Source organism: Streptomyces sp. NPDC048269, from assembly GCF_040652395.1.
Lineage (GTDB): Bacteria > Actinomycetota > Actinomycetes > Streptomycetales > Streptomycetaceae > Streptomyces.
The window spans coordinates 1-56,633 of sequence record NZ_JBEZLW010000027.1; the positions used below are offsets into that span (position 1 = coordinate 1).

The 56,633-nt window shown below is 72.4% G+C and carries 51 protein-coding genes and 1 riboswitch (1 of these 52 running past the window's edge); of the genes, 18 read left to right on the top strand and 33 right to left on the bottom strand.

Going from position 1 to position 56,633, the window contains the following annotated elements; all coding sequences use genetic code 11:
• Positions 1–1,102: 1,102 nt before the first annotated feature.
• The gene (locus tag AB0D48_RS25095) at positions 1,103–2,275 is read right to left on the bottom strand and encodes an acyl-CoA dehydrogenase family protein (RefSeq protein WP_362401069.1); all 1,173 of its coding nucleotides are present in this window, start codon (positions 2,273–2,275) and stop codon (positions 1,103–1,105) included.
• Between the two features lie 161 nt (positions 2,276–2,436).
• Positions 2,437–3,039 carry a TetR/AcrR family transcriptional regulator gene (locus AB0D48_RS25100; RefSeq protein ID WP_362401072.1) on the bottom strand — a complete coding sequence of 201 codons (603 nt, stop codon included), beginning with the start codon at positions 3,037–3,039 and terminating at the stop codon, positions 2,437–2,439.
• A 169-nt stretch (positions 3,040–3,208) separates the two neighbouring features.
• Between AB0D48_RS25100 and AB0D48_RS25105 the strand changes: the two genes are divergently transcribed.
• The gene (locus AB0D48_RS25105; RefSeq protein WP_362401075.1) at positions 3,209–3,619 is read left to right on the top strand and encodes a hypothetical protein; all 411 of its coding nucleotides are present in this window, start codon (positions 3,209–3,211) and stop codon (positions 3,617–3,619) included.
• A gap of 105 nt (positions 3,620–3,724) precedes the next feature.
• Here the strand turns inward: AB0D48_RS25105 and AB0D48_RS25110 are convergent, their stop codons facing one another.
• From AB0D48_RS25110 to AB0D48_RS25125, 4 genes are all read right to left on the bottom strand, one after another.
• The gene (locus tag AB0D48_RS25110; protein ID WP_362401077.1) at positions 3,725–4,501 is read right to left on the bottom strand and encodes a class I SAM-dependent methyltransferase; all 777 of its coding nucleotides are present in this window, start codon (positions 4,499–4,501) and stop codon (positions 3,725–3,727) included.
• Between the two features lie 418 nt (positions 4,502–4,919).
• Complete coding sequence (locus tag AB0D48_RS25115) at positions 4,920–5,072, bottom strand: SCO1431 family membrane protein (RefSeq protein ID WP_362401080.1); 153 nt, start codon at positions 5,070–5,072, stop codon at positions 4,920–4,922.
• A gap of 192 nt (positions 5,073–5,264) precedes the next feature.
• The gene (locus tag AB0D48_RS25120) at positions 5,265–5,696 is read right to left on the bottom strand and encodes an SPW repeat protein (protein WP_362401083.1); all 432 of its coding nucleotides are present in this window, start codon (positions 5,694–5,696) and stop codon (positions 5,265–5,267) included.
• Between the two features lie 87 nt (positions 5,697–5,783).
• Entirely contained in the window at positions 5,784–7,145 is a 1,362-nt protein-coding gene (locus AB0D48_RS25125; protein ID WP_362401086.1) for a peptidase C39 family protein, read from the bottom strand.
• Between the two features lie 111 nt (positions 7,146–7,256).
• On the opposite strand from AB0D48_RS25125, the gene AB0D48_RS25130 reads away from it, so the two are divergent.
• Both AB0D48_RS25130 and AB0D48_RS25135 read left to right on the top strand, forming a co-directional pair.
• Positions 7,257–7,892, top strand: a complete 636-nt coding sequence (locus AB0D48_RS25130) for a hypothetical protein (RefSeq protein ID WP_362401089.1) — start codon at positions 7,257–7,259, stop codon at positions 7,890–7,892.
• A 368-nt stretch (positions 7,893–8,260) separates the two neighbouring features.
• Entirely contained in the window at positions 8,261–10,183 is a 1,923-nt protein-coding gene (locus AB0D48_RS25135; protein ID WP_362401092.1) for an AAA family ATPase, read from the top strand.
• A 217-nt stretch (positions 10,184–10,400) separates the two neighbouring features.
• On the opposite strand, the gene AB0D48_RS25140 is transcribed toward AB0D48_RS25135, so the two are convergent.
• From AB0D48_RS25140 to ribD, 10 genes are all read right to left on the bottom strand, one after another.
• The gene (locus tag AB0D48_RS25140) at positions 10,401–11,444 is read right to left on the bottom strand and encodes a hemolysin family protein (protein WP_362401095.1); all 1,044 of its coding nucleotides are present in this window, start codon (positions 11,442–11,444) and stop codon (positions 10,401–10,403) included.
• On the bottom strand, positions 11,441–12,883 hold the full coding sequence (locus AB0D48_RS25145; RefSeq protein ID WP_362401098.1) for a hemolysin family protein: 1,443 nt from the start codon (positions 12,881–12,883) through the stop codon (positions 11,441–11,443). The genes AB0D48_RS25140 and AB0D48_RS25145 overlap by 4 nt, the downstream gene beginning before the upstream one ends.
• A 202-nt stretch (positions 12,884–13,085) precedes the next feature.
• Positions 13,086–13,550: a PH domain-containing protein gene (locus tag AB0D48_RS25150; protein WP_362401101.1), complete on the bottom strand. Its 465-nt coding sequence runs from the start codon at positions 13,548–13,550 to the stop codon at positions 13,086–13,088.
• Positions 13,551–13,583: 33 nt separating this feature from the next.
• A complete protein-coding gene (hisG, locus tag AB0D48_RS25155; protein ID WP_362401104.1) occupies positions 13,584–14,432 on the bottom strand; it encodes an ATP phosphoribosyltransferase in 849 nt (282 codons plus the stop codon).
• 58 nt (positions 14,433–14,490) lie between these two features.
• Positions 14,491–14,772: a phosphoribosyl-ATP diphosphatase gene (locus AB0D48_RS25160; protein WP_362401107.1), complete on the bottom strand. Its 282-nt coding sequence runs from the start codon at positions 14,770–14,772 to the stop codon at positions 14,491–14,493.
• 35 nt (positions 14,773–14,807) lie between these two features.
• Positions 14,808–15,293, bottom strand: coding sequence for a 6,7-dimethyl-8-ribityllumazine synthase (gene ribH / locus AB0D48_RS25165; RefSeq protein ID WP_007262951.1), 486 nt, complete (start codon positions 15,291–15,293; stop codon positions 14,808–14,810).
• Between the two features lie 39 nt (positions 15,294–15,332).
• Positions 15,333–16,622, bottom strand: a complete 1,290-nt coding sequence (locus AB0D48_RS25170) for a bifunctional 3,4-dihydroxy-2-butanone-4-phosphate synthase/GTP cyclohydrolase II (protein ID WP_362401110.1) — start codon at positions 16,620–16,622, stop codon at positions 15,333–15,335.
• Positions 16,619–17,272: a nicotinamide mononucleotide transporter family protein gene (locus AB0D48_RS25175; protein ID WP_362401113.1), complete on the bottom strand. Its 654-nt coding sequence runs from the start codon at positions 17,270–17,272 to the stop codon at positions 16,619–16,621. The genes AB0D48_RS25170 and AB0D48_RS25175 overlap by 4 nt, the downstream gene beginning before the upstream one ends.
• On the bottom strand, positions 17,269–17,892 hold the full coding sequence (locus AB0D48_RS25180; protein WP_362401116.1) for a riboflavin synthase: 624 nt from the start codon (positions 17,890–17,892) through the stop codon (positions 17,269–17,271). Before AB0D48_RS25180 ends, AB0D48_RS25175 begins: the two co-directional genes overlap by 4 nt.
• Positions 17,893–18,975: a bifunctional diaminohydroxyphosphoribosylaminopyrimidine deaminase/5-amino-6-(5-phosphoribosylamino)uracil reductase RibD gene (gene ribD, locus AB0D48_RS25185; protein ID WP_362401281.1), complete on the bottom strand. Its 1,083-nt coding sequence runs from the start codon at positions 18,973–18,975 to the stop codon at positions 17,893–17,895. It abuts the gene before it with no gap.
• Between the two features lie 216 nt (positions 18,976–19,191).
• Positions 19,192–19,322, bottom strand: a riboswitch (FMN riboswitch).
• 334 nt (positions 19,323–19,656) lie between these two features.
• Here ribD and AB0D48_RS25190 point away from each other — a divergent pair.
• Both AB0D48_RS25190 and AB0D48_RS25195 read left to right on the top strand, forming a co-directional pair.
• Positions 19,657–22,041 carry a chitinase C-terminal domain-containing protein gene (locus AB0D48_RS25190; protein ID WP_362401119.1) on the top strand — a complete coding sequence of 795 codons (2,385 nt, stop codon included), beginning with the start codon at positions 19,657–19,659 and terminating at the stop codon, positions 22,039–22,041.
• Positions 22,042–22,233: 192 nt separating this feature from the next.
• A complete protein-coding gene (locus AB0D48_RS25195) occupies positions 22,234–22,992 on the top strand; it encodes an NAD(P)H-binding protein (protein WP_362401122.1) in 759 nt (252 codons plus the stop codon).
• Between the two features lie 44 nt (positions 22,993–23,036).
• Here AB0D48_RS25195 and AB0D48_RS25200 read toward each other — a convergent pair whose 3' ends face one another.
• Positions 23,037–24,197, bottom strand: coding sequence for an ROK family transcriptional regulator (locus AB0D48_RS25200; protein ID WP_362401125.1), 1,161 nt, complete (start codon positions 24,195–24,197; stop codon positions 23,037–23,039).
• A gap of 55 nt (positions 24,198–24,252) precedes the next feature.
• Here AB0D48_RS25200 and AB0D48_RS25205 point away from each other — a divergent pair, with 55 nt between their 5' ends.
• The 3 genes from AB0D48_RS25205 to AB0D48_RS25215 all read left to right on the top strand — a co-directional run bounded on the left by AB0D48_RS25205 (position 24,253) and on the right by AB0D48_RS25215 (position 27,666).
• Entirely contained in the window at positions 24,253–25,464 is a 1,212-nt protein-coding gene (locus tag AB0D48_RS25205) for an MFS transporter (protein ID WP_362401128.1), read from the top strand.
• A 77-nt stretch (positions 25,465–25,541) separates the two neighbouring features.
• Positions 25,542–26,936 carry a solute carrier family 23 protein gene (locus AB0D48_RS25210; protein WP_362401131.1) on the top strand — a complete coding sequence of 465 codons (1,395 nt, stop codon included), beginning with the start codon at positions 25,542–25,544 and terminating at the stop codon, positions 26,934–26,936.
• Between the two features lie 76 nt (positions 26,937–27,012).
• Positions 27,013–27,666 carry a DUF5995 family protein gene (locus AB0D48_RS25215; RefSeq protein WP_362401134.1) on the top strand — a complete coding sequence of 218 codons (654 nt, stop codon included), beginning with the start codon at positions 27,013–27,015 and terminating at the stop codon, positions 27,664–27,666.
• Here AB0D48_RS25215 and AB0D48_RS25220 read toward each other — a convergent pair.
• The 3 genes from AB0D48_RS25220 to AB0D48_RS25230 all read right to left on the bottom strand — a co-directional run bounded on the left by AB0D48_RS25220 (position 27,653) and on the right by AB0D48_RS25230 (position 31,613).
• Positions 27,653–28,864, bottom strand: a complete 1,212-nt coding sequence (locus AB0D48_RS25220) for a GDSL-type esterase/lipase family protein (protein ID WP_362401137.1) — start codon at positions 28,862–28,864, stop codon at positions 27,653–27,655. The two genes, AB0D48_RS25215 and AB0D48_RS25220, sit on opposite strands and share 14 nt — an antisense overlap.
• A gap of 194 nt (positions 28,865–29,058) precedes the next feature.
• Positions 29,059–30,756, bottom strand: a complete 1,698-nt coding sequence (locus AB0D48_RS25225; RefSeq protein ID WP_362401140.1) for an NAD(P)/FAD-dependent oxidoreductase — start codon at positions 30,754–30,756, stop codon at positions 29,059–29,061.
• A 53-nt stretch (positions 30,757–30,809) separates the two neighbouring features.
• A complete protein-coding gene (locus AB0D48_RS25230; RefSeq protein WP_362401143.1) occupies positions 30,810–31,613 on the bottom strand; it encodes a carbon-nitrogen hydrolase family protein in 804 nt (267 codons plus the stop codon).
• A 446-nt stretch (positions 31,614–32,059) separates the two neighbouring features.
• Between AB0D48_RS25230 and AB0D48_RS25235 the strand changes: the two genes are divergently transcribed.
• Positions 32,060–32,761, top strand: a complete 702-nt coding sequence (locus AB0D48_RS25235) for a GNAT family N-acetyltransferase (protein WP_362401146.1) — start codon at positions 32,060–32,062, stop codon at positions 32,759–32,761.
• A 79-nt stretch (positions 32,762–32,840) separates the two neighbouring features.
• Positions 32,841–33,134, top strand: coding sequence for a WhiB family transcriptional regulator (locus tag AB0D48_RS25240; protein WP_362401148.1), 294 nt, complete (start codon positions 32,841–32,843; stop codon positions 33,132–33,134).
• A gap of 61 nt (positions 33,135–33,195) precedes the next feature.
• Here AB0D48_RS25240 and AB0D48_RS25245 read toward each other — a convergent pair whose 3' ends face one another.
• Together AB0D48_RS25245 and AB0D48_RS25250 are read right to left on the bottom strand one after the other, a co-directional pair.
• Positions 33,196–33,651: an Lrp/AsnC family transcriptional regulator gene (locus AB0D48_RS25245; protein WP_030027017.1), complete on the bottom strand. Its 456-nt coding sequence runs from the start codon at positions 33,649–33,651 to the stop codon at positions 33,196–33,198.
• A gap of 10 nt (positions 33,652–33,661) precedes the next feature.
• Positions 33,662–35,152: an amino acid permease gene (locus tag AB0D48_RS25250; protein WP_362401150.1), complete on the bottom strand. Its 1,491-nt coding sequence runs from the start codon at positions 35,150–35,152 to the stop codon at positions 33,662–33,664.
• 307 nt (positions 35,153–35,459) lie between these two features.
• Between AB0D48_RS25250 and AB0D48_RS25255 the strand changes: the two genes are divergently transcribed.
• The 8 genes from AB0D48_RS25255 (at position 35,460) to AB0D48_RS25290 (ending at position 44,542) form a co-directional block, all read left to right on the top strand.
• Positions 35,460–36,584, top strand: a complete 1,125-nt coding sequence (locus tag AB0D48_RS25255; protein ID WP_362401152.1) for an LLM class flavin-dependent oxidoreductase — start codon at positions 35,460–35,462, stop codon at positions 36,582–36,584.
• Entirely contained in the window at positions 36,581–37,486 is a 906-nt protein-coding gene (locus AB0D48_RS25260; RefSeq protein WP_362401154.1) for an SDR family oxidoreductase, read from the top strand. The genes AB0D48_RS25255 and AB0D48_RS25260 overlap by 4 nt, the downstream gene beginning before the upstream one ends.
• On the top strand, positions 37,483–38,505 hold the full coding sequence (locus AB0D48_RS25265; protein WP_362401156.1) for a GDSL-type esterase/lipase family protein: 1,023 nt from the start codon (positions 37,483–37,485) through the stop codon (positions 38,503–38,505). The genes AB0D48_RS25260 and AB0D48_RS25265 overlap by 4 nt, the downstream gene beginning before the upstream one ends.
• A gap of 117 nt (positions 38,506–38,622) precedes the next feature.
• Positions 38,623–39,546, top strand: coding sequence for an SCO0930 family lipoprotein (locus AB0D48_RS25270; protein WP_362401284.1), 924 nt, complete (start codon positions 38,623–38,625; stop codon positions 39,544–39,546).
• Positions 39,547–39,873: 327 nt separating this feature from the next.
• Positions 39,874–40,755: a LytTR family DNA-binding domain-containing protein gene (locus AB0D48_RS25275; RefSeq protein WP_362401158.1), complete on the top strand. Its 882-nt coding sequence runs from the start codon at positions 39,874–39,876 to the stop codon at positions 40,753–40,755.
• Positions 40,756–41,068: 313 nt separating this feature from the next.
• The gene (locus AB0D48_RS25280; RefSeq protein ID WP_362401161.1) at positions 41,069–41,344 is read left to right on the top strand and encodes a hypothetical protein; all 276 of its coding nucleotides are present in this window, start codon (positions 41,069–41,071) and stop codon (positions 41,342–41,344) included.
• Between the two features lie 235 nt (positions 41,345–41,579).
• Entirely contained in the window at positions 41,580–43,310 is a 1,731-nt protein-coding gene (locus tag AB0D48_RS25285) for a cation acetate symporter (RefSeq protein WP_362401163.1), read from the top strand.
• A complete protein-coding gene (locus AB0D48_RS25290) occupies positions 43,307–44,542 on the top strand; it encodes a histidine kinase (RefSeq protein ID WP_362401165.1) in 1,236 nt (411 codons plus the stop codon). The genes AB0D48_RS25285 and AB0D48_RS25290 overlap by 4 nt, the downstream gene beginning before the upstream one ends.
• 132 nt (positions 44,543–44,674) lie before the next feature.
• Here the strand turns inward: AB0D48_RS25290 and AB0D48_RS25295 are convergent, their stop codons facing one another.
• From AB0D48_RS25295 to AB0D48_RS25345, 11 genes are all read right to left on the bottom strand, one after another.
• Positions 44,675–46,117 carry a GuaB1 family IMP dehydrogenase-related protein gene (locus AB0D48_RS25295; RefSeq protein WP_362401168.1) on the bottom strand — a complete coding sequence of 481 codons (1,443 nt, stop codon included), beginning with the start codon at positions 46,115–46,117 and terminating at the stop codon, positions 44,675–44,677.
• 146 nt (positions 46,118–46,263) lie between these two features.
• Complete coding sequence (locus AB0D48_RS25300) at positions 46,264–47,403, bottom strand: XdhC family protein (protein WP_362401171.1); 1,140 nt, start codon at positions 47,401–47,403, stop codon at positions 46,264–46,266.
• Positions 47,403–48,731: a transposase gene (locus AB0D48_RS25305; protein WP_362401174.1), complete on the bottom strand. Its 1,329-nt coding sequence runs from the start codon at positions 48,729–48,731 to the stop codon at positions 47,403–47,405. The genes AB0D48_RS25300 and AB0D48_RS25305 overlap by 1 nt, the downstream gene beginning before the upstream one ends.
• A 73-nt stretch (positions 48,732–48,804) precedes the next feature.
• Complete coding sequence (locus AB0D48_RS25310) at positions 48,805–49,452, bottom strand: TMEM175 family protein (RefSeq protein ID WP_362401176.1); 648 nt, start codon at positions 49,450–49,452, stop codon at positions 48,805–48,807.
• Positions 49,453–49,556: 104 nt separating this feature from the next.
• A complete protein-coding gene (locus AB0D48_RS25315; protein ID WP_362401179.1) occupies positions 49,557–49,898 on the bottom strand; it encodes a nuclear transport factor 2 family protein in 342 nt (113 codons plus the stop codon).
• Between the two features lie 15 nt (positions 49,899–49,913).
• Positions 49,914–51,413 carry an ATP-binding protein gene (locus AB0D48_RS25320; RefSeq protein WP_362401182.1) on the bottom strand — a complete coding sequence of 500 codons (1,500 nt, stop codon included), beginning with the start codon at positions 51,411–51,413 and terminating at the stop codon, positions 49,914–49,916.
• Positions 51,410–52,657, bottom strand: coding sequence for an MFS transporter (locus tag AB0D48_RS25325; protein WP_362401287.1), 1,248 nt, complete (start codon positions 52,655–52,657; stop codon positions 51,410–51,412). The genes AB0D48_RS25320 and AB0D48_RS25325 overlap by 4 nt, the downstream gene beginning before the upstream one ends.
• 61 nt (positions 52,658–52,718) lie before the next feature.
• Positions 52,719–53,546 (bottom strand): FAD binding domain-containing protein, encoded by an 828-nt coding sequence (locus AB0D48_RS25330; protein WP_362401185.1) that lies wholly within the window; start codon positions 53,544–53,546, stop codon positions 52,719–52,721.
• Positions 53,543–55,948, bottom strand: coding sequence for a xanthine dehydrogenase family protein molybdopterin-binding subunit (locus tag AB0D48_RS25335; protein WP_362401188.1), 2,406 nt, complete (start codon positions 55,946–55,948; stop codon positions 53,543–53,545). The genes AB0D48_RS25330 and AB0D48_RS25335 overlap by 4 nt, the downstream gene beginning before the upstream one ends.
• A 5-nt stretch (positions 55,949–55,953) precedes the next feature.
• Positions 55,954–56,493 carry a (2Fe-2S)-binding protein gene (locus tag AB0D48_RS25340; RefSeq protein WP_362401191.1) on the bottom strand — a complete coding sequence of 180 codons (540 nt, stop codon included), beginning with the start codon at positions 56,491–56,493 and terminating at the stop codon, positions 55,954–55,956.
• A protein-coding gene (locus tag AB0D48_RS25345; RefSeq protein WP_362401194.1) for an NAD(P)-binding domain-containing protein crosses the window boundary here: on the bottom strand, positions 56,478–56,633 show its end. It continues 591 nt past the right edge of the window; the window shows 156 of its 747 coding nt (coding positions 592–747); the start codon falls outside the window, past its right edge — the gene reads right to left on this strand; its stop codon occupies positions 56,478–56,480. Before AB0D48_RS25345 ends, AB0D48_RS25340 begins: the two co-directional genes overlap by 16 nt.

A 56,633-nucleotide genomic window follows, 5' to 3' on the forward strand; every position in this document is an offset into this window, starting at 1 on the left:
GCCCTTGAGGGACCGGCCCGACCCGGAAGACGATGGGACGGACGGGAAACCCCCAGCCCCACCCTGATCCGGAGTAAGCGGCTCCCGCCCCTCCGGAGCCACCGCCCCGCCGCCCCGACGCTGAATCAGTGGCCCCGCCGCCCGAAGCCACCGCCCCGCGTCCCTGGATGGCGTCCCGCTGGGGTCCTGCCGCCCGTAGCCTCGCCCTGCGTTTTTGATGCCGCTCCGCTGAGGTCCGGCCGCCCGAAGCCCCGCCCCACGTCCCTGCCACCGCCCCGCTGAGATCCCGCCGCCCGAAGCCCGCCCCACGTCCCTGGATGGCGTCCCGCTGAGGTCCGGCCGCCCGAAGCCCCGCCCCGCGTCCCTGACTCCGCTCCGCTGAGATCCCACCGCCCGAAGCCCCGCCCCACGTCCCTGCCACCGCCCCGCTGAGATCCCGCCGCCCGAAGCCCCGCCCCACGTCCCTGGCGCCGGCCCTGCTGAGGTCCCGCCGCCCGAAGCCCAGGAGCCCCCGCCCACGGCCCCGCCCCAGCCCGGTGACCCCATCGAACGGATCCCCGGGGGCGGGAGGCGGTTACTCGTGGGTGCTGTGCCGCGTTGCTCCGGCATGACCACGGTTGAGACTTCCACGCCACGGACGGGACGCCGTCGGCGGCCGACGCCGCCCGGTTACGAAGAATCGGTTCAGCAGGGATCCCGGCAGCGGTATCCCGATCCGCCCATCTACAGTGCGCTGATCGCCCGTTGGACCGAGGACGGCCGGACCGTTCCGGGGCGGCGGGACCCGGAGTGGTCCCGGATCAGTACGTCCCCGATCTGGCCCAACGGCCCGCTGTTCGGGAGCTGACTCACCACGCCACCGCCACCGCCACCGCCACCGGCGGGCGGTGCCCCGGGCCTGGCTGCGTTCGGGGACCGGGGGCGAAGCAGTCGCCCGGTGCCCGGGCCGGGCGGCGCCGAACAGGTCGTTCGGTCCGGCGTCGGTCAGCGCCGGCCGGACGGCGAGCTCGGGCACTGGACTGGCACTGGCACCGGCGCCGCCTCGGCACCGGCAGAGCCCCGACGCCGGTGCCGGCACCGGCCCCGGCACCGCCTCCACTGCTCAGCGCGTCTCCGGCCCCGCCAGGTGGCGGGCGATGACCATGCGCTGGATCTGGTTGGTGCCCTCCACGATCTGGAGCACCTTCGCCTCCCGCATCAGCCGCTCGACGGGGAAGTCCGCGGTGTAGCCGTAACCGCCCAGCACCTGGACCGCGTCCGTGGTGACCGCCATCGCCGCGTCGGTGCAGAACAGCTTCGCCATGGCCGCCTGCCGGGAGAACGGCTTGCCGGCGTCCCGCAGGCGCGCCGCCGCGAGGTACAGCGCCCGGCCCGCCTCGATCTTGGTGGCCATGTCGGCCAGCATGAAGCGCAGCCCCTGGAAGTCCGCGATCGGGTGCCCGAACTGCTTGCGGTCCAGTGCGTACGTCAGGGCCTCGTCCAGCGCCGCCTGGGCGACGCCGATGGCGCAGGCGGCGATGCCGAGGCGGCCCGCGTCGAGCGCGGCCAGGGCGATGGTGAAGCCCTGCCCCTCCTCGCCGATGCGGCGCGAGTCCGGCACCCGTACCCCGTCGAAGTGGAGCTGGGCGGTGGGTGAGCCCTTCATGCCCATCTTCTTCTCGGGGACGGCCGCGGTCAGGCCGTCCGCGTCGCCGGGGACCAGGAAGGCCGTGATGCCCTTGGGGCCCTCGGCGCCGGTGCGGGCGAGGACGGTGTAGAAGTCGGCGACCCCGCCGTGGGTGATCCAGGCCTTGGTGCCGGTGATGATCCACTCGTCGCCGTCGCGCACCGCCTTGGTGGTGAGCGAGGCGGCGTCGGAGCCCGCGGCCGGCTCGGAGAGGCAGTAGGCGCCCAGCAGGCCGCCGCCGAGCATCGCCGGCAGGTGGGCCGCCTGCTGCTCCTTGGTGCCGTAGCCGGCCAGGCCGTGGCAGGCCAGGGAGTGCACGCTGACGCCGAGCCCGACGGTCAGGCGGGCCGCGGCCAGCTCCTCCAGGACCTGGAGGTAGACCTCGTACGGCTGCTCGCCGCCGCCGAATTCGCCGGCGTACGGGAGGCCGAGCAGTCCGGCCTCCGAAAGCAGGGTGAAGATCTCGCGGGGGAACCGCCCGGAGTCTTCCTCCTCGGCGGCCACGGGGCGGATCTCCCGCTGGGCGATCTCGCGTACGAGGGCGAGGAGGTCCCGGGACTCCTCGGTGGGCAGCTGACGGTCCACCGGCTGCGGGGCGCGGTCTGTCATGGCGGCGCTCTCCTCCCTGATCGGGCACGGCGGCGGCGCGTGAGGTGTGGGACGCGACGCCGGGTCTCGGTGCTCTCACAGCCGATGCTGCCCTCCCGGATCACGGAAGGGGCAGTTCAGAGGCTGCGGCGGGTTGAGTATGCCCGATCAGGGGCTTCCCGTCACCGGGGCAAGATCACCGAGCTGATCGACGGCTCTTCGGGGGCGGGAGGTGCCGGGCACTCCGGGACGAACTCCTCGATCACGGTCAGCGTCGCGCGCAGCTGGCGTACGAGCAGGGCGCCCAGTGCGGCGCGGACCGGCTGGCCGGCCGCGTCCGCGGCGAGCCCGCCGATCCACTCCAGGGTGATCCCCTCGACCGAGGAGAGCCAGCCAACCAGCGCGAGCCGGGCGAGCGGCGGGAGCGCGCGGTGCCCGTACGCGCCTTCGGCGATGGTGGCGACCAGTTCCTCGCGGACGGCGTCGCGGATGGCCAGTACCTCGGCGTCGGAGCCGACGCCGCCGGTGACGATGGTGCGGTAGGCGGCGTGGTGGTGCTCGGCGTAGGAGAGGTAGCCGTCGATGGTGCGCCGGACCCGCTCGGCGTTCGGGAGATCGGACTCCCCGCCGGCGCGGGCGACGAGCTCGGCGACCGAGTCCTCGACGATGGCGAGGTAGTAGCCGCGCTTGCTCTTGAAGTAGTAGTAGATGAGCCCCTTGGCGACGCCCGCCTGCTTGGCGATGTCGTCCATGGACAGCGCGTCGTACGAGGTGTCGGCGAACAACTTGCGTCCGGTCGCTATGAGTTCAGCCCTGCGGACCTGCGAACGCTCGGTCGTTCCGCGCTGTTGACCATTATTCAAATTCAGCCCTAGCCTCGAACTGTCACAACGTGTCTGAAGTATGGCAGCACTTCCCCTGCGCACCGGACGACGTACGGGAGGACGATCATGGGTGCCGGCACGACGCGCAGCCGGGGCGGCCCCGGCCGCGGGGCCGCCGATGGCGGCGCGCACTCCCCCGACCGTCACCACCTCGCTCTTCGCGCCCCAGGGCTTCGCGCTCACGGGCGTCGCCCAGGTGCCGACGGTGGACGGGCCGCTCAAGGTGCTGGTGCTGAAGATGCGCGCGGCCTCACTGCGCGACTACCGGCTGCGGACGCGCGCCCGCCGCGAGCAGTACGGGCTGGCCGCCACCTCCCTGGACCTGCGGGGAGACGTCACCTTGTACCTCACGAAGTTCAGCGGCTGCATCGAGGGACTGCTGTGCGTCACCTTCAGCCCCGACGGGCTGCCCGCTCCTCCCCCGGTCGTCCCTCCGTTCGTCTTCATGACCCAGGTCAGTGCCGAGCAGGCGCGCTGGTGACCTCCGACGTGATCGTCACCGACGGCCTGCGGCTGGAGGCCTCATGACCCCGGACCGGCACTGGCGGCCCGGACCCGGCCGTGCCCCGTGCCGGTCCGGGCGGGGTCAGCCGGCCGTGACGCGGATCTTGGACTGGCCGTGTCCGAGCCGCTCCCAGTCGTCCATGAAGCGGGCGGTGAGGCCGTGTTTCGCGGCGAGGTCCACCAGGGTCTCGGTGCGGTAGTAGAAGTCCTCGCGCAGGACCTGGTGCTCGGCACCCTCGGTGCGGTCGAAGGTGAAGTCGAACCAGCCGCCCGGGGCCAGTACGCGCTCCACGTGGGCGAGGCACTCGTCGATGATCTCGATCGGCGAGTGGGAGAAGACGCTGTGGGCGTGCACGACGTCGAAGTGGCGCTCGGGGAGGAAGTCCAGGGTGAGGTCCCGGGTGAGGGTCAGGTGTGGCAGCTTGGCCTGGAGGCCCTGTCCGGTCAGGGTCTCCTTGGCGGAGATGAGGATGTCGGGCGAGATGTCGATGCCGTAGTAGTGGCCCGGGTCGAGGTGCTCGATGAAGCGCCAGCCTGCCCGCAGGTTGCCGCAGCCGATGTCGAGCATCCGGTGGCCGGGCGCGAGGCCGTGGCCCATGAGGTAGTCGAACTGCATCTTGCCCAGGGCCAGCCAGCGGTCGTGGGTCTGGCTGCCGACGGCGGCTTCGGGGTTGCGGCCGGTGTCCGAGGCCATGACCGCGCGGTAGTAGCCCACGTGGTCGGGGTGCTTGCGGCGCAGCCAGGCGTCGCGCGCGGCGCGGCGTACGTAGGGGGCGATGCGGGTCGGGTTGCTCAGCGCGTAGCGGACCTTGTGGGTGACGCTGGTGCGGTCGGCTTGAAGGTTCTTCTTCGTGGCCATGCGGGTTCCCCTGTGGGTGGCGGGCAGGAAGAGGCCGGACGGTCGGACTCCGGCGGGCGGGTGAGGGCCGGGGCGGCGGACCCGGTGGCGGTGAGGCGCCGGCTGCGCGCGCCGTCGTGGGGCGGCGCGGGACGAACAGAAGCAGGGCCACCAGGGCGGCAGCGACCCCCTCTCCCGTCCGGTCCGTGTCGGCTGGAGCCGCTGCGTCGGTAGACGCGGAACTCCACGCCCTCCACCTCATTCCACTGACTGGTTAGTGGAAAGCTGCAGGGGTGATCCACCGCCGTCAACCCGGCGCGTCGGCGGGGAACGCGAAAACGCCCGTCACGGTGAACGTGACGGGCGTGCGAGGGGCGGGACGAGAGAGCGGTGGGACGAGAGAACGGCGGGCCGGGACAGCGGTGGGACGGGAGAGCGGTTACAGCCAGCCGACCTGGGTGACGAACATGGCGATCACGACCACGAGCACCCAGCCGAGCACGTGCTCCAGCCGGGAGGAACCGTCCTCGGGTCCGCCGGTGCGGACGAGGTTCCGGACACGGGCGGTGGGAGCGGCGCTGTTGGCGGTCATGGTGTCCAATGTGCCAGCGTTCGCGGCGTTCGCGGTAGATGATGAGGGTCACTGGTGGCACACGTCACGCCCGCCGCCGGGCCCCGACCCGCCCCGGCACGTGCGGTGCGGCTGGGGCCCGGCGGCGGGCCCTCCCGGCGTTGCGGCCGGATCCGTGTCGTCAGCTGTCCGTGTCGTCAGCTGTCCCTGTCGTCACATGCGTGTCTCGCGGTTGCGACCGGCCATCGCAGCCATCGCGAGGCCGAGGCACAGGGCTACGGCGCCGGTGATCACGTTGCTGACCACCGTGCGGGTCGTGTCCATCTCACCGGCGATGACCCACGGGGCGACGATCGTCCACGCACCGAGGGCGACCGCGGTCCACGCCATCGCGTGGGTGCGCTCGTAGGCAGAACCCAGACCGCTCATGCACAGGCAGAACGCCAGGCCGGCGATCAGGTTGTTGATGGCCAGCGGGGTCAGGGTGCTGAACCCTGCGATCCACGGCGAGGCCGCCAGGTACAGGCCCGTGACCAGGGCCAATGCCTCTACGGCTTGCGCTGCGGGGGTGCTGGTCACCCGCTCGAAACGCGTGCGCATCTCTGCGAGGTCGGGGTGGTGCTCGATGCTCGAATGGGTGGTCATGGCTGGCCGCCTCTCCCTGAGAAGCCTTTATCTGCCGTTTACCCCATTATGTTCCGCCCATTCGGGCCATTGGGTCAAAAGGTGGTTTCAGAGCACTCCGACCGCCAGCAGCGCCGCGGCCTGGGCCGGGCCCGGCGCGGCCGGGGCGTAGAGGTAGCAGACACCTCCGCTGCCCGAGACGACCTTGCCGGCGGCGTTGTGGCGCTTGGTTCGCAACCAGATGTTCTCGAACTCACGGCGCTTGTAGACGCGGCGCACGGAGGCGTTGTCGGGCGAGTTGGGGTCGTTGGCGACGACGTCGCCGGCGGCCGTGAACCCGACGACGGTCATGAGGTGGCCCGCGGTGCCGTAGCCGGCGCCGGTCAGCTCCTCGGGACGGAAGGACTGGGAGGTGACGGCGGGGATGCCGGCCCGGACCAGGGTCTCCAGGTCGGCGAGGGACGCGAGGCGGGTGACGACCCCGGCGAGCCCGCGGTAGGTGGCGGCGTAGGCGGCGTTGAAGGGCCAGTTGCCGCAGCCCTTGTAGGCGGCGTCGTAGGTGGAGCGGGCGGCGTGGCACACCTGCGGGTCGGAGTACTCCGGGTTGACCCAGGCCAGGGAGGCGGGGTCCGCCCTGCCGCCCCAGAACTCGATGATCATCTGGGAGGAGGTGGGGCTGCACCAGGCCTCGCCCCCGTTGTCGTACTCGGGGTAGCGGCCTACGTGCACCTCCTGCGAGTAGCGCGGGACCTTCAGCTCGTGCGCCTGGCCGGAGGGCGGGGAAGCGGGGACGGTGAACCGGTCCGGGAGGTCGGAGACCATGGCGCCGGCCAGCCACACCGTGGGCCCGCGGTCGGCCCCGGGCCTGCGGTACAGGGTCAGGCGCAGCTGCCAGTCGGTGAGGCGCAGACCGCCGGACGGGGCGTCGACGGCCAGGGTGTCGGTCCAGACGGTGGACCTGCCGTCGGTCTGGCCGTCCACGGAGGTGCGGCGGATGTCGCCGTCCCCGGCGGCCCAGCGGCCCATCACGTACCAGGGAGTGGCGGTGCCGTCGTTGTAGGTGCCGCGCAGTTCGGTCTGGATCCAGGTGCCGGCGGGGGTGCGCGCGTTCCAGGAGGCGATGGCCTCGGTGGCGGCCACGCCGGAGCGGTGCACCGGGGAGGTCCAGGTCGCGTACTCCCAGGTGCTCTTCTTCCCGGTGTGCGGGTCGGCGTACCCGGTGCGGCCCGCCGCTGTCTCGATCTCCAGGCCGGGGCGGGCGCCGTCGACGGCGGTCGTGCCCTGGTGGACGCCGCCCTTCCAGTGGTCGTACGAGAACCAGAACCGGTTGTCGACGGTACGGCCCGCACGCCGCGGAGCCGCAGGGGCGGCGGCCGCGGCGCTGCTGCCGGAGACGGTGGCGGCGGAGGCCGCGGTGGCGACCGCGAGTGCGGCGACGAGTACGGCCCTGCGCGGTGTGGGTGCGGTCATCGCGGGGTTCCCCCAGGGTGGGTCGGTGCTTCGATGGGCTCACCCTCCCAGTTCCCGGCGGCCCGGCGACGAAGCCACCGGCCGTGTCGGACGCGCGTCTAGGCTGGTCGGGTGGAGCCACAGCAGTCACTTGAGTCACTCGCGCGGGAACTCGTCGCACTGCCCCCCTCCCTCGGCCCGGTGCGGCTGATCGGGATCGACGGGCACGCCGGGTCCGGGAAGAGCACCTTCGCGGACCGGCTCGCCGGGGCGCTGGGCGGCGTACCCGTATTGCACCTGGACGACGTGGCCACCCACGAGGAGCTGTTCGGCTGGCAGCGGCGGCTCCGCGCGCAGGTGCTGGAGCCGCTCGCCGCCGGGCGGCCCGCGCGCTGGGCGCCGTACGACTGGGTGGAGCGCCGCTTCGGCCCGGAGCAGGTACTGGAGCCGGCGCCGGTGCTCCTCGTCGAGGGCGTCGGCGCGGGCCGCCGGGCGCTGCGCCCGCTCCTGGCGCGGCTTCTGTGGATGGAGACGCCGCGCGAGCAGTCCTGGGGGCGCGGGCGAAACCGGGACGGGCGTGAACTTTCCGACTTCTGGGACGGATGGGAGCGCGCGGAGCTCGCGCACTTCTCGGATGACCCTTCGCGCCCCTTCGCGGACACGCTGGTGCGCCAGAGCGGTACGGGATACGAGTGGTCTTCCGGGACGGGTGCGACCGCACGAACCACCACTTCCGTCACCGAGGGTGACGGACTCCCCCGGGCCTGAGCGGCCCCGGAATTCCGCTCTGCCGGGCCTCCACCGACCCGCTTGACCTGGGGCCCGAAACGGCCTTACGTTCTCAGTGCGCGGCCTTTCGCGGCCGCCGCGGACACGAAGCCCCCGGTTGTTCCCCCGTGATCGGGGGCTTCGTTCTGCCCCGGAACCCCCTCCGCGTGGGCCCCTTCTTCACCCTGAGTCACCGGGCATGCCCGGGGCGCACACCGGAACCCGGCCCGTCGCGCCCTACGTAAGGTGCGAAACCGCAGGTACGATGCAGCCCTGATTTCAGCGACGCTAGTCGGGGGCACCGGGCAACTCGCGCGCTCGAAGCGGGGGTTGCCGCGCACCACGGGGGCAGGCTTGTGGGGGACGTGATGGATTTCGGCACGCCGGGCAGCACGCACGCCCCGGCCGAACTCGCCTGGCTGCGCGGGGTCGACGCCTGCACCATGGGCGCCTATCCGCAGGCCGAGGAGGAGTTCCGGGCGGCCGTACGACTCGATCCCGCGATGGCCGACGCCTGGCTCGGGCTGCACGCGCTCCGGGTCGACACCACCAACGCGTTATTGCGCATGTACGCGCACCGGGACCGCTTCGGCGAACAGCGGGCCCGGCACCGGCGGACGCTGAACTCCTGGTACTGGCTGGGCTGGTGGGTGCAGCCGGTACTGGAGAGCCGGCGGGACCTGCTGCTGGCCCACGCCTCGCACTGGCTGGACGGCCGCCACGTGCCGGAGCTGGACCAGGCACTGGCCGCGCTGCCTCCGGTGGACACCGATCCGCAGGTGCGGTTCCTGCACGCCTGCCGGGCCTACCTGGTCAAGGACTGGGAGCAGCTGGTGCGGCACACCGAGCCGCTGGTGGACGATCCGCTGCTGGGCATCGAGGCGGGGCTGTTCGGCGGGATGGCCCGGGTCCGGCTGGAGATGTACGGGCAGGCGGAGCCGATGCTGTCGGCGGCGCTGATGCGGTGCCGCAGCGAGCAGCCGCAGCGCAAGGAGCTGCGGTACTGGCTGGCGCGGGCGCACGAGGGCACCGGGCGCAGCGCGGCGGCGCTGCCGCTGTACCGGGCGGTGCACCGGGTGGACCCGGCGTTCATGGACACGGCGGCCCGGCTGACGGCGATCGAGGACGGCGACGACACCGACGGCATGGCCGGGATGGCCGACGGGGCGGCCGGGTACTCCGGGTTCGGGAGCTACGGCGGGCACGGCCCGTCCCCGGCGGGCGGGAATTTCGCGGCGGTGGCGCTGGGCGGCGGGCCCGTCCAGGACATCGCGGCGGACGGCCAGGTGGAGCCGGACCCGCTGACCGGCACGCCGCCACCCGCGGGCCGGACGGAGGGCGTCCGGCGCAAGGTGTCCGTCCCGCCGCAGGGCGCGCCCGCGGGGCTGCCGGCCGGGCCGCCCGATCCGGAGGCGCTCGCCGAGGCGCTGGCGGAGCTGGAACGGATGGTGGGGCTGGAGCCGGTCAAGCGGCAGGTGAAGGCGCTCTCCGCGCAGCTGCACATGGCGCGGCTGCGGGCGGTGCAGGGGCTCCCCGTGCAGCCGCCGAAACGCCATTTCGTGTTCTCCGGTCCCTCCGGCACGGGCAAGACGACGGTGGCGCGGATCCTGGGCCGGGTCTTCTACGCGCTGGGCCTGCTGGGCGGCGACCATCTGGTCGAGGCGCAACGCTCCGACCTGGTGGGCGAGTTCCTCGGCCAGACCGCGGTGAAGGCGAACGAGCTGATCGATTCGGCGATCGGCGGGGTGCTGTTCGTGGACGAGGCGTACAGCCTGTCCAACTCGGGCTACAGCAAGGGTGACGCGTACGGGGACGAGGCCCTCCAGGTGCTGCTGAAGCGGGCCGAGGACAACCGGGACCACCTGGTGGTGATCCTGGCTGGCTATCCGGCCGGGATGGACCGGCTGCTGGCGGCCAATCCGGGGCTGTCCTCGCGGTTCACCTCCCGGGTGGACTTCCCGAGTTACCGGCCGCTGGAGCTGACCGCGATCGGCGGGGTGCTGGCGGAGGCGAACGGGGACTGCTGGGACGAAGAGGCCCTCGAGGAGCTGCGCAGCATCAGCGCGCACGTGGTGGAGCAGGGGTGGATCGACGAGCTCGGCAACGGCCGTTTCCTGCGCACCCTGTACGAGAAGAGCTGTGCGTACCGGGATCTGCGGCTGGCGGGCTTCGCGGGCGAACCCTCCCGCGACGACCTGGCCACGCTGCGGCTGGCGGACCTGATGCAGGCGTACGGAGAGGTCCTGTCGGGCCGGGGGCCGCAGGAGCGGCCGGAGGCGCCGCCGTTGTAGCTCGCGCAGGCCTTGCGGACCGGCCGGGGCGGGGCTGCGGGTGGGCCGCTGCGCGGAGCCTCTCCCCGCCCCGCCCTTCCGCCGTTTCCGGGGGCTCGGCCCCCAGACCCCGTACGTGCGCTCCGCGCCGTGCCCTCGAACGCCGGGCGGGCCGGATTCGCGCAGCGAATCCCAGCCCCGCGCGGGCGTTCGAGGCAAGGGGGTCCGGGGGCGGCGGCTACGCGCCCCGTACGTACGACCGGTGCGACGGGTCCCGGACCTCGCCCACCAGCATTTCCAGGACGTCCTCCATGGCGACCAGGCCCAGCACCCGCCCGGCCGCGTCCGCGACCTGGGCGAGGTGGGTGGCGTCCCGCCGCATGACGCTGAGCGCGTCGTCCAGCGGGAGGGTGGCGGACAGGGTGGTCATCCGGCGCCAGACCCGCTGGGGCACGGCCCGCTCCCGGTCCTCCAGGTCCAGGACGTCCTTGACGTGCAGGTAGCCCATGAAGGCACCGCTGTCCGAGCGGACGGGGAACCGGGAGTACCCGGTGCGCACCGTCAGCTGCTCGATCTGGCGCGGGGTGGCCGAGGGACCGACCGTGACGATGCGGTCCCGGGCGAGGAGTACGTCGGTGACGGGGCGGCTGCCCAGTTCCAGCGCGTCCTCCAGGCGTTCCTGCTCGACCGGTTCCAGGAGTCCGGCCTGCCGGGAGTCCTTGAGCAGCCGGCCGAGCTGGGCGCTGGTGTAGACGGCCTCGACCTCGTCCTTGGGCTCCACCTTGAAGAGCCGCAGGATGAGCTTGGCGCAGGCGCCGAGCGCGGTGGTGACCGGTCCGCACACGCGGGCGAAGGCCACCAGGCCGGGGCTGAACCACAGGGCGGTCTTCTCGGGGGCGGCCATGGCGAGGTTCTTGGGGACCATCTCGCCGATGACCAGGTGCAGGAAGACCACGGCGGCGAGCGCGAAGGCGTAGCCGAGGGGGTGGATCAGTCCCTGCGGTACGTGGACGGCGTGGAAGACGGGCTCCAGCAGCCGGGCCACGGTGGGTTCGGCGACCGCGCCGAGGGTGAGCGAGCACATGGTGATGCCGAACTGTGCGGCGGCCATCATGCGGGGCAGGTTCTCCAGGCCGTGGAGCACCTGCCGGGCCCGCTTCGAGCCGGCCGCCAGGGGTTCGATCTGGCTGCGCCGTACGGAGACGAGTGCGAACTCGGCGCCGACGAAGAAGCCGTTGGCGAGGACCAGCAGCAGGGCGAAGAGGAGCTGGAGCGCGTTCATCGGGTGGCGCCTTCCAGCTCGGCCGGCTGCGGGGCCGGTTCGCCGGTGCGGCTCGCGCCGAGCCGTGCCGAGGGGGCGGAGCCGAAGGCCGGGACGGGCGCGTACCCGTGCGGGCCGGCCGCGGGGATGGCGGTGAGCCGGACCAGCCGGACGCGTTCCGCGCGGTTGCGGCCGACCTGGCGGACGGACAGCCGCCAGCCGGGCAGCTCCGCCCGGTCCCCGGGGGCGGGGATCCGGCCGAGGAGGTCGGCGACGAGGCCGGCGACGGTCTCGTACGGGCCTTCGGGCACCTCCAGGCCTATCCGGCGCAGGGTCTGCACCCGGCAGCTGCCGTCGGCCTCCCAGGAGGGGCGGCCGTCCTCGGCGGGTACGGCGGCCAGCTCGGGGCCCTCGTCCTCGGCGAGGTCGTGCTCGTCGCGGACCTCTCCGACGAGTTCCTCCACGATGTCCTCCAGGGTGACCACACCGGCGGTGCCGCCGTACTCGTCGACGACCACGGCCATCGGCTGTTCGCTGCGCAGCCGCTCCAGCAGCGGCTGCACCGGCAGGGAGCCGGGCACCAGCAGCGGTGCGACGCAGATCCGCGCCACGGTGGTGCGGCCGCGCTCGGACTCGGGCACGGCGAGGGCGTCCTTGAGGTGGACCACGCCGGTGATCTCGTCGATGCGGTCGCGGTAGACCGGGAAGCGGGACAGGCCGGTGGCGCGGGTCAGGTTGAGCACGTCGGCCGCGGTGGCCGTGTGCATCAGGGCGCTGACCTTCACCCGGGGGGTCATGACGTGCTGGGCCGTGAGCTCGCCCAGCGACAGGGTCCGTACGAAGAGGTCGGCGGTGTCCTGTTCGAGGGCGCCGGCCTGGGCCGAATGGCGGACCAGGGAGACCAGTTCGCCGGGGGTACGGGCGGAGGCCATCTCCTCGGCCGGCTCGACGCCGAGTGCGCGTACGAGGCGGTTGGCGACGGCGTTGAGGCCGGCGATGACCGGCCGGAAGGCGCGGGAGAAGGTGTTCTGGGGGCCGGCGACGAAGCGGGCGACCTGGAGCGGTCGCGAGACCGCCCAGTTCTTCGGTACGAGCTCGCCGACGACCATCTGGACGGCGGAGGCGAGCAGCATCCCGATGACCACGGAGACGCCGGAGGCGGCTCCCTCGGGGAGGCCGGTCGCGGCGAGCGGCCCGGCCAGCAGTGCGGCGAGGGCGGGCTCGGCGAGCATGCCGACCACGAGGGAGGTGATGGTGATGCCGAGCTGGGTGCCGGAGAGCTGGAAGGACAGCTCCCGCAGGGCCTCGACCACCGTGCGGGCACGGCGGTCGCCGTCGGCTGCGGCGCGCTCGGCCTCGGGCCTCTCCACGGTGACGAGCCCGAATTCGGCTGCCACGAAGAAGCCGTTGGCGAGGATCAGGACGAAAGCCGCCGCGAGCAGGAGTAGCGGGATGATCATGCCGCCGCCTCCGCGGGGAGGGCGGCGCGGGTATTACCGGACGATCCGTCCATTGCTGGAGGGAGTCACTCCTCAGGTCGCAGGTGGTCCGCAGGCCCCGGGGGCCCCGGGGCAAGTGGGAGGGCGCACGGCTGCGCCCCGTCACCAGGGTAGTCATTGAGATCGTGGCCGCAACGGTACGCAGCCACGAGACCCGATGGGCTCAGTGGTCGTTCGCGCCGGTGCCCCGGGTTTCGGCGAGTGCGCGCAGGGCGCGCGCGTCGCCGATCGCCTGGGCCCTGGCGACCCCGGGCTGGATGCCGAGGGCGGGCAGGCTGGTGCCGTCGCTGAGGTCGAGGAACACCCACGGGTCCCCTGGGCGGAGGTTGACGCGCAGGATCTGCGCCCACTCCAGGCGGCGGGTGGTGGTCAGGTTCACGACGGTGACCCCGGCCTCGTCCGCGACCACCTTGGGGCGGCTGAGCAGGACGAGGACGGAGCTCAGCAGGACGGCGGTGAAGACGAAGCTGATCCGCTCCCCCGCGCTGAGGGTCTCCAGCAGGAAGGCCACCGCCGTGATGGTGACGAACATGGCGAGCCCGGCGCCCAGCAGGACGGCCCGGGTGCGGGTCGGCCGGAAGGTGACCGGCAGGGCGGGCGGTACGGGCTGGGCGGCGGACTCGGTCATGCGTTCGGATGCCTTCTGCGGTCGGCGTGCGGGTCAGAGCCGGCAGGCGTGGATCGAGGTGGTGAGGATCGCGCGCGCGCCGAGCTCGTAGAGGTCGTCCATGATCCGCTGGGCCTCCTTGGCCGGGACCATGGCACGGACGGCGACCCAGCCCTCGTTGTGCAGGGGGGAGACGGTCGGCGACTCGAGGCCCGGGGTGAGGGCGACCGCGCGCTCCAGGTGCTCGGCCCGGCAGTCGTAGTCCATCATCACGTAGCTGCGGGCCACCAGGACGCCCTGGAGGCGGCGCAGGAACTGCTGGGCCTGCGGGTTGTCGGCGTCGGTGCCGTTGCCGCGGATGACGACGGCCTCGGAGGTGAGGATCGGCTCGCCGATGACCTCCAGGCCGGCATTGCGCAGGCTGGTGCCGGTCTCGACGACGTCCGCGATGACCTGGGCGACGCCGAGCTGGATGGCGGTCTCGACCGCGCCGTCGAGGTGGACGACGGAGGCGTCGATGCCCTTCTCGGCGAGGTGCTTGGCCACGATTCCCTCGTACGAGGTCGCGATGGTCATCCCGTGGAAGTCCTCGGGGCCCTTCGCGGTGCCGGGGAGGGTGGCGTAGCGGAAGGTGGACCGGCCGAAGTTCAGCGCCAGGATCTCCTCGGCGCTGGCGCCGGAGTCGAGCAGCAGGTCGCGGCCGGTGATGCCGATGTCGAGCTTGCCCGAGGAGACGTAGATCGCGATGTCCTTGGGGCGGAGGTAGAAGAACTCGACCTCGTTCTCGGGGTCCACGACCACGAGTTCCTTGGACTCCTTGCGCATCCGGTAGCCGGCCTCATGGAGCATCGCCGACGCCGGTCCGGAGAGTGAACCCTTGTTGGGGACGGCGATGCGCAGCATGGGGCTTCCTTTGATGCGTGGGTTTGCGTGAATTCGGGCGGGGTGTACGTGCCGGAGCTCAGAGGTGGGAGTAGACGTCCTCGAGGGAGATCCCGCGCGCCACCATCATCACCTGGACGTGGTAGAGCAGCTGGGAGATCTCCTCGGCGGCGGCTTCCTTGCCCTCGTACTCGGCGGCCATCCAGACCTCGGCGGCCTCCTCGACGACCTTCTTGCCGATGGCATGGACGCCCTTGGCGACGAGCTCGGCGGTACGGGAGGTGCTGGGGTCGCCGTTGGCGGCCTTGAGCTGGAGCTCCGTGAAGAGCTCTTCGAAGCTCTTGGGGGATTTGTTCGCCATGATGGTCCTCAGAATACGGGGTTCCCCCACGCCACTCAGCGCCAGGGTTCGCTGACGGTCCGCAGGGTCATGGCGGTGGAGACGGCGGCGGTGACCGCTTCGTGCCCCTTGTCCTCGTTCGACCCTTCGAGCCCGGCGCGGTCCAGCGCCTGCTCGTCGTTGTCGCAGGTCAGTACACCGAAGCCGACGGGGACTCCGGTGTCGATCGACACCTGTACCAGGCCCTGGGTGACGCCCTGGCAGACGTAGTCGAAGTGCGGGGTGCCGCCGCGGATGACCACTCCGAGGGCGACGATGGCATCGTAACCGCGACCGGCCAGTACCTTCGCCACGACCGGGAGCTCGAAGCTGCCGGGGACGCGGAGCAGGGTGGGCTCGTCGATGCCCAGCTCGTGCAGGGCCCGCAGGGCGCCGTCGACCAGTCCGTCCATGACCTTCTCGTGCCACTGGGCCGCGATCACGGCGACTCGGAGGTCTCCGCAGTTCTTCACGCTCAGTTCGGGTGCGCCCTTGCCGCTCACAGCTCTGCTCCTCGGTGGTTCGTGTTCGGGTGTGTGTGGTTACTGGTTGCCGCAGGCGGACGTGGTCACGGCCTCGTCCAGCCAGGGCAGGTCGTGCCCCATCCGGTCCCGCTTGGTGCGCAGGTACCGCAGATTGTGCTCGCCGGCCTCCGTCGGCATGGCCTCACGGCTGGTGACCGCGATGCCGTGCCGGACGAGGGCGGCGGACTTCTCGGGGTTGTTGGTCAGCAGCCGGACGCTGTGCACGCCGAGGTCGGCGAGGATCTGCGCGCCGGCGCCGTAGTCGCGGGCGTCGGCGGGCAGGCCCAGCTCCAGGTTGGCGTCGAGGGTGTCGCGGCCGCGCTCCTGGAGTTCGTACGCGCGCAGCTTGGACAGGAGTCCGATGCCGCGGCCCTCGTGGCCGCGCAGGTAGACGACGACTCCGCGGCCCTCGGCCTTGATCCGCTCCATGGACGCGTGCAGCTGGGGGCCGCAGTCGCAGCGCTGGGAGGCGAAGATGTCGCCGGTCAGGCATTCGGAGTGCATGCGCACCAGGAGGTCGGCGCCGTCGCCGATCGCGCCGTGGACGAGGGCGACGTGCTCGACGCCGTCCACGGTGGAGCGGTAGCCGTACGCCGTGAAGTCGCCGAAGGCGGTCGGCAGGCTGACCTCGGCCTCGCGGCGCACGGTCGGTTCGGCGGAGCGGCGGTAGGCGATCAGGTCCTCGATGGAGATGATCGTCAGGCCGTGCTTGCGGGCGAAGGGGATCAGCTCCGGCAGGCGCAGCATGACACCGTCCTCGCCGGCGATCTCGACGATGGCGCCGGCCGGGCGCAGGCCCGCGAGGCGGGCGAGGTCGACGGCGGCCTCGGTGTGGCCGTTGCGGACCAGGACGCCGCCGGGCTTGGCGCGCAGCGGGAAGACGTGGCCGGGGCGGACGAAGTCGGCGGGCTGGGAGATCCCGTCCGCGAGGAGCCGCAGGGTGGTGGCGCGGTCGGCGGCGGAGATCCCGGTGGTGACGCCGTGGGCGGAGCTCGCGTCGACGGAGACGGTGAAGGCCGTCTGCATCGACTCGGTGTTGTGATCGACCATCTGGGGGAGTTCGAGCCGGTCCAGCTCGGTGCCCTCCATGGGGGCGCAGATCAGGCCGCGGCACTCGCTCATCATGAAGGCGATGATCTCGGGGGTGGCCTTCTCGGCGGCGATGACGAGGTCGCCCTCGTTCTCGCGGTCCTCGTCGTCGACGACGACGATCGGCCGCCCCGCCGCGATGTCGCGGATGGCTTGCTCCACGGGGTCGAGACGGAAGGTCTCTTCGGGGATGTCGGGCACGGGCTTGAGGGCGGTCATGCCGTTGCTCCTTCCAGGGCCGGGGCGGTGGTGGTGCGCGAGCGCTGGTACCAGTCGTAGGCGCCCCACAGCACGAGGGCGAAGTACACGACGTAGACGAGGCCGGAGAAGGCCAGGCCGTTGTTGAAGGCGAGGGGTACGCCGACCAGGTCGACGAGGAGCCAGGCGAACCAGAACTCGACGAGGCCGCGGGCCTGGGCGACCATCGCGACGATGGTGCCGACGAAGATGTACGCGTCCGCCCACGGGCTCCAGGACAGGTGCGGGAAGAGCGTGAACAGGCCGCCGACGGCGAGGGTGCCCAGCGCCGCTCCCGCGAGGAGCAGTCCGCGCTCCTTCCAGGTGGCGGTGCGCACGGCGATGGAGCCGTCCTGGGCCTGCTGCTTGCCGCGCTGCCAGGCGCGCCAGCCCCATACGGCCACGCCGATGACCAGCAGCTGCTTGCCGACGCCGCCGGAGAGGTGGGCGGAGGCGTACGCGGCGATGAGGATCAGGCCGGAGAGGAGCTGGGCGGGCCAGGTCCATATGGAGCGGCGCCAGCCGAGGGCGAGGGCGGCCAGGCCCATCAGGTTGCCGATCATGTCGGACCAGATGACCTTCTGCCCGAAGACGGTGAACGCCTCGGTGTTGAGCCAGGTCAGGGCGTTCACTGGTGGTCTCCCGTCGCGTGCAGCGGGTTCACGCCGGCGGCCAGCAGGCGTTCGACGTACTTGGCGAGGACGTCGACCTCCAGGTTGACCGGGTCGCCGCTCTGCTTGATGCCGAGCGTGGTCAGCGCGAGGGTCGTGGGGATGAGGCTGATGGTGAACCAGTCGGCGGCGGCCTCGACCACGGTGAGGCTGACGCCGTCGACGGTGATGGAGCCCTTCTCGACGACGTACCGCGAGAGGTGCTCCGGGAGGGCGATCTTGACGATCTCCCAGTGCTCCGAGGGGGTGCGGGAGAGGATCGTGCCGGTGCCGTCCACGTGCCCCTGGACCAGGTGGCCGCCGAGCCGTCCGCCGAGCGCCATCGGACGCTCCAGGTTGACCCGGGAGCCCTCGGTCAGGGCGCCGAGGCTGGAGCGGTTCAGGGTTTCCTGCATGACGTCGGCGGTGAACTCGCCGTCGGCGGTCTCCACGACGGTCAGGCAGACGCCGTTGACGGCGATGGAGTCGCCGTGCTTGGCGCCGTCGGTGACGAGGGGGCCGCGCAGGCGGAAGCGGGAGGCCTCCGAGAGCTGCTCGACGGCGGTGACCTCGCCCAGTTCTTCGACGATTCCGGTGAACACTCAGTGCTCCTTGGTGGCGGTGGCGGGGACTGTGGCGGTGGCGGGGACGGCGGTGATGCGCAGATCGGGGCCGACGCGGAGGGCCTGGGTGATGTCGAGGCGCAACGCACCGGAGATGTTCTTGATTCCGGCGTCGGCGAGGGCCGCGGGGCCCGCACCGAGCAGGGCCGGGGCGATGTAGCCGATGACGCGGTCGACGGCTCCGGCTTCGAGGAAGGCTCCGGCCAGGGTCGGCCCGCCTTCCAGCAGGACCGAACGCACGCCGCGCAGGTTCAGGTGGGCGAGGAGGTCGTGCACGCCGATGCGGCCGTCGTGCAGCGGCAGCCGGAGCAGCGCGACGCCGGGCAGGTGCCGGGTGTCGGCGTCCTCGCCGACGACGAGCAGGGTGGGCGCGGTGTCGTCGAGGATCCGGGCGGTCGGCAGGACCGTGGCGCGGGTGTCGAGGGCGATCCGCAGCGGTTGCGTCGCGCCTTCGACGCCGCGTACGGCGAGGTGCGGGTCGTCGGCGCGCAGGGTGCCGCCGCCCACCAGGACGGCGTCGCTCTCGGCGCGCAGCCGGTGGACGTCGGCACGGGACTCGGCGGAGGTGATCCAGCGGCTGCTGCCGTCGGCGGCGGCGCTGCGGCCGTCGAGGGTGGCGGCGTACTTCCAGGTGACGTGCGGCCGCCCGAGGCGTACGGAGGTCAGCCATGCGGCGTTGCCCGCCTCGGCCTCCTCCTGCAGGAGCCCGGCCGAGGTGTCGACCCCGGCGGCGCGCAGGGTGGCGGCGCCGCCGCTGGCCTGCGGGTCCGGGTCGGGGACGGCGTAGACCACCCGGGTGATCCCGGCCTGGATGAGGGCGCGGGCGCAAGGGCCCGTTCGGCCGGTGTGGTTGCAGGGTTCGAGGGTGACGTACGCGGTGCCGCCACGGGCGGCTTCGCCTGCCGCGCGCAGGGCGTGGACCTCGGCGTGCGGGCCGCCGGCCCGCTCGTGCCAGCCTTCGCCGACGACGGTGCCCGCGGGGCCGGTGATGACGCAGCCGACGACCGGGTTGGGGCTGGTGGAGCCGAGTCCGCGCGCGGCGAGCTCGATGGCTCGGCGCATGGCACGGGTGCCCGCGTCGGGTGCTGCGTGCGCGGCGTGTGTCGCCACCGGGTCCTCCTGCCTCATCGGGCACGGACTCCGGGGCCTGTCGGGATACGACAGATGAAGCGGAACAGCTCACACGGGGACGCCGAGGCCGGATGAACGGTCCGCTCGGGCATGTCCACAGGGATATGCCGACGAACCGCCGACGGCGGCGTACCGGTCACTGGCCCGCCGCGCACTGCCTCCCATCCGGACTTTAACCGTCGGTCCAGGAATCTCACCTGGTCAACCGGCCGCTGGCTGCGGACGGGTCGCGGACTATAACCGCCGGTTCGGAATTACACCGACCCCGGAGTGCGCTGCTTACTGGTACTGAAGCCAGTTTGCCACGGCTGATCGGCGGCCATGTGAGTGAAGCGCTGTGGCCTGGGTCACAAGACAGCCGTTCTCGGCGGACGTATTGCGCCACGCGCACCCCCACCTGCATGCCATCGGCGCCCCGGCTCCGGCCCCCGCTCCGCCCCCGAAAGGGCTTTGGTCCAGACCTATTGACGGGTTGGTCTAGTCCTCTTAACGTTCCCTTCATCTTCCCGGGACAGCCCGTCGATGTGCGCACGTCACGGGCCAACCAGCGCTACCCCTCTGCCTGTTGATGCCCTGTCGTGTCACGCCATCCTCCCCTCCCCAGGAGGCACCATGCTGTCCCCCACACGTACGAGAGCCATGCTCCTGGCATCCGGCGCCGCAATCGCCGGACTGCTGCTACCGGCACTGTCGACGACCTTTTCGCACGCGGCCTGGGGGTCCTCCCAGACGGAGTCCGGGGGAGAGACCTGCCGCCCCGACGGGCTGTACAAGACGGCCGGTGTCGACGTCCCGTACTGCTCGGTGTACGACACCGAAGGCCGCGAGAAGATGGGCGCCGACCACCAGCGCCGCGTCATCGGTTACTTCACCGGCTGGCGCACCGGCAAGGACGGCACCCCCGCCTACCTCGCCAACAACATCCCGTGGTCCAAGGTCACCCACCTGAACTACGCCTTCGCGCACGTGGGCGGCGACAACAAGATCTCGGTCGGCGCGGACAACGCGAACAACGCCGCCACCGGAATGACCTGGCCGGGCGTCGCGGGTGCCGAGATGGACCCGGCCCTCCCGTACAAGGGCCACTTCAACCAGCTGACCAAGTTCAAGAAGCAGTACCCGAACGTCAAGACGCTGATCTCGGTCGGAGGCTGGGCCGAGACCGGCGGCTACTTCGGGGACGACGGCAGCCGCGTCGCCTCCGGCGGCTTCTACTCGATGGCCACCAACGCCGACGGCTCGGTCAACCAGGCCGGCATCGACACGTTCGCGGACTCCTCCGTCGAGTTCATCCGCACGTACGGGTTCAACGGCGTCGACATCGACTACGAGTACCCGACCACCATGAAGGACGCGGGCAACCCGCTGGACTGGCAGCTCTCCAATGCCCGCCGGGCCGGCCTGGTCAAGGGCTACGACGCCCTGATGAAGAGCTTGCGCGAGAAGCTCGACAGGGCCGGCGCCACCGACGGCAAGCACTACCTGCTCACCGTCGCCGCGCCCTCCTCCGGTTACCTGCTGCGCGGTATGGAGACCTTCCAGATGCAGAAGTATCTGGACTACGTGAACATCATGTCCTACGACCTGCACGGGGCCTGGAACGAGTTCGTCGGTCCGAACGCCTCGCTCTTCGACGACGGCAAGGACGCCGAGCTGGCCGCCGCGAACGTCTACGGCAGCTCCCAGTACGGCGGCATCGGCTACCTCAACACCGACTGGGCCTACCACTACTTCCGCGGCTCCATGCCGGCCGGCCGCATCAACATCGGCCTGCCGTACTACACCCGCGGCCACAAGAACGTGCAGGGCGGCACCGACGGCCTGTGGGGCAAGGCCCCGGCGACCACGTGCCCGGCGGGCGCGGGCCTGACCAAATGCGGTGACGGCGCGGTCGGCATCGACAACCTGTGGCACGACAAGGACACCAACGGCGTCGAGGCGCCGGCCGGTTCCAACCCCATGTGGCACGCCAAGAACCTGGAGAAGGGGATCGTCGGCGACTACGTCACCTCGTACGGCTTCCCCGGGAACACCACGCTGACCGGCACCTACGCCCGCAAGTACGACGCGACGCTGGTCGCGCCGTGGCTGTGGAACGCGCAGAAGAAGGTCTTCCTCTCCACGGAGGACGAGCAGTCCGTGGCGGCCAAGGCCGACTACGTGGTGGACCGCGGCATCGGCGGCACCATGGTCTGGGAGATGGCCGGCGACTACGGCTGGAACGCGGCGAAGGGCCAGTACGAGATGGGCTCCACGCTCACCTCCCTGATGTACGACAAGTTCAAGGCGGCCGCCCCGTACGGCGCCAAGAAGTCGAACACCGCGCTGCCCGCGCAGGCCGTGGACGTCAAGACGGAGTTCACCGAGTTCAAGCTGGGCGACTCCAACTACCCGATCACCCCGAAGATCAAGATCACCAACAACACGCGGGCCGCGCTGCCGGGTGGCACCGAGTTCCGGTTCGACTACTCGACGTCGGCCCCGGACAACGCCTCGGACCAGTCGGGTTTCGGCACGACGGTGATCAGCAGCGGCCACACCGGAAGCAACGCCGGCGGTCTGAAGGGCGACTTCCACCGGGTGTCGCTGAAGCTCCCGGCCTGGCAGACGCTGGCCCCGGGCGCCTCGGTCGACCTGGCGTTCAACTACTACCTGCCGGTCTCCACGCCCTCCAACTGGACGGTGACCATCTCCGGCACGACGTACGCGCTCGCCGGGGACCTGGGACGCGGGGTCACCGTGGTGCAGCCGGGCAGCACCACGCCGCCGACCACTCCCCCGCCCACCACGACCCCGCCGACCACGCCGCCCCCGACCACCACGCCCCCGACCGGCGGTACGTGCACCGGCCCGGCGTACGTGGCGGGTCAGACCTACACCGGCGGCAACGTCGTCTCCCACAAGGGCCACACCTGGAAGGCCCAGTGGTGGACGCAGAACGAGGAGCCCGGCACCACGGGCGAATGGGGCGTCTGGAAGGACCAGGGCGCCTGCTGACACCCCGCGGGTGAGGTGAGTACGTGAGGACCCGGTGGCCCGGCGGCCACCGGGTCCCCGCACGTGGCCTCCGGCGTGCGGGCGGTGGCCGATCCGGAGAAGCTGGGATTCCTCCGGCGGCTGCTGTCACATTCCCGGGCGCTGTCCGGTCTCTGCTGGTGAAGGCAGGTTTCCAGCGAAGGGCAGGACCCCATGAGCACCATCCTCGTCACCGGAGGCACCGGAACCCTCGGCTCGCTCGTCGTCACCCGGCTCCGGGACTCGGGCCACGAGGTCCGCGTACTGAGCCGGCACTCCCCGGACCACCCGGTCGACCTGCGGGACGGCAGCGGACTGGCCGCGGCCATGGCGGGCGCGGAGGTCGTCGTGCACTGCGCGAGCAACACGCGCGGCGGGGGCAGGGGCGACGAAGTGGCCACCGGACACCTGATCGAGGCGGCCCGGCGGGCGGGGAGCGTCACGAACATCGTCTACATCTCGATCGTCGGCGTCGACGTGGTCCCCTTCGGCTACTACGAGAGGAAGCTGGCGGTGGAGCGGCTGCTGGAGGAGTCCGGGTTGGGCGTGACGATCCTGCGTACGACCCAGTTCCACGACCTGGTGGAGCAGGTGGTGGCCATGGCGGCGAAGCTGCCGGTCATGCCGCTGCCGAAGGGGGTCCGGGTGCAGCCGATCGCCGTCGGGGAGGTGGCGGACCGCCTGGCGGAACTGGCGGTCCCGGCCCCGTCGGGCCGTGTCCCGGACATGGGCGGCCCGGAGATCCGCACCCTGCCGGAACTGGGCCGCGCCCACCTCTCGGCGACGGGACGCCGCCGCCGGATGGTCCCGCTGCCGCTGTGGGGCAAGGCGTACGCGGGCTTCCGCCGCGGCGGCAACCTCGCGCCCTCCCACGCGGTGGGCCGGGGCACGTTCGCGGAGTTCCTTGCCGGGCGGGAGCGGCAAGGGCGCTGACGGGCGGCAGCGGCAAGGCCGGTGACGGGCGGGAGCCTGAGCCTTCAGCCGCCGGATCCCCCGAACAGCACCTCCTGCGCCGCCTCGCGCGCGGCCAGCCGTGCCCCCGCCAGCACCGCCGGGCCACCCAGGGTGGTGGCCCGGACCTCGGTGGGGACCGGGGTCAGCGTGGTCAGCCGGTGGGCCACCCGGGCCGCGAGGGCCGGGCCGCCCGCGCGGCCCAGTTCGCCCGCCAGGACCACGCACCCCGGATCCAGGACCGCGGCGACCGCCGCCGCGCCGAGCGCCAGACGCTCGGCCAGGGCTTCGAGGAAGGCCTCTCCCGCAGCCCCCGCCACCGCCTCCTCAACCGGGCCCGTGAAGCCGTGTTCGCGCGCCAGCGCCGCCACGGCGTCCCGGCCCGCCAGGGCGTGGAACCCGGCCCCGCAGTCGGTGGCCGAGGGCAGGCCCCCGGTACCCGGGACCGGCAGGAAGCCGATCTCGCCCGCCCCGCCGGAGGCGCCCCGGCGCAGCCGCCCGTCCAGGACGACGGCGGCGCCCACCCCGGCGCCGAGCCACAGGAGCACGAAGGAGTCCACGTCGCGGGCCACGCCGAGGCGCTGTTCGGCGAGGGCGGCCAGGTTGGTCTCGTTCTCGACGGCCACCACGGCGGGCAGGCCCCGCTGCAGCGCCCCCACCAGGTCCCGGTGCCAGGCCGGCAGGCCGTTGGTGTCGCGGAGTTCGCCGGTGGCGGGGGCGACCAGGCCGGGGGCGCCGATGACGACGGTGTGCAGTGCGCCGGCCCCGGCCTCGCGGGCGGTGCGCAGCAGGGCCGCGACCGCGTCCTCGGGGGCGCCGACGGGCAGGGCGGCCTCGGCCAGGGGCCGGCCGAGGAGGTCGGTGACCACGGCGGTGACGCTGTCCGTCCGCACGTCCAGGGCGGCGAGGTGGGCGCGGCCGGCGACGATTCCGTACAGCTTGGCGTTGGGGCCGCGGCGCTGTTCGCCGGACTCCCCGACGACCTCGATCAGCCCGGCTTCGATGAGCCGTTCCACGAGGTCGGCGACCGACGGGCGGGAGAGGCCGGTCCTGGTCTTGAGCTGGGTGGCCGTCAGCGGTCCGGCCTCCTGGAGGAGTTGCAGGGCCAGGCGGTCGTTGATGGCGCGCGCCGTGCTCGGTGAGGCGGGGGACGGTACCGGAGTGAGGGCAGGGGTCACGGCGCCCATCCTAGGGAGTCGAAGTCATTAACCATCAGGCAGGGTCCCTGATAGTTTAGTGCTCATGACCGGGGAACCCGACCTCAGCCCGGCGCGTCTGCGCCATGCCCGTTCGGCGATCGCCGCCGTCTTCTGCGCCCACGGCGCCGTCACCGGCTCCTTCGCCACCCGAATCCCCTGGATCCAGGACCACGCCCAGCTCAGTGCGGGCACCCTGGGCCTGGCCCTCGCCTTCCCCGCCCTGGGCGCGGCGCTCGCGATGCCGCTGGCGGGGCGGATCAACCACCGTTTCGGCGCCGGCGCCGCCCTGCGCGCGCTGCTGGCGCTGTGGACCCTGTCCCTGGTCCTCCCGAGCCTCGCCCCGAACCTGCCCGCCCTCTGCTGCGCGCTCTTCGTCTACGGAGCCACCTCCGGCATGTCGGACGTGGCGATGAACGCGCTGGGCGTGGAGACCGAGAACCGGCTGGGCCGCTCGATCATGTCCTCGCTGCACGGCATGTGGAGCATGGGGGCGCTGCTCGGTTCGGCCGCGGGTACGGTCGCCGCGCACGCGGGGGCGGACGCCCGGCTGCACCACCTGATCGCCGCGCTGGCCCTCACGGCGGCCGGGCTGGTCGCCGTACGCGGGGTGCTGGACCTGAGGAGCGACCAGGAGGCGCAGGCGCCGCCACACTTCGCGCTGCCGCCGAAGTCCGCACTGTTCATCGGGGCCATCGGTTTCTGCGCGGTCTTCGCGGAGGGCGCGAGCCTGGACTGGTCGGCGGTTTACCTGCGGGACGTCCTGCACACGGACGCCGGCCTCGCGGCGGCCTCCACCACCGCGTTCGCGCTCACGATGGCCGTCGCCCGGCTCGCCGGGGACCGGGTGGTGGACCGGTTCGGGCCGGTGCGCACCGTCCGGGCCGGCGGCGTACTGGCCACCGCGGGAGGGCTGCTCGTCGTGACGGTCCGCCATCCCGGGGCGGCATTGGCGGGGTTCGGACTGATCGGGCTCGGCATCGCGGTCGTGGTGCCGCTGGCGTTCGCGGCGGCGGCGCGCAGCGGGCCGGCCCCGGCGCAGGCCATCGCGGGTGTCGCGACGATCACGTACACATCGGGACTGATCGCCCCGTCGGCGATCGGGGCGGTGGCGGACGCGACCTCGCTCGTGGTCTCCTTCGGTCTGGTCACCCTGCTCGCGTTCGCGCTGGTGGTGGGGGCCGCCGTACTGCGGCAGAAGCCGGCATCCGCGGCCTCCGAGGCCGATCGGGATGAAACGGCCGAAATCCGCCCGTGACATATCGCTGGCCTCGCGGTGAACGTACGTGGTGCGGTCCGGACGCGTGATCAGCAGCGAAACGGAAGTGGTGGAACATGGGCCTCGGCGTGCGCTGGACCCAGCATGGAGACGGGCGGACCCCGGCACCCGGCGCGGTGGTACGGCCCGACGAGCGGCTTTCGTGGCCGCGGACCGCGGGGCTCGGCGCCCAGCACGTCGTCGCGATGTTCGGCGCGAGTTTCGTCGCGCCGGTGCTGATGGGCCTGGACCCGAATCTGGCGATCATGATGTCCGGCGTCGCGACGGTGATCTTCCTGCTCGCGACGCGCGGCCGAATCCCCTCGTACCTGGGCTGCTCCCTGTCCTTCGTCGGTGTCGCGGCGGCCATCCGCGCCTCGGGCGGTGACAGCGCGGTCGTGACCGGGGCCGTCTTCGTCGTGGGCGCGGCGCTGTTCCTGGCCGGCCTCACCGTGCAGCGGTTCGGGGCGCGGATCATCCACGCGGCGATGCCTCCGGTGGTGACGGGCGCGGTCGTGATGCTGATCGGTTTCAACCTGGCGCCGGTGACGGCTTCGACGTACTGGCCACAGGACCAGTGGACGGCGCTGCTGGTGATGCTGTTCACCGGTCTCGCCGTGGTCTGCCTGCGCGGTTTCTGGTCGCGGATCGCGATCTTCCTGGGGCTGGTCTTCGGGTACGGCCTCTCCGGCATCCTCGACCTGGTCTTCGGGAAGATCCACTCGCCGATGGGCGGGCCCGAGGCCGTGGACCACTGGCGCCTCGACCTCTCCGGGGTCGGCAAGGCCGACTGGATCGGGTTGCCGTCCTTCCACGCGCCGCAGTTCGAATGGTCGGCGATCCTGATCGCCCTGCCCGTGGTGATCGCGCTGATCGCGGAGAACGCGGGTCACATCAAGGCCGTCGGCGAGATGACCGGCGACCCGCTCGATGACAAGCTCGGCACCGCCATCGCGGCCGACGGCGCCGCGTCCATGCTGTCCACGGCGGTCGGCGGGCCGCCGAACACGACGTACTCCGAGAACATCGGCGTCATGGCGGCCACCCGGGTCTACTCCACGGCGGCGTACTGGGCGGCGGCCGGCTTCGCACTGCTCTTCGGCCTGTGCCCCAAGTTCGGCGCCGTCGTCGCCGCGATCCCGGGCGGGGTGCTGGGCGGCATCACCGTCATCCTGTACGGCATGATCGGCCTGCTCGGCGCCCAGATCTGGATCAACGGCCGGGTGGACCTGCGCAATCCGCTGAACCTGGTGCCGGCCGCGGCGGGCATCGTCATCGGTGTCGGCGGGGTCAAGCTGCAGATCACCGACAGCTTCGAACTCGGCGGTATCGCGCTGGGCACGATCGTGGTGATCACCGGCTACCACACGCTGCGGTACTTCGCCCCGGGGCACCTGACGCAGCAGGAGCCCCTGCTCGACGAGGGCACCTCCGCCTACGATGATCAGGACGGCCCGGACACGCCGCGTTGACGGGGTTTCGCCCGAACCGGCGAAGCGTACGGCCAAGTTCCCCAGATCCGGCTCGGCGCCTGCGACTCTGCGTCCCATGGAAGCGGTGCTGGCGCGGATGCGCGCCCTGGACGAGCGGCTCCCGCCGCAGGACGGTGTCGCCGTCTTCAACCGGGTCTACCTGACGGTGACGGAGACCCTGCACCTGCGGATCGAACACGGCGGGTTCCCCGCGCCCCGGCGGGCCCAGACCCTCAGCGTGCGGTTCGCGGAGCGGTACCTGTCGGCGGTGGAGGCGGACCGGGCTCCGGCCTGCTGGCGGCCGCTGCTCCAGTACCGGCGCCACCCGGGGATCCGGCCGCTCCAGCACGCGCTGGCCGGGATCAACGCGCACATCGGCCATGACCTGGCAGTGGCGGTGGTGTCCACCTGCCGCTCCCTGGACTGCGAACCGGCCGCCCTCGAAGGCGATTTCGACCGGGTCGGCGACACCCTGGTCGCCTTGGAGGAACACATCCGGGAGGAGCTGATGCCGGGCCCGGACCTCCTGGAGATCGCCGATCCGCTGACCCACCTGGTCGGCTCGTGGAGCCTGGAACGCGCGCGTGCGGGCGCCTGGGCGGCGGCCCGGCTGCTGTGGACGCTGCGCCGCTCCCCCGACCTGGCCGAGGAGTTCCGGGAGTCCCTCGACGCGGGCGTCGGGCTGGTCGGCCGCTGCCTGCTGACCCCGAGTCGGCTCAGCCGCCTGTGACGGAGAACGGGCCGCGGTCGCCGAAGGCCAGCTGCGCGAAGCGCTCGCCGATGCGGCGGTGGCCGGCCGGGTCCGGGTGGAGCCGGTCGGGCAGGGGCAGTTCGGCGTGGTCCGCTTCGCCGTAGAGGGCGCGGCCGTCAAGGTGGTGCAGGTTCGGGTCGTCGGCCGCCCGCTGCGCGGTGATGCGGGCGAGCTCGTCCCGGATGACACGGAGCGTCAGCCGCCCCGTACCGCGCTCCGTCGGGTCGCCGAGGGCCTTGAAGCGCAGTTCCCCGCCCTCGAAGTCCGGGGCGGTGGGGCCCGGGGTGTCCTCGTGGATGGGGCACAGGACGGGAGAGACGACCAGCAGCGGGGTGGTCGGGTGCCCCTCGCGGACGGTGTCGAGGAATCCGTGGACGGCCGGGACGAAGGCACGCAGGCGCATCAGGTCGTGGTTGACCAGGTTGATGCCGATCTTGAGGCTGATCAGGTCCGCGGGGGTGTCCCGGATGGCGCGCGCGGTGAACGGGTCGAGCAGGGCGTTGCCGCCGAAGCCCAGGTTGACCAGCTCCACGCCGGCCAGGGCGGCCGCGAGCGCCGGCCAGGTACCGGTCGGTTCGGTGGCGAAGGAGCCGTGGCTGATGGAACTGCCGTGGTGCAGCCAGACCCTGCGGCCGCGGTCGGGGAGGTCCTCGACCGGGGCGTCGGTGCGCAGGGCGATGAGCTCGGTGACCTCGGTGTGCGGCAGCCAGATCTCGACGTCCTTCATCCCGGCGGGGAGCCCGGTGAACCGGACGGTGCCGGGCGGACCGGGGCGCAGGACCTCCGAACCGGTGGCCATGTCGACGACGCGGACGTTGCCGCCCGGCACGCTGCCCCGGCCGGCCGGACGGCCGTCGACGAGCAGTTCGTACACGCCGTCCGGGCGCGGCGGGGCGCCCTGGTAGAGCGTCTTCGTCGGGATCGCGTCCAGCTCGACTGCGGTGGCCCGGGTCCGGAAGGCCAGCCGCACCCCGGAGGGCTGGGCCTCGGCCGCGGCCAGGCCCGCGTCGGGGAACTGCTTCCGTGCGCGGGCGGGCAGCCGGTGCGGGAGCACGCCGTGCGCGGTGGGTTCCACCTCGAGCGCGCCGCGCAGCAGGCGCGCTTCGACGGGCGTGGTGATCCAGTGGGCCGTGCGGGCCCGGTCGGACGGCGCATTCCGGTCGGACGGGGCATTCATGCCCCCACCCTGCCTCCCCCGGGCCCTCCCCGCACCCGCTTTGCCGCGGGCGAGCGGTCACGCCGGGCATGAGAACGGGCCGCCGCCGCGATGTTCGCGCGGGGGCGGCCCGTGGTCACGGGGTCCGGGTGGGGGGTTACCCACCGGCGGACTCGGGGGAGGTCAGTACTCCAGGAGGTCGGTGCTCCGGGAGGTCAGTCCTCCGGGAGTTCGACCGGGGCGATCTCGTCGTAGACGTCGCCCGGGCCCGGGTTGGTGGAGTCGGTCGAGCCGCCCAGGTGGTGCATGACGCCCCAGACCGCGTTCAGGGCGGTCTGGACGGCGCCCTCGGCCCAGCCGGCCGTCCACGAGATGTCGTCGCCCGCGAGGAAGATGCCGCGCTTGTCCTCGGGGAGGCGGTCCTGCATGAAGTGGGTGAACAGGCGGCGCTGGTAGCGGTAGTGACCCGGCAGGTTGGCCTTGAACGCGCCCATGAAGTAGGGCTCGTTCTCCCAGGACACGGTCACCGGGTTGCCGATGATGTGGCGGCGGATGTCGACCTTGGGGTAGATCTCGCCGAGGGACTTCAGCATGACCTCCATCCGCTCGTTCGCGGACAGCGGCAGCCACTTCAGGCTGTCGTCGCACCACGTGTACGAAAGGCAGATGACGGCGGGCTTGTCCGGGCCGTTGTCCAGCAGGTACGTGCCGCGGGTCATCCGGTCCGTGAGGGTCATCGACATGACGTCGCGGCCCGTTTCCTCGTCCTTGTCCAGCCAGAACGGCCGGTCGACGGGGATGAAGAGCTTCGAGCTCTCCATGTAGTGGGTGCGCTCGATCGCCGTCCAGTGGTCGATCGGGAACAGCGTGTCGTCGCACTCGATCTTCGAGAGGAGCATCCAGGACTGCGCGGTGAAGATCGCGGCGCGGTACGTGCGGATGTCGCCGGACGCGTCCGTGACCGTGATGCGGTTGCCCGCCGTCCGGTGCAGGCGGGTCACCGCCGGGCGCGGGGCGCCGTCGTGCAGGGAGGACAGCGAGGTGCCCTGGGCCCAGTGGATGATCTTCTCGGGCTCGCGCTCCCACAGACGCAGCGGGAGCTGCTGCGAGCCGCCCACGATGCCGCGGTGGTGGTCGTCGGCCTCGGTGTAGACGACGCGCAGGATCTCCAGGATGGAGTTCGGGAAATCGGTGTCCCAGCCGCCCGTGCCGAAGCCGACCTGGCCGAAGATCTCGCGCTTGCGGAAGGACTGGAAGGCCTCGGACTTGCAGAGGAACCCGTAGAAGGTCTCGTCGTCGAGCTTCTCGACGAGCTTCGCCCAGATCTCGCGGATGCGCGGGACGTCCCGCTCGCGCATCGCGGTGTTCATGTCGGAGAAGTCGGCGCCCTCGTCCAGGCAGGCGTTCCACGCGGCCGACACGTCACGGTAGACCTGCGGGAGGTCCGCGATGGTCTCGGCGTAGTGGGTCTCGCCCTTGAGGTCGACGACCGTCGAGGGGGTCGCCTCGGCGAGCGGGTTCGGGAAGGGCTCCGTGACCAGGCCGACGAGGTCGATGTAGTGCTGGAGGGCGGTGGAGGACGGCGGGAAGCGCATGGCGCCCATCTCCGCGGTCAGCTCCTCGGTGCCGGCGCCCTCGAAGCCGACGGTGCGCAGCCGGCCGCCGATCTGGTCGGCCTCGTAGACGACGGGCTTGAGGCCCATCTTCATCAGCTCGTAGGCCGAGATGATGCCGGACAGCCCACCGCCGATGACGGCGACCTCGGTGCCGTGCTCGGTCGCCGGTATCTGGCCCAGGCCCGCCGGGTGGGCGAGGAAGTCGTCGTACGCGTACGGGAAGTCCGGCCCGAACATGGTGATCGGGGGCTGTCCGTCGCTGTGCGGGACGGCGGTGGTGGGCACCGTGGACGTCATGGGGGTACGTCTCCTTGCGGCCTTGCGGCGGGACTGGTGGAAGAGGGAGGTTCTCAGACGACGAGGGAGGCGTAGAGCCCGGGGCGCCGGTCGCGCAGGTACGGATTGTTCTCGCGCGAGGCGGCCAGCAGCTCGGGATCGGCCTCGCCGAACACCAGCTCCTCGCCGCGGCCGGCCCGGGTGCGGGTTGCCCCGTCGGGGCTCGCCAGGCAGCTGAGTCCGACGAACTCGAACTCGCCTTCCGGACCGGTGCGGTTGACGTACGCGATGTACATCTGGTTCTCGAAGGCCCGTACGGGTACGAGCTGTTCGGCCACGAACTGGAACGGGTGCATCTGCGCGGTCGGCACCAGGAGGAAGTCGGTGCCGGCGAGCGCGTGCGCCCGGACGTTCTCGGGGAACTCCACGTCGTAGCAGATCATGATGCCGACGCGGAGGCCGTTCAGGTCCGCCTGGACGACGGGGGTGTCGCCGGGGGTGAAGGCCTCCTGCTCGAAGCAGCCGAAGAGGTGCGTCTTGCGGTAGTTCGCGAGCCGGACGCCGTCCGCGCCGACGAGCTGCGCCGCGTTGTAGACGGTGTCGCCGTCCCGCTCCGGGTAGCCGTACAGGACGGCGATCCCGTGGCGGCGGGCGATGCCGCCGATGGCGTGGGCGGACTCGCCGTCGGCCGGCTCGGCGAGCCCGGCGATCTCCTCGACCTCGAGCGCGTAGCCGGTCAGGAACATTTCCGAGGTCACGAGGAGTCCGGCCCCGCCCTGTGCGGCGCGCGCCGCGGCCTCGTCGAGCTCCTTGAGGTTCTCGGCGGTGTCACCGAGCCGTCCGGAGCTCTGCAGGAGGGCGGTGCGCAGCGGGGGCATGGACTACCTCTGTGGCAGGAGGGGTGGGGTCCTTAGACGGTACGTTCGCGCGTTCGACCCGGACAAGCCGTGACCGTTGCGCTGCGCGCATCGATTCGTTGCGTGTTCCACCACCTGCGCGGAGATTCGTTGCGCGGGGGTCCGTCGGGGTCCTGCGGACCCGGGGAGGGCCCCCGCGGACCCGCCTCGGGATCGCCGGCGGAGGGCCGGGGGCGCGGCCGGGAAACGAGACCGGGTCACGTCCCGTCTCGGCGGCCCGGCGGCCGTCCCGCGGTCGTTAGGCTTGCCGCGGCGGCTCCGGTCGCCCCGGCCGTCCTGGCCGGTCCTGGCCGCCCCGGCCGCCCCGGCCGCCCCGGCCGCCCCGCAGTCTCCTGGCGGCGCCTGGGACCGCCATGAAGGCGGTGAGGGCCGTCGCCGCAGCACCCATGGTAAGGAGCTCCGCACCCATGTCCCCCGAGGTACTGGCGGTACTCGACAACCCGGTCTGGGCCGCGCTGAACGGACCGCACCGCGCCTTCGCCGAGCACGGACCCGCGGGTCTGGCCGCCCGCTACACCGGGGACGCGAGCCCTTTCGCGGCGCTCTCCGACCCGGAGGACCCCCGCGCATGGGCGGATCTGGCGGCGCTCGCCGGACCCGGCGAGGAGGTCTGGGTGACGGGGCTGCTGACTCCGCCGCCGGGCTGGGAGACGGTGGCGGCCATTTCCGGCGTGCAGCTGGACGGCCGGGCGGTACGGGCCGAGGCCGCGCCCGAGGCGGTCCCGCTGGGGCCCGGCGACGTGCCGGAGATGCTGGAGCTGGTCGGGCTGACCAGGCCGGGCCCGTTCATGGCCCGAACGGTCGAGCTGGGCACGTACCTCGGGATCCGGCACGAGGGACGGCTCGTCGCTATGGCCGGGGAGCGGATGCGGCCGACTGGCTGGTCGGAGATCAGCGCCGTGTGCACGCACCCGGACCACCGGGGCCGGGGCCTGGCGGGCCGGCTGATACGGGCGGTCGCCGCGGCGGTCCGCGAGCGCGGGGACAGCCCGTTCCTGCACGCGGCGGCGGAGAACACGGAGGCGGTGCGGCTGTACGGGTCGATGGGGTTCGCCCTGCGCCGCCGGCCCGACTTCCTCGGTCTCCGCACGCCGGCCAACGGGGACTGATCCGGAGGCCGTTGGCACGGAGGGGTTTCGCGGGGCGTCCAGCGGTCACACGCGGGACAACCCACGGAAAGGAACTGCCATGACCGACGTCTCACGCCTGCCCGGCGCCGCGCACCACTTCTGGCAGTGGCAGTCCCGGGCGGCCTGCCGGGATCTGGGATCCGGCCGGTTCTTCCATCCCGCCGGCGAGCGGGGCGAGGACCGCGAAGAGCGGGATGCCGCTGCCAAGCAGGTCTGCGCGGCATGCCCGGTACGGGCCGCCTGCCTCGAACACGCGCTGCGGACCCATGAGCCGTTCGGCGTCTGGGGCGGCCTCACGGAGGAAGAGCGCCGCGCGCGCCTCGCCCCGGCGGAGCTGGCCCGGCGGGCCTAAGTCGTGTCGGCGAAGTCCCGTCTGGCTGGCGGGGCGGCCGACGCTACTTTGACGACACTCCCTAGGCCGGGGCGCCCGAGGTGAAGCGCCGGAGGAGGGGGGACAGGACCAGGACGGACTTGGTGCGTTCCACGAACGGTTCGCCCGCGATGCGTTCCAGTACCCGCTCGAAGTGCCGCATGTCGGAGGCGAAGATCTGGACGAGGGCGTCCGCGTCGCCGGTGACGGTCGACGCGGACACCACCTCGGGGTACCGCTCCAGGCCCCGCCGGATGTCGTCCGGCGAGGTGTTGTGGCGACAGTAGATCTCGATGAAGCCCTCGGTCTCCCAGCCCATCGCGGCGGGATCCACGCGGACCGTGAAGCCGGTGATGGCGCCCTCGGCCCGCAGCCGGTCCACGCGCCGCTTCACGGCGGGCGCGGAGAGCCCGACCTCGGAGCCGATGTCCGCATAGGAGCGGCGGGCGTCCTCGGCGAGGGCGTGCACGATGCGTTCGTCGAGATCGTTCAGTCGCACGGGGGGTGAATCACTTCTGTTCAGCGGCCTCCGCGGCCGGGGCGGCCACGTCGGCCGCAGTGGCCAGGCTGGAGCGGCGCATGCCGTAGAAGAAGTAGATCACGAGCCCGACCGCCATCCAGCCACCGAACACCGCCCAGGTGATTCCCGGCAGCTCCGTCATCAGATAGGCGCACAGGAGGAAGCCCACGATCGGGGTGACCGGGAAGAGGGCGACCTTGAAGGTGCGGTTCATCTCGGGGCGGGTGAAGCGCAGGATGACGACGGCCACGTTGACCAGGCCGAAGGCGAAGAGCGTGCCGATGCTGGTGGCGTTGGCCAGCTCGCCCAGCGGGATGAACGCGCCCAGCAGGCCGCAGAAGGCGCAGACGATGATGGTGTTGATCCGCGGGGTGCCGGTCTTCGGGTCGACCTTCGCGAAGGCCTTCGGCATCAGACCGTCGCGGGACATCGCGAACAGGATGCGCGTCTGGCCGTAGAGCACGGCGAAGACGACGCTCGCGATGGCGACGACCGCACCGGCCGCGAGGATGACGCTCCAGAAGGCGTGCCCGGTGACGTTCTCCATGATCTGCGCCAGGGCGGCCTCGCTGCCCTCGAACTCCTGCCACGGCATGGCGCCGACGGCGACGAGGGCGACCAGGCAGTACAGGGCCGTGACGATCAGCAGCGAGAGCATGATCGCGCGGGGCAGGTCCTTCTTCGGGTTCTTGGCTTCCTCACCGGCGGTGGAGGCGGCGTCGAAGCCGATGTACGAGAAGAAGAGCATGGAGGCGGCGGTGCTGATGGCGGTGACGCCCAGCGGGGCCAGCGGGGTGTAGTTGCCGGCCTTGATGCCCATGAAGCCGATGACGCAGAAGAGCACCAGCGTGACGATCTTGACGCCGACCATGATCGAGTTGATCCGGGCGCTCTCCTTGGCCCCGCGGAGCAGGAAGACCATGCAGAGCAGGACGACGACCAGGGCGGGCAGGTTGATGTAGCCGCCCTCGCCCAGCGGGGCGGAGAAGCCCTCGGGGATGGTGATGCCGAGCGTGCCGTCGAGCAGCTCGTTGAGGTACTGCCCCCAGCCGACGGCCACGGCCGCGACCGAGACGCCGTACTCCAGGACCAGGCACCAGCCGCAGACCCAGGCTATGAGCTCGCCCATGGTGGCGTAGGCGTAGGAGTACGAGGAGCCCGAGACGGGGATGGAGCCCGCCAGCTCGGCGTAGGAGAGGGCGGAGAACAGCGCGGTCAGGCCCGCGACGATGAAGGCGATCCAGACGGCCGGGCCGGCGATCGGGGTGGCTTCGCCGAGGACGACGAAGATGCCGGTGCCCAGGGTCGCGCCGATGCTGATCATGGTCAGCTGCCACATGGTGAGCGAGCGCTTGAGCGCACCGCCCTCGCCCTGACCGCCCTCGGCGACCAGCTGCTCGACCGGCTTGCGGCGGAGGAGGGGATGCGCGGGCCTGCGGGGCTCGGTCGTGACGGGTGGCGCCTGGCCGTGGTCGAGCACGAAGGACTCCTTCTTCACTGCGGATGGGGACTTACAGGCGTCGACCGCAGCGGTCCGGAGCAGGAGCAGGCCTGAGCCTGGGCATGGGGGGACCGCCGAGCAGGCGGTCCGCGCCACTCCACGTACAGCGAGTGAGCCTACGAGCTGAGGTGGGCGCCCGTAATGCACCATCCTTGCACATTGGCGCACGATCGTTGCGCGGATCTGTCCCGGATGGTCCTTTGTTGCGCGCGGATGATCGATCGCTGCGCAGCGGTCCTCCATCGCCTTTCTTGACACTTCGTCAGATGTGTCGCAGCGTGCCGCCATGGATCTGGACGTGCTCTACGAGATCGACGTACCGAGACCCTGGCGAGGGGTCCACCCGCACGGTCAGCGGGCCGCCGAGCAGCGCGCCTACCGGGAGGCCGTCGAGCAGATACGGCTGGCCGACCGGATGGGCTTCCGGACGGTCTGGGCGGTCGAGCACCACTTCCGCGAGGGCCGCTCGCACTGCCCGGCCCCGGAGGTGCTCCTCGGGCACCTCGCCGGGCTGACCGAGCGCATCCGGCTCGGCTTCGGGGTGACCCTCACCCCCTTCGGCTTCACCCCGCCGCAGCGCATCGCCGAGAAGGTGGCCACCGTGGACGTGCTGTCCGGCGGCCGGGTGGAGTGGGGCACCGGGCGCTCCACGCCCATGGAGCAGGCGGCCTTCGGAGTGGACCGGGAGAGGTCCCGGGAGGACTGGCGCGAGGCCCTCGGCATCGTGGCCGGGATGTGGCGGGAGGAGTACTTCGAGTACGCCTCCGAGCGGTTCCGTTTCCCACGCCGGATGGTCACGCCCAAGCCGGTCCAGGACCCGCACCCGCCCGCCTGGATGGCGGCCACCTCCCCCGGCTCGGCGGAGGTGGCGGGGGCGGCCGGCCTCGGGCTGCTCTCCTTCTCGATCATGCAGCCGCTGGACGCGATGGCCCGGCAGGTGGCGGCGTACCGGACCGCCGCCCGCGCTCCCGAGCCGCTCACCGACGTCACGACGAACCGGGTCAGCGCCTACACGCTGGTCCATGCGACCCCGCCGGGCACGCGGCCGGGTGCCCGCGTGTGGGACTCGGTGGCCTGGTGGTACTCCAACCTCGCGCGGTTCACCCTGGAGTGGGAACTGCCGCACCTCGATCCCGAAGAGCGCGAGCGGGCCTTCCCGCTGCTCACCCCGATCCTCGACGGGGAGATTCCGGTACGGGAGTTCAGCGACGGCGACATGATCCTGATCGGGGACGCGGAGACGATCGTCGCCAAGGCCAAGCGGTACGCGGACCTCGGGGTGGACCAGCTGATCTGCTACGTGCAGTGGGGGTACCTCGAACACCGGGAGATCCTGCGGACGATCGAGATCCTGGGGAAGGAAGTCATTCCGGAGCTCGCCCGCTACGAGCCCGGGACGGCCGCCCCGTGACCTCCGGGAACGCCGAAGGAGCCGCGGGGAACGCCGAGGGCCACGACACCGTCGGCCGGGACACCGATGCCCAGGACACCGACGGCCGGGACTCCGACGGCCGGGACACTTCTCCCGTACCCGACTACGCCGCCCTGCACCGTCTCGACGGCCGGCGGTTCGTGCTGCTCGGCGCCGGCAACGGCATCGGGCGTCAGACCGCCCACGCCCTCGCCGCCGCGGGCGCCCGCGTGCTGTGCGTGGACCTCGACGCCGACCGCGCCGGGGCCGTCGCCGCCGAGACCGGGGGCCTGCCGTACACCGCCGACGTGACCCGCCGCGAGGCCGTACGGGCCCTCTTCGAGCAGGCGCCGGACCTGCTCGGCGGCCCCGTGGGCGGAGTCGTGGACATCGTCGGCATGGCCCGGTACGCGGAGCTGCCCGCCCTGGACGACGCCGGGTGGGAGTGGCACTTCGACGTCGTCCTGCGGCACGCCTGGCTCGCCGTCCAGTACGGCGGCGAGGCCGTCGCGGCGGCCGGCGGCGGCCCGCTCGTCTTCGTGGCCTCCGTCTCGGGGCTGACCGCGGCCCCGCTGCACGCGGCGTACGGGGCCGCCAAAGCCGGCCTGATGGCATTGGTGCGCTCGGCGGCGGTGGAACTGGGCCCGCGCGGGGTACGGGTGAACGCGGTGGCACCGGGGGTGGTGTGGACCCCGCGGGTCGCCGCCCTGCTCGGCGCCGAGGGGAGGCGGCGCAACGCGGAGAACGCCCCGCTGGGCAGGGTCGCCGAGACCGCGGACATCGCGGCCGCCCTGTATTTCCTCGCCTCGCCGCTGGCCTCGTACGTGACGGGGCAGACGCTGGTGGTGGACGGCGGGGTCGGCGTGAAGTTCCCGTATCCGACGATCGGAGGCGAAGAGTGAGACCAGCGGAACCACCGAGCCCTGACGAGCGATGGCAGGACCCCGGGCCCTTCCTGCGCGGTGTGGCCTGGCTGGACAAGGGGCGCCCGGTGCGGGCCGACCCGGCCGACACCCTGCGGCTGCCCTGGGACACCGGCGAGCGGGCCACCCTGCCCATCGGGGTCCGGCTGGAGTTCACCACCGAGACCGCCCGGGCCGTCGAGATCCGCTACCGGGCCACTGTGCCCGGCCCGACCGACGCCCTGCGGGACCTCGCGCACGGCTTCGCGCTGTGGGACCGGCACGGGGTGGTCTCCGAGGTGTTCACGGAACCGGCCGCGGAGGCCGTCGTACGGATCGATCTGGGCGGCGGCACGGGCCCCTTCACCATCCACCCGCCCGAGACCCAGTCGCCGCTGGTCCTCGGTCTGCGCGGGATCGGCGGCGACCTCGCCCCGCCGCCGCCCGCCCCGCGCTGGGTCGTGCACGGCGACTCCATCACCGAGGGCTGGTGGTCGACGCGCCCCGCCCACGGCTGGCCCGCGGTCACCGGCCGGGCGCTGGGCTGGGACACCGTCAACCTCGGCTACGCGGGTGCCGCCCGCGGGGAACTCGCCACCGCCGAACAGCTCGCCGGGCTGCCCGCCGACGTCCTCACCCTCGCCTTCGGCACCAACTGCTGGTCCCGGGTGCCCTATTCGGCCCCACTGCTGTACGAGACGACGCGCACCTTCCTCGACCTGGTCCGCCAGGGGCATCCGCGGACCCCGCTCCTGCTGGTCTCGCCCCTCCTGCGGCCCGACGCCGAGCGCACCCCGAACAAGCTGGGCGCCACCCTGGGCTCCCTGCGCGACGCGATGGAGCGCGCCACCCGGGACCGGATCGCCGCCGGGGACGACCGGCTCGCCGTGCTCCCGGGCCGTGACCTGCTCGGTCCCGAGCATCTGGCGGACGGACTGCACCCCAACGACGCCGGGCACCAGGTACTCGGCCTCGCTGTGGCCACGGCCCTGCGGCGGACCGGGTTCGGCGCAGGGTGAGTGAAACAGCCCACATCGCTCGGCTTGAACGGATTTCCCCCACCAAGGCGTGTCCTGAGCACAGTTGCCGCCGCTGAGGCGACGGCACGGCGGACATCACACGTGGGAGAGATCAAGATGGGCATGAAGCGCGGAACCACCCTTGCCGCGGCCGCGATCGCCGTCGTCCTGGCGGCGAGCGCCTGCGGCCCGACGGACGACAAGGGCGCCGGCACGGCCGAGCCGGCCGGGGCCGCCTCCGCCCAGGCCTCCGCCCAGCCCGCGGCGGCCGACGGCGGCGCGGGCGCCGGGTCCGCCGGTCAGCTGGCGATCGCCGGCAGCGACCAGCTCGGCCCGGTCCTCACCGACAGCGCCGGACTCACCCTCTACCGCTTCGACAAGGACACCGCCAAGCCGCCGAAGTCGAACTGCGACGGGGACTGCGCGAAGACCTGGCCGGTGGTCGCGGCCGGCGACGCCACCGTCGCGGCCGGCATGGACCCGGCCCTGCTGGGCGAGGTCGTGCGCAGCGACGGCACGAAGCAGCTGACGGTGGCGGGCTGGCCCGCGTACCGCTTCAACAAGGACGCCAAGGCCGGGGACTTCGACGGCCAGGGCGTCGGCGGGGTGTGGTTCGCGTTCGCCCCCGACGGCAAGAAGGCGGCGAAGGCTGCTCCGGCCGCCGGCGGCGCGGCAGAGGCGGGCGCGGGCCTGTCCGTGGCGAAGGACCCCAAGCTGGGCGACCACATCGTCGACGGCAAGGGCATGACCGTCTACCGGTTCAAGCCGGACACGGCGTGGCCGATGGTCTCCAAGTGCGTCGGCGACTGCCTGACCAAGTGGCCGGCCGTGTCCCCGGTGGACAAGGCGAACGTCAAGGGGATCACCGAGCGGAACTACCTGGTACTGGACCGTCCGGACGGCAAGAAGCAGCAGACCGTCGACTGCTGGCCCGTCTACACCTTCTCCGGTGACAAGAAGCCGGGCGACGTCAACGGCCAGGGCGTCGGCGGCACCTGGTACGCCGTCTCCCCCGAGGGGAAGCTCATCACCGTCCAGTAGCCCCCCTCCCGCCCCCGCTTCCCCCATCCCCCCACCTCCGTACCGCGCGGCCCCCGCCTCCCTCCCCCCGGGCGGGGGCCGCGCACCGTTCCGCCCGACCTCGACCCGCCCCCACCGCCTCGACCCGTTCCGCCCGGGCGGGGCGCTGCCCAAGGGCTGTCCCGTGATCCCCGGCGGGCGCCGGACGCCGGCTACGGCACCTCACTGCGTTGTCGGAACACCCGGATACGCCCAGTACGGGGGCGCCCCTCCGCCTTGCGATGCACCGCATCCGACGCCGTGCGCCGACCCACCGGGGATTACGGGACAGCCCTTAGACTCGCCGTCATGCTGCGCGTACTGGCCGTGGACGACGAGAAGCCGCTCCTGGAGGAGCTCCTCTACCTGCTGCGCTCCGATCCCCGGGTGCGCAGCGCGGAGGGTGCCTCGGACGCCACCGAGGCGCTGCGCCGGATCACCCGGGCGCTGGAGGCCGGCCCGTACGGGGCCGACGGCATCGACGTGGTCTTCCTCGACATCCACATGGCCGGGCTGACCGGGCTGGACATCGCCCGGCTGCTCGCCGGGTTCGCGCGGCCGCCGCTGATCGTGTTCGTCACGGCCCACGAGGGGTTCGCCGTACAGGCCTTCGACCTCAAGGCCGTGGACTACGTGCTCAAACCCGTGCGGCCGGAGCGGCTGGCCGAGGCCGTGCGGCGGGCGTGCGCGCAGCTGGGCCGGGCCGGGGAAGCTGCGGTCGCCGACGGAACCCCGGGCGCGCCCGGTGGTCCGCCCGGCGCCGGCGCTCCCGTTCCCGCCGCGACGGCCGCCTCCGGCCTGCCCGCCGTGCCGGTGCCGCGCCGCCCGGCGGCCGAGGTCACCGTCGCCGACCGCACGCCGGACCAGATCGCCGTCGAACTGGGCGGGGTCACCCGGTTCGTGGCGATCGCCGACATCGCCTACGTCGAGGCCCAGGGGGACTACGCCCGCCTGCACACCGACGAGGGCAGCCATCTGGTCCGGATCCCGCTGTCCACGCTGGAGGAGCGGTGGGCGGCGCGCGGATTCGTACGGATCCACCGGCGCCATCTGGTGGCGCTGTCGCGGATCGACGAGCTGCGGCTGGAGGCGGGCACCACCAGCGTCCGGGTCGGTTCGGCCGAGCTCCAGGTGAGCCGCAGGCACGCGCGGGAGCTGCGGGAGCTGCTGATGCGCCAGGCGACCGGCTGAGCGGACACGGCGACGGCGGCCGCCGGGGCCTTCCGGCGGCCTGCGCACGGTCGTCGCCGGCCCGCGCCCTGCCGTCCACCATCCGGCGCACGGCCGTCCATGGCCCGGCACCCGGCACCCGGCACCCGGCACCCGGCCGTCCACCGCCCGTGGGCCCGGCGCCGGCGACCGTCCGGCGGCGCGGCGGCGCCGTTCGTCGCACGCCGAGGGGCGTACGGCGATCCGCCGGACCGTCGGCCGCACCGCCCCGGTGAACGGGCCGCCGGGTCACCCTCCCCGCGTATCGTGGATCTTCCGGCGCGGGAGGAGCGAGATGTCCGAGATCCAGGCGCTGCTCGACGCCCTGTCCGGACTGCCCCGCACCCGACCCGCCGGGCCCGCCGAGGCCGAGGCGCTGCTGGCCGGGCTCCGCAGCGCGGCGGCGCGCTGGGCCGACATCCTGTACGAGGCCGGCGAGGGCGTCCGCGACCAGGTGCCGCCCCGCGCGGAGGCGGCGCTGACGCTGGCCTTCCGCCGCGCAGAGGAGTCCTACGTGGAGCTGGAGATCGCCCTGCGCGACTGCACGCAACACCGCGACCCGGTGATCTGACGCCGCCGCCGCGCGGGGCCCTTCTTCCACTCCGAGCCTTCCCGGACCTGGGGCTCCGCCCATCACACCCTTCGGCGGGGCCGGGATCCGCTGCGCGGATCCAGCCCGCGGGGCACAGCTCCGCGCACGGGCCGGATCGCGCCTGTTGCCCGGTCAGAGGGCGTGCATAGACTCCGGTCACCCTCCCCCTCGCTTCGCTGGCGGGGGACCCCGACCCCTGCCGAAGGACCGACCGGTGAACCAGACGTACGCGCTGACCGCGGTCACCGTCGTCGTCCTGGTCACGGTCCTGGTCGGCGCGCTGGGCCTGCGGATCTCCCGGACCACCTCCGACTTCTACGTCGCCTCGCGCACGGTCGGGCCCCGCCTGAACGCGGCGGCGATCAGCGGGGAGTACCTCTCCGCCGCGTCCTTCCTCGGGGTGGCCGGGCTGGTGCTGCTCCAGGGGCCGGAGATGCTCTGGTATCCGGTGGGCTACACCGCGGGGTACCTGGTACTGCTCGTGCTGGTGGCGGCCCCGCTGCGCCGCTCCGGCGCCTACACGCTGCCGGACTTCGCCGAGGCCCGGCTTGAGTCCCAGGCGGTGCGCAGGATCGCGGTGCTGTTCGTCATCGGGGTCGGCTGGCTGTACCTGCTGCCGCAGTTGCAGGGCGCGGGCCTGACCCTGGAGATCCTGACGGGTGCCCCGCACTGGGTGGGCGGGGTGGTGGTCGCCGGCGTGGTGAGCGCCGCCGTGGCCGCCGGCGGGATGCGCAGCATCACCTTCGTGCAGGCCTTTCAGTACTGGCTCAAGCTGTCCGCCCTGCTGGTCCCGGCCTTCTTCCTGGTCGCCGCGTGGGCCGGGGACGGCGCGCCGCGGGCCTCCTTCGACGCCCCGGCCGTCTTCCGCGAGCACGCCGCCGTCACGCTGGCCGAGGACGTACGGCTGTCGGTGGAGGCGCCGCTCACGGTGACGGTGACGGGGCAGGTGGACGGGCGGACGTACCAGGCCGCCCCGGTGACCCTGGCCGCCGGGCAGCACTCCGTACGGGCCCGCGCGCGGCTGGAGTTCACTCCGGGCACGCCCGTCCCCGACACCCGGGCGGACGCCGGACTCGGGGTGTCCAGCTGGTCGGAGCCGCTGTCCGGGGACCGCCCGGAGTACCGGCTGTATGCGACGTACGGGCTGATCCTGGCCACTTTCCTCGGCACCATGGGCCTGCCGCACGTCGCGGTGCGCTTCTACACCAGCCCCAACGGGCGGGCCGCGCGCCGCACCACGCTGGTCGTGCTCGGGCTGGTCGGGGTCTTCTACCTGCTGCCGCCGGTGTACGGGGCGCTGGGCCGGATCTACGCGCCCGAACTCGCCCTCACCGGCGACGCGGACGCGGCGGTGCTGGTGCTGCCCGAGCGGATGCTGGGCGGGCTGCTCGGGGAACTGCTGGGAGCGCTGCTGGCCGGGGGCGCGTTCGCGGCGTTCCTGTCGACCGCCTCGGGGCTGACCATGGCGGTGGCCGGGGTGCTGCACCAGGACCTGCTGCCGACGCGCGGGGTACGGAGCTTCCGCTTCGCGGTGCTGGTGGCGATCCTGGTGCCGCTGGCCGGGAGCGTGGCGGCCCGCGACGTGCCGGTGGCGGACGCGGTGGGGCTGGCCTTCGCGGTGTCGGCCTCGTCGTTCTGTCCGCTGCTGGTCCTGGGCATCTGGTGGCGCCGGCTGACCCCGCCGGGCGCGGTGGCCGGGCTGGTCACGGGCGGCGGGGCGGCACTGAGCGCGGTGCTGGCGACCCGGGGCGGTCTGGCCCCGGCGGGCTGGATCCACACCCTGCTGGCGTGGCCGGCGGCATGGTCGGTGCCGCTGGGGTTCCTGACGATGGTGCTGGTGTCGCTGGGCACCCGGGCGAAGATCCCGGGTGGGACGGCGGCCACCCTGGCGCGGCTGCACCTGCCGGAGGACGTGGCCGGGGAGCGGGCGGGGGCCGCCCGGTGACCGGGACCGTGCTCGCGGTGCTGGCGGTGGCGGGCGCCGTCCTGCTGCTGGGCGCGGGCTGGGCGGCGGGCCGGTGGCACGCCCGGCGCGGTGAGCGGGCGGCCGGCCTGGATCTCGGTACCCCGGTGGAGCGGGCCACCTTCCACACCCTGCACACGGCTTCGCTGGCCGCTCCCCCGCTGCGCGCCGGGCTGACCGAGGACGCCGCCCGCAAGGCGGCCCGGCGGCTGCGGTCACTGCTGGGCACGGAGGCGCTGTGCCTCACGGACCGGGAGGCGGTGCTGGCCTGGGACGGCCCGGGCGCCGACCACCACCAGCGGCGTGCGGTGGCCCGGGTGGCGGTGATGCTGGAGTCGGGACGCAGCCAGAGCGTGCGGACCGAGTGCCAGCGCCCCGACTGTCCGCTGAAGTGGGCGGTGGTGGCCCCGCTCACGGGCGAGGACGGGGTGCTGGGCGCGCTGGTGGCCTACGGGTCCCGGGAGTCGGCGGTGCTGGTGCGGGCCGCGACGGAGGTCGCCCGGTGGGTGTCCGTACAGCTGGAGCTCTCGGAGCTGGACCGGTCGCGGACCCGGCTGATGGAGGCGGAGATCAAGGCGCTGCGGGCGCAGATATCCCCGCACTTCATCTTCAACTCCCTGGCCGCGATCGCCTCGTTCGTCCGGACGGATCCGGAGCGGGCCCGCGACCTGCTGCTGGAGTTCGCGGACTTCACCCGGTACTCCTTCCGGCGGCACGGCGATTTCACCACGCTCGCCGAGGAGTTGCGGTCCGTGGAGCAGTATCTGGCGCTGGCCGGGGCCCGGTTCGGGGACCGGCTGAAGGTGACCCTGCAGGTGGCACCGGAGGTGCTGCCGGTGGCGCTGCCGTTCCTGTGCCTCCAGCCCCTGGTGGAGAACGCCGTCAAGCACGGGCTCGAGGACTCCCCGCAGGAGTGCCGGATCACGATCACCGCGCGGGACGCGGGCGCGGAGGCGGTGATCACGGTGGAGGACAACGGGGTCGGGATGGATCCGGCCCTGCTGCGCCGGATCCTGGCCGGGGAGCACCGGGGCTCCTCGTCCGGCATCGGGCTGCCGAATGTCGACGAGCGGATCCGGCAGGTGTACGGGGACGAGTACGGCCCGGTGATCGAGACGGGCGTCGGCGCCGGCATGAAGGTCACCGTGCGCATTCCGAAGTACCGTGCGGGCGTGCACAGTTCACCGCCGGGCCAACCACCTCAGCGGTACTGACGGCACGGGCCCGTGGTGTCCTGCGTCCGGCGCGATTCGACCGGAAGGACGCCGACGTGCGCCGCGCCCCGGTGCGCCGCAGCCCCCGGCCGTCCGTGCGGGACGGGTCCGGGGGCTGCGGGACGGCGGAACCTAGCTCCAGCTGGCGTGCAGCGGCTTGCCCTCGGCGTAGCCCGCGGCGGACTGGACGCCGACCACGGCCTTCTCCTCGAACTCCGCGAGGGAGCCCGCACCCGCGTAGGTGCAGGAGGAACGGACACCCGCGATGATCGAGTCGATCAGGTCCTCGACGCCCGGACGGGCCGGGTCGAGGAACATGCGCGAGGTGGAGATGCCCTCCTCGAACAGACCCTTGCGCGCCCGGTCGTAGGCCGACTCCTCGCTCGTACGGTTCTGCACCGCACGCGCCGACGCCATACCGAAGGACTCCTTGTACAGGCGCCCGTCGGCGGACTGCTGAAGGTCGCCCGGGGACTCGTACGTACCGGCGAACCAGGAGCCGATCATGACGTTCGACGCACCGGCGGCCAGCGCCATCGCCACGTCGCGCGGGTGACGGACGCCGCCGTCGGCCCACACGTGCTTGCCGTACTTCTTCGCCTCCGCCGCGCACTCCAGCACCGCGGAGAACTGCGGGCGGCCCACGCCGGTCATCATGCGGGTGGTGCACATGGCGCCGGGGCCCACACCGACCTTGATGATGTCCGCGCCGGCCTCGATCAGATCGCGCACGCCCTCGGCGGCGACGATGTTGCCGGCCACGATCGGGACCTGCGGGTCCAGCGCGCGGACCGCCTTGATCGCGTTGATCATCGACTCCTGGTGGCCGTGCGCCGTGTCGATGACGAGCGTGTCCACGCCCGCGTCGAGCAGCTGCTTGGCCTTCTGCACGAAGTCGCCGTTGATCCCGACGGCGGCCGCGATGCGCAGCTTGCCGTTCGCGTCGGTGGCGGGGGTGTACAGGGTCGCGCGCAGCGCGCCCTTGCGGGTGAGGATGCCGACGAGCTTGCCGTCCTCGTCGACGGCCGGGGCCAGCTTGCGGTGGCCGGCGTCGAGCTTGTTGAACGCCTCGCGCGGGTCGATGTCGGCGTCGATGAGCAGGAGCTCCTTCGACATGACCTCGGAGAGCTGGGTGAAGCGGTCCACGCCGGTGAGGTCGTGGTCGGTGACGACGCCGACCGGGCGGCCCTCGCCGTCGACGACGACGCCGGCGCCGTGGGCGCGCTTGGGCAGCAGGGACAGCGCGTCGGCCACGGTCTGGGTGGGCGCCAGCGTGATCGGTGTGTCGAGCACCAGGTGGCGGGTCTTCACCCAGGAGATCACGTCGGTGACGACCTCGATCGGGATGTCCTGCGGGATGACGACGATGCCGCCGCGGCGGGCGACCGTCTCGGCCATCCGGCGGCCCGCGATGGCGGTCATGTTCGCCACGACGAGCGGAATGGTGGTGCCGGTGCCGTCGGGCGCGGAAAGGTCGACGCCCTGACGGGAACCGACCGCGGAGCGGCTCGGCACCATGAACACATCGTCGTACGTCAGGTCGTACGGCGGCTTCTGGTCATTGAGGAAACGCACGTGCTGAACATCCCAGTCGATCGAAGGATCCTTCTATGGCCTCGACAGGGCAGCCGAGGAAACGCACGTACTTCATTCTCCCATGGCCCGGGGTTCACACCGCCCGGGCCGATCGTCCAGGACACATGGGGCCGCCTGGTCGTTTCCTACGGGACTTTCGTCCTCCGGCGGTGGATCGGCCGGCTGCCGGCCACCAGGGGGAGGGCCGATCCGCCGTACCGGACCGCCGTGAACTCGGCGGCGATGGCCAGGGCCGTCTCCTCGGGGGTCGACGCGCCCAGGTCGAGGCCGATCGGGGAGCGCAGCCGGTCCAGGGCGGCCTGCGGCACTCCTTCCTCGCGCAGCCGCGCTACCCGATCGGCGTGGGTGCGCCGCGATCCCATGGCGCCGACGTACCCCAGCGGCAGCCGCAGGGCGAGTGCGAGCAGCGGTACGTCGAACTTGACGTCGTGGGTGAGGACGCACACGGCGGTACGGGTGTCCAGCCGGCCCGCGTCCCGTTCCGCGGCCAGGTGCCGGTGCGGCCAGTCGACGACCACCTCGTCGGCGCCGGGGAAGCGGGCTGGGGTCGCGAAGACGGGCCGGGCGTCGCACACGGTGACCCGGTGCCCCAGGAAGGCGCCGATCCGCGCCAGGGCGGAAGCGAAGTCAATGGCTCCGTAGACGATCAGCCGGGGCGGCTCGGCGGCCGATTCGACCAGCAGGGTCAGCGGCTCGCCGCACAGTCCGCCGGCCGTGCCGAGCTCGACGGTGCCGGTGCGCCCGGCCAGCAGGAGCGCCCTGACCTGTCCGGCGGCGGCCCGGTCCAGGTCGGCGCCGCCGGCCAGGGAGCCCTCGTACGATCCGTCGGCGTGCACGGCGAGTGCCCGTCCGAGCTGGGACGGCGGGCCGGAGACCACCCGGGCCAGCGCGGCCCGGGTGCCGTCGGCGGCGGCGTCGAGCACCGATCCGAGGACCGGGCGCACGGGGTCGCGCCCGCGCACCGGGGTGACCAGGACGTCCAGGACTCCCCCGCAGGTGAGTCCCACGGCGAAGGCGTCGTCGTCGCTGTAGCCGAAGCGGTGCAGGCCGCCCTTGCCGGATTCGATCGCGTCCAGGCAGAGCTCGTGGACGGCGGACTCCACGCAGCCCCCGGAGACGGAGCCGAGCGCGGCGCCCCGGTCGTCGACGGCGAGCGAGGCGCCCGGTCCGCGCGGGGCGCTCCCGCTGACGGAGACGACGGTGGCCAGGGCGAACTCCCGGCGCGCGGCGCACCACGCGCGTAGCTCGTCGGCTATGTCGAGCATCAGCGGATGTACTCGCGGCGCGGGGTCTGGCCGGGGATGAGCGGCCTGGGCGGCATCACGGCCGGGGCCGGCGGCCGGGTGGCGGTGGGCCGGCCCGCGGCGGCGGCGCGGGCGGCGGCGGCGCGGGCGGCGGCGGCGCGGGCGGGTCCTGTGTACGCGTCGGCCGCCGGATCGCGCGCGCCCAGGAGTTTGGCGGCGTGGGCGACGCTGGCCAGGGTGGCGTGGTGGTGCCAGCCGCGGAAGGAGCGGCCCTCGAAGTCCCGGATGCCCACGGGTTCGCAGGTCTCGGTGAAGTCGAGGGACACGCGGTCGGTGAGTTTGGCGAGCAGGAACAGCTGGGCGAGGGGCCGGTCGCCGATGTTGGTGATCCAGAACTCGGAGGGAAGCAGTGCGGCTTCGGTCCAGGCTCCGACCAGCAGCAGCGGGGTCGACGGTGCGGGGGCGGGCCGGTCCTCGCTGGGGGTGGCGAGGATGGAGGCCGAGGTCAGCAGGGTCACCGCGCCTTCGGCCCGGCCGTGCCGGGTCCATTCGACGACGCGGCGCTGGGAGCGCAGGGAGTCGATGAGTTCACGGGCGGGCGCGGTGTGGGGGCCCGGCTTGTGGCGGCCTGCGCCGCCGAAGGAGACGGGCAGCGAGCCGTCGACCTTGAAGACGAAGGGGATGTCCTGGAGGGCGAAGGACTCGATGCTCTGTGGGAGATCCCCGTTGGCGACCTCCATCACCACGGGCCGGCGCTGGAGTTGCCAGGTGGCGGCCATCCGCTGGACGGCGTGTACGGCGTCCTGGGCGGGGGTGAGCGAGCGGGCCGTGTCGGGGATGCCGGCCCTGCGGCGGCGCAGCAGTTCGCTGGTCCAGGGCCCGGGGAGGGTGAGGGTCCATTCGACCGGGAAGCTCGCCTCGCTGGAGGCGAGCCAGATCCCGCTGGCCTGCTGACAGTTGGCGGTACGGCCCAACTGGGGGACGAACTGCCGGCCGACGCCGACCGAGCGGTCGCCGGCCTTCTCTATGACCATGGGCTGGAGCACCCAGGCCAGCGGGCGCTGTGCGGTGCGTTCGAGGTGCTGGGCGAGGGAGCGGCGGACCGGGGTCCAGTCCCAGGGGGACTTGCTGATGAACTGCTGCAGGCTCTGCTCGACGGAACTGGCTCCGGTTCCGGCGATGTTACGGATTGTTTTCTTCCCTTTGGTCCGCACCAGGCCGTTCAGATAAACGCGGGCCCAGTTTCGCTGGTCCCGCCGGGGTAAGGACTCGAAGAGAAGAGAGATCAGGTCGTCGATCAAATCGGAGATTTCCTTCGTGGAATCCTCCGGCAGGACTAAGCGAGCCATCTGGTGCCTCCCCCGCGACCAGCTAGATCCAATACCCTACTTGACCGCAGAGAACGGCCGTAGGCCCCCGCGGCTACTTCCTGAGGTCGCTGGCAGTTTCGAGCCGCTCTTCCTCTACCACGAGCGGGATGGGGATCTGGTTCGCCGCATAGTAGAGCGCGATCAGGAAGTGCGCGACAAGGGTGAGCGGTGCGGAGAAGAAGGCCAGGATGACGGTCAAGGGATAGGCGATGGCACCGAGGCCGAAACGTACCCTCGTCGCCCGGGCGCCTTCCTTGTCGACCTGTTCGTGGAAGAGGTGTCCGACCCGGGTGACGTACCACCAGAAGGCCAGGAACGCCAAGGCGTAGGCCACCGTGACGAGGCTGTAGAGGACGGCCGCCGCGTTGGCCGAGCCGCCTTCCTCCATGAGGTGTTCGGCGAGGACGTTGGTGGTGTAGGGAATCACCGATACCACCATCAGCACCAGGAGATTCAGGAACAACAGCGGGCGGTCGACCCGCTTGAGGTGACTGAAGATGGTGTGGTGGTTCACCCACATCACGCCAATGATGAGGAAACTCACCACATAGGCGGCGTAATGCGGCCACTGTTCCCGGACGCCGTGCCAGAACTCGGATCCCGTTTCTTCCGGAACCTTTAATTCCAGGACGAGGATCGTAATGATGATGGCAAATACACCATCACTGAATGCCTCGACCCGCCCCGTTTCGCGTTCCATGGCCTCCCCTTCACCACTTCTTGCATATATCTACGACCTGCCACACATACGGGGAGGGCGCACGTCCCCCGCCCTCCCCGCACACGCTACCCAGATTTCTCCGGTCAGTTGCCGAACCCGGCCGTCTGCCGCCAGATTCGGCCATCGCGGACCACAAGTGTCCCGAACGCGTGCTCCGGTTCACCGTTCAGGTTCATGATCGCCCGGTAGAAGATGGTGTCGTCCGTCTCGATGTACTCCTGGAGTTCCACCAAAGTGGGCTTGACCGTGAGATAGCCGGTGAACGTCTCGCGAACGGCTTCGATGCCGACGGAGACGCCCTCGAAGCGCAACAGCACCGCGTCGTCGGTGTAGTTCTTCATGACCGCCTCGATGTCCAGGGCGGCCAGCGCTTCCATCTGGCGCACGAACACCGGGTGCAGCTTGGAGATGTCGTACTTGGCCATGTCGACTCCGCTCGTTCAACTGGTGGAGGTGGGTACTTCTGGTGTTGCGGCAGGTGAGGCGCAGGACTGTGCGCTGCCGGCGAACGGCAGCCGGACGACCATCCGGGTCTCGCCCGGGCGCGAGCGGGCCGTGATCGACCCGTGGTGGCGCTGGGTCACGATGCGGTAGCTGAGGTGCAGCCCCAGGCCCGTTCCCTTGCCCACGTCCTTGGTCGTGTAGAAGGGTTCGAAGATCCGCGGCAGGGATTCCTCCGGGATGCCGCGGCCGGTGTCGGTGATCTCCACGACCATGCAGACGCCTTCGGCCCGGGCGCGCAGGGTGAGGACGCCGGCGCCCTCCATGGCCTCGGCGGCGTTGTCGACCAGGTTGGTCCACACCTGGTTCAACTCGCTCGGATAGCCCGTCAGTTCGGGCAGGTCCGGCTCGTACGCACGCACGATGCTGATCCCGGAGAGCTTGGCACGCAGTACGACCAGCGTGTTCTCCAGTCCGTCGGTCACCCGGAAGCGCTGTTCGGGCGCGCGGTCGAGATTGGCGTAATCCCGGGTGGCGGAGACGAGTTGGGAGATGCGCGGGCCGGCCGCCCGCAGCTCCGCGGCGAGCGAGCGGATCTCCAGCAGCGCCGCCAGGTGGTCCAGGGCGGCGGCGAGGGCCGGCTCGCCGACGCCCTCCAGCCGCTCCCGCAGCCAGTCCAGCTCCAGGCCGAGGTCCGCAACGCCCGAGCCGAGCAGCCCCGACCGTTCGGTGCCCGCCTCCTCCGCCCAGTCGGCGATCTCCTCCTCGGCGTCGGCCTGGGCGAGCGGGTCGGTGATCTCCGGCGGTGGCAGCTTGTCCAGCTCGTCGGCGAGCCGGTCGAGTACGGAGCGCTCCGCGCCGGTGGCGGCAGCGCCCCAGGCCTGGGCGGTACGGGTGAGCCGGTCCAGGGCGGGGGCCAGCTCCTGCGCGGCCCGGGCCACGGCGGCCGCCGGGTTGTTCAGCTCGTGGGCCAGGCCCGCGGCGAGGGTGCCGAGCGCCTCCACGGTGGCCCGCTTGCGGGCCTGCACCTCGGAGGACTTGATCCGCCAGGCCAGCACGGGGATCAGCACGGCGGCCACCCCGTGGCAGCGGGTCAGCATCTCGAAGAAGACCGGCTTCGCATAGGCCACGACGGTGGTCGACGGCCCGCTCGCGGCCGCGGTGGCCACGTAGGAGCCCTCCGTCAGCAGCGGCAGCTCACCGGTGAACCGGTGGGCGGCCGACGGTTTGCCGTCGTGGTCCTCGGCGGCGGCGCTCTCCTCCTCGGTGGAGTGCCGGGTGAGCACCTCCTCCCGGCCGTCGACGACCTTGGTGACGACCAGGCCGCCCGACAGAAGGACGTGGAAACCGGTCGCCTCCTCGCCGTCCCGGAAGAGGACCTCACCGTCGGCGAGGACCCGGGGCTCGGAGACCGAGACCAGCCAGTCCAGCTGCTCCTCGGTGATCCCGGCGAAGATCTCCAGACCGCGCAGCGCGGACCTCAGTTCCAGCGGGTTCATGCCGTCCTCCCCTCCGCCCGGGTGCGGGCGGCCAGCCGCAGGGTGACCAGCAGGGCCAGCGCGCACACTCCGGCGACGGCCGCCATGAAACCGACCGAGGTGCGGTGCAGCCCGTGGATGTTGGTGAGCATCCCGGCGAGCACCGCCGGGACGCTCATCGCGAGGTACGCGAAGACGTAGACGGCGGCGGTCAGTTCGCCGCGGTGCGCCGGGTCGGCGAGTGCGCTCAGCGCGCGGAAGGACCCGAGGAAGGCGGCGCCCCAGCCGCTGCCGAGGACCGCGGTGGCCACGAGGAACACCGCGGCCGAGCCGAGACCCAGCGCGAGCAGGACCAGGGCCAGCCCGGCGAGCAGTCCGCACAGCCCGAGGACGGCGGTCCGCAGGGCCTCGGTGCGGCCCAGCATCAGCTGGGCCGCGGTGGCGGCGCCGGCCAGGAGCGCGACCGTCGCTCCGCCGACGAGGTAGTTGGTGGACTCCAGGAGCGAGAGGGCCAGGTGCGGGCCGAGCGAGAGGTAGAAACCGCCCACGGACCAGACGGCGACGATGGTCAGGACGAGGACGGCGAACCGGCCGCGGGCGCCGGCCGGCACGTGGATCCGGTGCGGGACCACCCGGAAGCGGCCCCCCGCCCCCGGGGCGCTCTCGCGCATCCGGATCACGCCGACCAGGGTCACCGCGAAGGCCCCGACCAGCAGCAGGTAGCTGAGGACGGTCGGCGCGGGCGCGTACTGGACGAGGAGGCCGGCGCCGATGCCTCCCAGGCCGATCCCCACGGTCGGCCCGGCGCTGTTGACCTGGGCGCCGAGCGCGGGCCGGGACGCGGGGGCGAGTTCCAGCAGGGCCGCGCCCATCGCCCCGGTGGCCAGGCCCACGGCGAGCCCCTGTACGGCGCGGGCGGCGAGCAGCAGCCCCGGCCCCTGGGCCCCGGCGAACAGCCCCATCGAGACGATCGCGAGGAGCAGCCCGGCGGCCAGCACCGGACGCCGGCCGAGGGTGTCGGACAGGGACCCGAACAGGAGGAGCCCGGCGAGCACGGTGACCGCGTACAGGGCGAAGACCACCGTGATCATGCCGGAGGACAGGTCCCACTTCTGCTGGTAGAGCACGTAGAGGGCGGAGGGCACGGAGGAGGAGAGCATCAGCAGTACGAGGACCGCGCCCACCACCCAGAAACCGGAACCTCTGGGCACACCGGCCGCTGGTGCGGCTGGGTGCACGCCGACTCCCCCGCTCGTCTTGTACATGTCGGCCACTGCTAGCTCAACTCCCCCGTGATGGACCCCGTGCGGGGTCCGTGATGTGCGGTCAGGCGAGGGCCTGGGCCCTTGCCAGCGCGCGGGCGGTGAGGACCCCCGCGAGATGGCCGAGGTACTCGGCCGAGGTGCCGCGCCCGGGGACGAAGAGGTCCCGGGGCTCGGCGCGGAAGGCCGCGAGCACGGCGTCCGTGGTGTACGGGCCCCCGCGCAGCCGGTCTTCGACCCCGCGCAGCCGCAGCGGGCGGGCGGTGGCTCCGGTGACGGCGATGCGCGGTCCGTCGAGGGTGATCCGTACGGCGGTGGCGCACACCGGGTAGCGCGTGGCCCGGTCGGCGGTCTTCTCGAAGGCTGCGGCCCGTCCGGCGGCGGGCACCAGCAGGGCGGTGACCACCGTGCCGGCGGGCGGGCCGGCGGCCGCGAACTCTTCGGCGGTCACGGTGGACCGCCCGCCGTGACCGGCCAGTTCGACCTGGGCGCCGGCGGCGACGGCGGCGACCGGCAGGTCGGTGGCCCGCCCCCCGGCGGCGAGGTTGCCGCCCGCGGTGCCGAGGTTGCGGACCTGGGGGTCGCCGTTGGCGCGGGCCGCGGCGGCCAGTTCCGGTGCCCCGGCGAGTACCAGCGGGTCGGCGGAGAGCTCGGCGAGCGTGGTGAGGGCGCCGATCCGCAGCCCCGCGCCGTCCGGGCCGCGCGTGATGCCCCGCAGCTCCTCCAGCCGCCGGATGTCGACCAGCAGCCCGGCCCGGTCGGCTCCGGCGCGCAGGTCGGGCAGCAGGCTCTGCCCTCCGGCCAGCACCCGGGCGCCGGGCGTCCCGGACAGCAGGGTCAGCGCCTCGTCGAGGCCGACGGGCCGGACGTAGTCGAACTCGGTGAGGATCACTGGGCTTCCCCTCTCAGGCGGCGCCAGACCGTCTCGGGGGTGAGCGGCATGTCGATGTGCGTGACGCCCAGGTCGGAGAGGGCGTCGACGACGGCGTTGACGACGGCCGCGGCGGGCGGAACGGTGGCGATCTCGCCGGCGCCCTTGGCGCCGAGCGGGTTGTGCGGGGTGGGCGTGACGGTCTTGTCGAGGTCGAAGAACGGCACGTCGGCGGCGCGCGGCAGGGCGTAGTGGCCCAGGTCGCGGCTGACGAGCAGCCCGTTCTCGTCGTACTCGGCGGCCTCCATGAGGGCCTGGCCGAGGCCGTGCACGATGCTGCCCTCGATCTGGCCGAGGACCACCTTCGGGTTGCCGATGTTCCCGGCGTCGTCGACGGCGGTGTAGGCGACGACCTCGGTCTCGCCGGTCAGCTCGTCCACCTCGACGACCGCGACGTGGGTCCCGAAGGGGTAGTTGAAGTCCGGCGGGTCGAAATGGGTGGTCTCGTCGAGGGCGGGCTCGATCTCCGGGGGCAGCCCCCAGCCGTACCACATGGCCATTGCCAGCTCGGCGAAGGTCTTGGCGTTCTCCTCGTTGCCGTCTTCGTGGACCTTGCCGCCCGCGTAGACGACCTTGTCCTCGGGGATGCCGAGGAAGACGGCGCCGGCGCGGACGAGCTTGGCCTTGATCTTGCGCGCGGTGAGCGCGACGGCGGGCGCGGCCATGCTGTAGGAGCGGGAGCCGTAGGTGCCCTGCCCGTAGGGGGCTTTGAGGGTGTCCCCCTCGTAGACCTGGACCTGCTCCGGGTCGATGCCGAGCTCCTCGGCGGCGACCTGCGCGAAGACGGTGGCGTGGCTCTGGCCGGTGGAGGCGGAGCCGACGGTGACGGTGACCTCGCCGGTCGGGTGGACGCGGATGTTCGCGCTCTCCCAGGTGCCGCCGAGCATGCCCTCCTTGGACATCCGGGTGGAGGGGCCGACCCCGCAGATCGCGACGTAGGTGGCGAGGCCGACGCCCAGGCGCTTGCCGCGGGTGCGGGCCTCGGCCTTGCGGGCCGGCATGTCGGCGTAGCCGGACAGCTCGATGGCCCGGTCGAAGTTCAGCTGGTAGTTCCCGGAGTCGTAGGTCCAGCCGAGGCCGTTGTCGTACGGGAACTTCTCCGTCGGCACCAGGTTCTTGCGCCGTACCGCCGCCGGGTCCATGCCGATCTCGGAGGCGTACCGGTCGACCAGGCGTTCCATGAGGAAGGCGGCCTCGGCGCGCCCGCTGCCGCGCTGTGCGCCGAGCGAGACGGTGTTGGTGAAGGCGGCGTAGACCTCGCAGAAGGCGGCGTCGATGTCGTACATCCCGCTGATGGAGCGGCCCATCAGGGCGGTGGCGACACCGGGGCCGATCGTCGAGGGGTACGCGCCGAGGTTGGCGTAACTGGTGCAGCGTACGGCGGTGATGCGGCCGTCGCGGGTGCCGGCGAGGGTGACGTGCTGGCGGTGGTCTCGGCCCTGGACCGTGGAGTTCATCAGCCCGGTGCGGGTGTCCACCCACTTCACGGGCCTGCCGAGTGCCTTGGACAGGAGCAGGACCAGCGCCATGTCGGGGTAGAGGTATCCCTTGGTGCCGAAGCTGCCGCCGACGGTCGGGGCGATCACCCGGAGTTTGTTGAAGGGGATGCCGAGGACCAGCGCGGAGAGCAGGAAGCGGTGGTTGTGCGGGCCCTGGGTGGAGGCGTGGAGCGTGTACTCGCCGGTCGCGGCGTTGTAGTCGCCGACCGCTCCGCGCGGCTCGATGGGGCTGTTGATGGTGCGCTGATTCACCAGGTCGAGCTCGACGGTGACCTCGGCTTCGGCGATGGCCGCGTCGGTGCGGTCCTTGTCGCCGCAGGTCCAGTACGCGTTCAGGTTGCCCGGGACCGCCTCGTGCAGCTGGGGCGCGCCCTCGGCGAGCGCCTCGTCGGCCCGGGTGACCACGGGCAGGGGCTCGTACTCGACGGCGATGGCGGCCAGCGCCGCGGCGGCCTGGCGCGGGGTCTCGGCGACGACGACGGCGATGGGGTCGCCGACGTGGCGCACGGTGTCGCCGGTCAGGACCGGGCGGGCGCCGGGAAGTCCGTACGGGTGGGGCGGGAAGTGGCTCTCGACCCCGCCGGGTATCCAAATGCAGGGCAGCGGCATGACGTCGGTGAAGTCGGCGGCGGTGGCCACCTTCAGCACGCCGGGCAGCTGCTCGGCCGCCTTGGTCTGGATGGAGAGGATCTTCGCGTGGGCGACCGGGCTGCCCAGGATGGCCATGTGGGCCGTGCCGGGCAGGTCGATGTCCCCGACGTACTTGGCTTCGCCGCGCAGCAGCTGCGGGTCCTCGCGGCTGTCCAGCGGCTGCCCGAGAACGCCGTTCCCCGGCAGGGAGGTCTCCCCCGTCACTGTGGTCATCTCCCTCACGCCTCCTGTCCGGCAGCGGAGGACCCGGCGGCGGATCCGGCGGAGGCTCCCGCGGGCGTCTCGGCGCGGGCGGCCGCGCAGGCACGCTGCACTCCGCGTACGACGCTGTGGTAGCCGGTGCAGCGGCAGAGGTTGCCGGTGAGCCATTCACGGATCTCGGGCTCGGTGGGGGCCTCGCCGCCGGCGGTGTTGTCGACCAGCTCGCCGAGTGCCATGACCATGCCGGGTGTGCAGAACCCGCACTGGGTGCCGTGCTCCTGGCGCAGCGCCTCCTGGAGCCCGGTCAGTTCACCGCCGGGGGTCGTGACGCCCTCGATGGTCGCCACTTCGGAGCCCGCGGCGGCGGCGGTGAGGACCAGGCAGCTCTTGACCGACCGGCCGTCGAGCTGGACGACGCAGGAGCCGCACTGGCCGGTGTCGCAGCCGACTTTGGTGCCGGTCAGTCCGAGGCCGTCGCGGAGCCGTTCCACGAGCAGTTCGTTCGGCTGCGCCGAGAACTGCTCGGGTCTTCCGTTCACGTTCAGTGTGATATCCATGCCAGCGCCTGCGCTTCCGTGAGCGGCCGGTTGAAGAGGGGCCCGCCGGGCTGCTGGAGAATTCCCCCGGAGTGCAGCGGGCCGGTGTCTACGGGCGCGAATCCGAGATCCGTGATGATTCCCGCGACGATTTCCTTCGC

Coding starts and splice junctions, on each gene's coding strand:
- AB0D48_RS25095 (WP_362401069.1), bottom strand. CDS start 2,275: ATGACAGACCGCGCCCCGCAGCCGGTGGACCGTCAGCTGCCCACCGAG.
- AB0D48_RS25110 (WP_362401077.1), bottom strand. CDS start 4,501: ATGGCCACGAAGAAGAACCTTCAAGCCGACCGCACCAGCGTCACCCAC.
- AB0D48_RS25115 (WP_362401080.1), bottom strand. CDS start 5,072: ATGACCGCCAACAGCGCCGCTCCCACCGCCCGTGTCCGGAACCTCGTC.
- AB0D48_RS25120 (WP_362401083.1), bottom strand. CDS start 5,696: ATGACCACCCATTCGAGCATCGAGCACCACCCCGACCTCGCAGAGATG.
- AB0D48_RS25125 (WP_362401086.1), bottom strand. CDS start 7,145: ATGACCGCACCCACACCGCGCAGGGCCGTACTCGTCGCCGCACTCGCG.
- AB0D48_RS25135 (WP_362401092.1), top strand. CDS start 8,261: ATGGATTTCGGCACGCCGGGCAGCACGCACGCCCCGGCCGAACTCGCC.
- AB0D48_RS25140 (WP_362401095.1), bottom strand. CDS start 11,444: ATGAACGCGCTCCAGCTCCTCTTCGCCCTGCTGCTGGTCCTCGCCAAC.
- AB0D48_RS25145 (WP_362401098.1), bottom strand. CDS start 12,883: ATGATCATCCCGCTACTCCTGCTCGCGGCGGCTTTCGTCCTGATCCTC.
- AB0D48_RS25150 (WP_362401101.1), bottom strand. CDS start 13,550: ATGACCGAGTCCGCCGCCCAGCCCGTACCGCCCGCCCTGCCGGTCACC.
- hisG (WP_362401104.1), bottom strand. CDS start 14,432: ATGCTGCGCATCGCCGTCCCCAACAAGGGTTCACTCTCCGGACCGGCG.
- AB0D48_RS25160 (WP_362401107.1), bottom strand. CDS start 14,772: ATGGCGAACAAATCCCCCAAGAGCTTCGAAGAGCTCTTCACGGAGCTC.
- AB0D48_RS25170 (WP_362401110.1), bottom strand. CDS start 16,622: ATGACCGCCCTCAAGCCCGTGCCCGACATCCCCGAAGAGACCTTCCGT.
- ribD (WP_362401281.1), bottom strand. CDS start 18,975: ATGCGCCGAGCCATCGAGCTCGCCGCGCGCGGACTCGGCTCCACCAGC.
- AB0D48_RS25190 (WP_362401119.1), top strand. CDS start 19,657: ATGCTGTCCCCCACACGTACGAGAGCCATGCTCCTGGCATCCGGCGCC.
- AB0D48_RS25195 (WP_362401122.1), top strand. CDS start 22,234: ATGAGCACCATCCTCGTCACCGGAGGCACCGGAACCCTCGGCTCGCTC.
- AB0D48_RS25200 (WP_362401125.1), bottom strand. CDS start 24,197: ATGGGCGCCGTGACCCCTGCCCTCACTCCGGTACCGTCCCCCGCCTCA.
- AB0D48_RS25205 (WP_362401128.1), top strand. CDS start 24,253: ATGACCGGGGAACCCGACCTCAGCCCGGCGCGTCTGCGCCATGCCCGT.
- AB0D48_RS25210 (WP_362401131.1), top strand. CDS start 25,542: ATGGGCCTCGGCGTGCGCTGGACCCAGCATGGAGACGGGCGGACCCCG.
- AB0D48_RS25215 (WP_362401134.1), top strand. CDS start 27,013: ATGGAAGCGGTGCTGGCGCGGATGCGCGCCCTGGACGAGCGGCTCCCG.
- AB0D48_RS25220 (WP_362401137.1), bottom strand. CDS start 28,864: ATGAATGCCCCGTCCGACCGGAATGCGCCGTCCGACCGGGCCCGCACG.
- AB0D48_RS25225 (WP_362401140.1), bottom strand. CDS start 30,756: ATGACGTCCACGGTGCCCACCACCGCCGTCCCGCACAGCGACGGACAG.
- AB0D48_RS25230 (WP_362401143.1), bottom strand. CDS start 31,613: ATGCCCCCGCTGCGCACCGCCCTCCTGCAGAGCTCCGGACGGCTCGGT.
- AB0D48_RS25235 (WP_362401146.1), top strand. CDS start 32,060: ATGTCCCCCGAGGTACTGGCGGTACTCGACAACCCGGTCTGGGCCGCG.
- AB0D48_RS25240 (WP_362401148.1), top strand. CDS start 32,841: ATGACCGACGTCTCACGCCTGCCCGGCGCCGCGCACCACTTCTGGCAG.
- AB0D48_RS25255 (WP_362401152.1), top strand. CDS start 35,460: ATGGATCTGGACGTGCTCTACGAGATCGACGTACCGAGACCCTGGCGA.
- AB0D48_RS25270 (WP_362401284.1), top strand. CDS start 38,623: ATGGGCATGAAGCGCGGAACCACCCTTGCCGCGGCCGCGATCGCCGTC.
- AB0D48_RS25275 (WP_362401158.1), top strand. CDS start 39,874: ATGCTGCGCGTACTGGCCGTGGACGACGAGAAGCCGCTCCTGGAGGAG.
- AB0D48_RS25280 (WP_362401161.1), top strand. CDS start 41,069: ATGTCCGAGATCCAGGCGCTGCTCGACGCCCTGTCCGGACTGCCCCGC.
- AB0D48_RS25300 (WP_362401171.1), bottom strand. CDS start 47,403: ATGCTCGACATAGCCGACGAGCTACGCGCGTGGTGCGCCGCGCGCCGG.
- AB0D48_RS25305 (WP_362401174.1), bottom strand. CDS start 48,731: ATGGCTCGCTTAGTCCTGCCGGAGGATTCCACGAAGGAAATCTCCGAT.
- AB0D48_RS25310 (WP_362401176.1), bottom strand. CDS start 49,452: ATGGAACGCGAAACGGGGCGGGTCGAGGCATTCAGTGATGGTGTATTT.
- AB0D48_RS25315 (WP_362401179.1), bottom strand. CDS start 49,898: ATGGCCAAGTACGACATCTCCAAGCTGCACCCGGTGTTCGTGCGCCAG.
- AB0D48_RS25320 (WP_362401182.1), bottom strand. CDS start 51,413: ATGAACCCGCTGGAACTGAGGTCCGCGCTGCGCGGTCTGGAGATCTTC.
- AB0D48_RS25325 (WP_362401287.1), bottom strand. CDS start 52,657: ATGTACAAGACGAGCGGGGGAGTCGGCGTGCACCCAGCCGCACCAGCG.
- AB0D48_RS25335 (WP_362401188.1), bottom strand. CDS start 55,948: ATGACCACAGTGACGGGGGAGACCTCCCTGCCGGGGAACGGCGTTCTC.
- AB0D48_RS25340 (WP_362401191.1), bottom strand. CDS start 56,493: ATGGATATCACACTGAACGTGAACGGAAGACCCGAGCAGTTCTCGGCG.